The organism is Streptomyces sp. NPDC089919, from assembly GCF_040684615.1.
GTDB lineage: Bacteria > Actinomycetota > Actinomycetes > Streptomycetales > Streptomycetaceae > Streptomyces.
In genome coordinates this window covers 1-57,671 of record NZ_JBFBGK010000045.1, presented here as the reverse complement: position 1 = coordinate 57,671, position 57,671 = coordinate 1, and the positions used below count along the sequence as shown (strand labels likewise).

General features: G+C 75.5%; 40 protein-coding genes (1 of these 40 running past the window's edge). 19 read left to right on the top strand and 21 right to left on the bottom strand.

Features of this window, described 5'->3' with window-relative positions; translation table 11 throughout:
• A protein-coding gene (locus AB0O40_RS19510; protein WP_365042807.1) for a lysophospholipid acyltransferase family protein crosses the window boundary here: on the top strand, window positions 1-463 show its 3' portion. The gene continues 329 nt to the left of window position 1, outside the view; the window shows 463 of its 792 coding nt (coding positions 330-792); its start codon lies off the left edge, out of view; the stop codon is at window positions 461-463.
• Window positions 464-476: 13 nt separating this feature from the next.
• Here AB0O40_RS19510 and AB0O40_RS19505 read toward each other — a convergent pair whose 3' ends face one another.
• From AB0O40_RS19505 to AB0O40_RS19490, 4 genes are all read right to left on the bottom strand, one after another.
• Window positions 477-1,547: a beta-ketoacyl-ACP synthase 3 gene (locus AB0O40_RS19505; RefSeq protein ID WP_365042806.1), complete on the bottom strand. Its 1,071-nt coding sequence runs from the start codon at window positions 1,545-1,547 to the stop codon at window positions 477-479.
• A gap of 5 nt (window positions 1,548-1,552) precedes the next feature.
• Entirely contained in the window at window positions 1,553-2,974 is a 1,422-nt protein-coding gene (locus tag AB0O40_RS19500; protein WP_365042803.1) for a hypothetical protein, read from the bottom strand.
• A 20-nt stretch (window positions 2,975-2,994) separates the two neighbouring features.
• Window positions 2,995-4,305 (bottom strand): hypothetical protein, encoded by a 1,311-nt coding sequence (locus AB0O40_RS19495; RefSeq protein ID WP_365042802.1) that lies wholly within the window; start codon window positions 4,303-4,305, stop codon window positions 2,995-2,997.
• A gap of 433 nt (window positions 4,306-4,738) precedes the next feature.
• Entirely contained in the window at window positions 4,739-5,440 is a 702-nt protein-coding gene (locus AB0O40_RS19490) for an NAD(P)-binding domain-containing protein (RefSeq protein WP_365042800.1), read from the bottom strand.
• Window positions 5,441-5,860: 420 nt separating this feature from the next.
• Between AB0O40_RS19490 and AB0O40_RS19485 the strand changes: the two genes are divergently transcribed.
• From AB0O40_RS19485 to AB0O40_RS19470, 4 genes are all read left to right on the top strand, one after another.
• The gene (locus AB0O40_RS19485; RefSeq protein WP_365042797.1) at window positions 5,861-6,613 is read left to right on the top strand and encodes a hypothetical protein; all 753 of its coding nucleotides are present in this window, start codon (window positions 5,861-5,863) and stop codon (window positions 6,611-6,613) included.
• 72 nt (window positions 6,614-6,685) lie between these two features.
• Window positions 6,686-7,876 carry an MFS transporter gene (locus tag AB0O40_RS19480; protein WP_365042794.1) on the top strand — a complete coding sequence of 397 codons (1,191 nt, stop codon included), beginning with the start codon at window positions 6,686-6,688 and terminating at the stop codon, window positions 7,874-7,876.
• Window positions 7,877-7,984: 108 nt separating this feature from the next.
• Window positions 7,985-9,202 carry a serine hydrolase domain-containing protein gene (locus tag AB0O40_RS19475; protein ID WP_365042791.1) on the top strand — a complete coding sequence of 406 codons (1,218 nt, stop codon included), beginning with the start codon at window positions 7,985-7,987 and terminating at the stop codon, window positions 9,200-9,202.
• 144 nt (window positions 9,203-9,346) lie between these two features.
• Window positions 9,347-10,717 carry a radical SAM protein gene (locus AB0O40_RS19470; protein ID WP_365042788.1) on the top strand — a complete coding sequence of 457 codons (1,371 nt, stop codon included), beginning with the start codon at window positions 9,347-9,349 and terminating at the stop codon, window positions 10,715-10,717.
• A gap of 17 nt (window positions 10,718-10,734) precedes the next feature.
• Here AB0O40_RS19470 and AB0O40_RS19465 read toward each other — a convergent pair whose 3' ends face one another.
• From AB0O40_RS19465 to AB0O40_RS19435, 7 genes are all read right to left on the bottom strand, one after another.
• The gene (locus tag AB0O40_RS19465; RefSeq protein WP_365042785.1) at window positions 10,735-11,457 is read right to left on the bottom strand and encodes an LmeA family phospholipid-binding protein; all 723 of its coding nucleotides are present in this window, start codon (window positions 11,455-11,457) and stop codon (window positions 10,735-10,737) included.
• A complete protein-coding gene (locus AB0O40_RS19460; protein ID WP_365042782.1) occupies window positions 11,454-13,682 on the bottom strand; it encodes an MMPL family transporter in 2,229 nt (742 codons plus the stop codon). Before AB0O40_RS19460 ends, AB0O40_RS19465 begins: the two co-directional genes overlap by 4 nt.
• 67 nt (window positions 13,683-13,749) lie before the next feature.
• Entirely contained in the window at window positions 13,750-15,138 is a 1,389-nt protein-coding gene (locus AB0O40_RS19455) for a HAMP domain-containing sensor histidine kinase (protein WP_365042779.1), read from the bottom strand.
• Window positions 15,135-15,821 carry a response regulator transcription factor gene (locus AB0O40_RS19450; protein WP_365042777.1) on the bottom strand — a complete coding sequence of 229 codons (687 nt, stop codon included), beginning with the start codon at window positions 15,819-15,821 and terminating at the stop codon, window positions 15,135-15,137. Before AB0O40_RS19450 ends, AB0O40_RS19455 begins: the two co-directional genes overlap by 4 nt.
• A 186-nt stretch (window positions 15,822-16,007) precedes the next feature.
• Window positions 16,008-16,397: a hypothetical protein gene (locus AB0O40_RS19445; RefSeq protein ID WP_365042774.1), complete on the bottom strand. Its 390-nt coding sequence runs from the start codon at window positions 16,395-16,397 to the stop codon at window positions 16,008-16,010.
• A 204-nt stretch (window positions 16,398-16,601) separates the two neighbouring features.
• Window positions 16,602-17,786, bottom strand: coding sequence for a histidine kinase (locus tag AB0O40_RS19440; protein WP_365042771.1), 1,185 nt, complete (start codon window positions 17,784-17,786; stop codon window positions 16,602-16,604).
• Window positions 17,783-18,493 carry a response regulator transcription factor gene (locus tag AB0O40_RS19435; protein WP_365042768.1) on the bottom strand — a complete coding sequence of 237 codons (711 nt, stop codon included), beginning with the start codon at window positions 18,491-18,493 and terminating at the stop codon, window positions 17,783-17,785. The genes AB0O40_RS19440 and AB0O40_RS19435 overlap by 4 nt, the downstream gene beginning before the upstream one ends.
• 169 nt (window positions 18,494-18,662) lie before the next feature.
• Here AB0O40_RS19435 and AB0O40_RS19430 point away from each other — a divergent pair, with 169 nt between their 5' ends.
• On the top strand, window positions 18,663-19,883 hold the full coding sequence (locus AB0O40_RS19430; RefSeq protein WP_365042765.1) for an MFS transporter: 1,221 nt from the start codon (window positions 18,663-18,665) through the stop codon (window positions 19,881-19,883).
• 74 nt (window positions 19,884-19,957) lie between these two features.
• On the opposite strand, the gene AB0O40_RS19425 is transcribed toward AB0O40_RS19430, so the two are convergent.
• Entirely contained in the window at window positions 19,958-26,278 is a 6,321-nt protein-coding gene (locus tag AB0O40_RS19425; protein ID WP_365042762.1) for an RHS repeat-associated core domain-containing protein, read from the bottom strand.
• 338 nt (window positions 26,279-26,616) lie between these two features.
• On the opposite strand from AB0O40_RS19425, the gene AB0O40_RS19420 reads away from it, so the two are divergent.
• The 4 genes from AB0O40_RS19420 to AB0O40_RS19405 all read left to right on the top strand — a co-directional run bounded on the left by AB0O40_RS19420 (window position 26,617) and on the right by AB0O40_RS19405 (window position 32,481).
• The gene (locus AB0O40_RS19420; RefSeq protein ID WP_365042759.1) at window positions 26,617-30,261 is read left to right on the top strand and encodes a ricin-type beta-trefoil lectin domain protein; all 3,645 of its coding nucleotides are present in this window, start codon (window positions 26,617-26,619) and stop codon (window positions 30,259-30,261) included.
• A gap of 203 nt (window positions 30,262-30,464) precedes the next feature.
• A complete protein-coding gene (locus tag AB0O40_RS19415; protein WP_365042756.1) occupies window positions 30,465-30,848 on the top strand; it encodes a hypothetical protein in 384 nt (127 codons plus the stop codon).
• 191 nt (window positions 30,849-31,039) lie between these two features.
• The gene (sigK, locus tag AB0O40_RS19410; protein WP_365042819.1) at window positions 31,040-31,573 is read left to right on the top strand and encodes an ECF RNA polymerase sigma factor SigK; all 534 of its coding nucleotides are present in this window, start codon (window positions 31,040-31,042) and stop codon (window positions 31,571-31,573) included.
• Window positions 31,573-32,481 carry an anti-sigma factor gene (locus AB0O40_RS19405; RefSeq protein WP_365042753.1) on the top strand — a complete coding sequence of 303 codons (909 nt, stop codon included), beginning with the start codon at window positions 31,573-31,575 and terminating at the stop codon, window positions 32,479-32,481. Before sigK ends, AB0O40_RS19405 begins: the two co-directional genes overlap by 1 nt.
• Window positions 32,482-32,492: 11 nt before the next feature.
• On the opposite strand, the gene AB0O40_RS19400 is transcribed toward AB0O40_RS19405, so the two are convergent.
• Window positions 32,493-33,461, bottom strand: a complete 969-nt coding sequence (locus tag AB0O40_RS19400; RefSeq protein WP_365042750.1) for a methyltransferase domain-containing protein — start codon at window positions 33,459-33,461, stop codon at window positions 32,493-32,495.
• A gap of 448 nt (window positions 33,462-33,909) precedes the next feature.
• Window positions 33,910-34,686: a class I SAM-dependent methyltransferase gene (locus tag AB0O40_RS19395; protein WP_365042748.1), complete on the bottom strand. Its 777-nt coding sequence runs from the start codon at window positions 34,684-34,686 to the stop codon at window positions 33,910-33,912.
• A 196-nt stretch (window positions 34,687-34,882) separates the two neighbouring features.
• On the opposite strand from AB0O40_RS19395, the gene recQ reads away from it, so the two are divergent.
• The 5 genes from recQ (at window position 34,883) to AB0O40_RS19370 (ending at window position 40,631) form a co-directional block, all read left to right on the top strand.
• Entirely contained in the window at window positions 34,883-36,928 is a 2,046-nt protein-coding gene (gene recQ, locus AB0O40_RS19390) for a DNA helicase RecQ (RefSeq protein ID WP_365042745.1), read from the top strand.
• Between the two features lie 92 nt (window positions 36,929-37,020).
• A complete protein-coding gene (locus AB0O40_RS19385; protein ID WP_365042742.1) occupies window positions 37,021-37,584 on the top strand; it encodes a PadR family transcriptional regulator in 564 nt (187 codons plus the stop codon).
• Window positions 37,585-37,698: 114 nt separating this feature from the next.
• Complete coding sequence (locus AB0O40_RS19380) at window positions 37,699-39,417, top strand: acyl-CoA dehydrogenase family protein (RefSeq protein WP_365042739.1); 1,719 nt, start codon at window positions 37,699-37,701, stop codon at window positions 39,415-39,417.
• Window positions 39,418-39,658: 241 nt separating this feature from the next.
• Window positions 39,659-40,096, top strand: coding sequence for an STAS domain-containing protein (locus AB0O40_RS19375; protein ID WP_365042736.1), 438 nt, complete (start codon window positions 39,659-39,661; stop codon window positions 40,094-40,096).
• On the top strand, window positions 40,083-40,631 hold the full coding sequence (locus AB0O40_RS19370; RefSeq protein ID WP_365042733.1) for an ATP-binding protein: 549 nt from the start codon (window positions 40,083-40,085) through the stop codon (window positions 40,629-40,631). Before AB0O40_RS19375 ends, AB0O40_RS19370 begins: the two co-directional genes overlap by 14 nt.
• Here the strand turns inward: AB0O40_RS19370 and AB0O40_RS19365 are convergent.
• The 3 genes from AB0O40_RS19365 to AB0O40_RS19355 form a co-directional block, all read right to left on the bottom strand.
• Window positions 40,570-41,481 (bottom strand): SigB/SigF/SigG family RNA polymerase sigma factor, encoded by a 912-nt coding sequence (locus AB0O40_RS19365; RefSeq protein ID WP_365042730.1) that lies wholly within the window; start codon window positions 41,479-41,481, stop codon window positions 40,570-40,572. The genes AB0O40_RS19370 and AB0O40_RS19365 overlap by 62 nt on opposite strands.
• Before the next feature lie 56 nt (window positions 41,482-41,537).
• The gene (locus AB0O40_RS19360; RefSeq protein WP_365042728.1) at window positions 41,538-43,328 is read right to left on the bottom strand and encodes a glycoside hydrolase family 15 protein; all 1,791 of its coding nucleotides are present in this window, start codon (window positions 43,326-43,328) and stop codon (window positions 41,538-41,540) included.
• 76 nt (window positions 43,329-43,404) lie between these two features.
• Window positions 43,405-44,505: a glutamate--cysteine ligase gene (locus tag AB0O40_RS19355; RefSeq protein WP_365042725.1), complete on the bottom strand. Its 1,101-nt coding sequence runs from the start codon at window positions 44,503-44,505 to the stop codon at window positions 43,405-43,407.
• A 123-nt stretch (window positions 44,506-44,628) separates the two neighbouring features.
• Between AB0O40_RS19355 and AB0O40_RS19350 the strand changes: the two genes are divergently transcribed.
• The 4 genes from AB0O40_RS19350 to AB0O40_RS19335 all read left to right on the top strand — a co-directional run bounded on the left by AB0O40_RS19350 (window position 44,629) and on the right by AB0O40_RS19335 (window position 49,083).
• Window positions 44,629-44,958 carry a plasmid stabilization protein gene (locus AB0O40_RS19350; protein ID WP_365042722.1) on the top strand — a complete coding sequence of 110 codons (330 nt, stop codon included), beginning with the start codon at window positions 44,629-44,631 and terminating at the stop codon, window positions 44,956-44,958.
• 38 nt (window positions 44,959-44,996) lie between these two features.
• On the top strand, window positions 44,997-45,518 hold the full coding sequence (locus tag AB0O40_RS19345; protein WP_365042720.1) for a DUF6328 family protein: 522 nt from the start codon (window positions 44,997-44,999) through the stop codon (window positions 45,516-45,518).
• Window positions 45,519-45,637: 119 nt separating this feature from the next.
• Complete coding sequence (locus AB0O40_RS19340; protein ID WP_365042717.1) at window positions 45,638-48,067, top strand: SpoIIE family protein phosphatase; 2,430 nt, start codon at window positions 45,638-45,640, stop codon at window positions 48,065-48,067.
• The gene (locus AB0O40_RS19335; RefSeq protein ID WP_365042715.1) at window positions 48,064-49,083 is read left to right on the top strand and encodes a serine/threonine-protein kinase; all 1,020 of its coding nucleotides are present in this window, start codon (window positions 48,064-48,066) and stop codon (window positions 49,081-49,083) included. The genes AB0O40_RS19340 and AB0O40_RS19335 overlap by 4 nt, the downstream gene beginning before the upstream one ends.
• A 32-nt stretch (window positions 49,084-49,115) precedes the next feature.
• Here the strand turns inward: AB0O40_RS19335 and AB0O40_RS19330 are convergent, their stop codons facing one another.
• From AB0O40_RS19330 to AB0O40_RS19315, 4 genes are all read right to left on the bottom strand, one after another.
• The gene (locus AB0O40_RS19330; RefSeq protein WP_365042712.1) at window positions 49,116-49,376 is read right to left on the bottom strand and encodes a helix-turn-helix transcriptional regulator; all 261 of its coding nucleotides are present in this window, start codon (window positions 49,374-49,376) and stop codon (window positions 49,116-49,118) included.
• 247 nt (window positions 49,377-49,623) lie between these two features.
• Window positions 49,624-51,519: a SpoIIE family protein phosphatase gene (locus AB0O40_RS19325; protein ID WP_365042709.1), complete on the bottom strand. Its 1,896-nt coding sequence runs from the start codon at window positions 51,517-51,519 to the stop codon at window positions 49,624-49,626.
• 117 nt (window positions 51,520-51,636) lie between these two features.
• The gene (locus tag AB0O40_RS19320) at window positions 51,637-52,341 is read right to left on the bottom strand and encodes a 4'-phosphopantetheinyl transferase superfamily protein (protein WP_365042706.1); all 705 of its coding nucleotides are present in this window, start codon (window positions 52,339-52,341) and stop codon (window positions 51,637-51,639) included.
• 10 nt (window positions 52,342-52,351) lie between these two features.
• Window positions 52,352-57,202 (bottom strand): aminotransferase class I/II-fold pyridoxal phosphate-dependent enzyme, encoded by a 4,851-nt coding sequence (locus tag AB0O40_RS19315; protein ID WP_365042703.1) that lies wholly within the window; start codon window positions 57,200-57,202, stop codon window positions 52,352-52,354.
• Window positions 57,203-57,671 lie beyond the last annotated feature (469 nt).

Genomic DNA, 57,671 nt, shown 5'->3' with positions numbered 1-57,671 from the left:
GAAGAACGGCGCCTTCCCGATCAATCCGATGGTCGGAATGGAACACCTGGCCGGTGGTGAACTCGTCGGGGTGTTCCCCGAGGGCGTCTCCGGACTCGAGAAGCCGATGCGCGAGCGCTACCGGCTGCGGCCCTTCAGCCCCGGCTTCGCGGTCAGCGCCCTGCGGGCGGGGGCGCCGGTCCTGCCGGTGGCCCTGGTCGGCGCGGAGGAGTCGGTACCCCGCCTGGGGGAGGTGCCGGCCCTGGCCCGGCTGCTCGACCTGCCCTTCTTCCCGGTCACCCCGCCCTTCCCGCTGCCCGCCAAGTGGACCGTCACCATCGGCGAGCCGATCCCGGCACCCGCGCGGCCCGAGTCGTACGCCGCCCGGGCCGTCGCGGCCCGCGACTTCAGCGAGCGCGCCCAGGCCGCCGTCCAGGAGCTGCTGGACGGCGAACTGGCAGGCCGCGAGACGCCGTTCTGGTAGCCGGCGGACCGGGTCAGCCCTCGGTCACCGCCCGCACCGCGGGCCACACCAGGGTGGTCGACCCCCAGGCCAGACCGGCGCCGTAGGCCGTCAGTGCCACCCGCCGACCGGGCACCAGCGTCCCGGCGGCGGCCGCCTGGGCCAGCAGCACCGGCACCGAGGCCGCCGCCATGTTCCCGTACGAGCCGATGTGCGTGAGCACCCGCTCCGGGGCCAGGCCCAGTTCGGCCGCGAGGTCGTCGAGGATCCGCTGGTTGGCCTGGTGGGCGACGACCGCGTCCAGCTCTTCCGGCGCCCAGCCGGCCAGCTCCCGGGCCCGGGTCACCGACTCGCACATGCCCACCACCGCCTGCTTGCGCACCGCGGGCCCGTCCATCCGGAAGTACGGGGAGAACTGCGCCCCCGGATCGGCCAGTTGGGCCTTGCGCGCCCGGGCGCCGCCGCCCGGGACGGCCAGCAGGTCCGCCTGCGCCCCGTCGCTGCCCAGGTCGAACGGGCCCAGCGCGCCGGCCTCCGCCGCCGATCCGGCGCGCAGCAGCACCGCCCCCGCCCCGTCCCCGAAGATCGCCCGCATCAGCCAGTCCGCCGGGTCCATGAAGGCCGAGAACACGTCCGAGGCCACCAGCAGCACCCGGTCCGCGAGCCCGGCCGTCACCATCGAAGAGGCCACGCCCAGCCCGTACAGGAAGCCGCTGCAGCCGGCCGCCAGGTCGAAGGCCGGCACCTGGCCCAGGCCGAGCCGGGCGGCCACCTCCGGCGCTCCGGCCGGGCAGAGCCGGTCCGGCGAGAGGGTGGCCAGCACCACCGCGTCCGCCCGGTCCGCGCCGGCCGCCGTCAGGGCGTGCCGGCCGGCCCGCACCGCCAGGTCCACGGTGGCCTCGCCGTCCGCCACCCGCCGTTCGGCCGAACCGATCCGGGCCCGGATCCACTCGTCGCCCACCGGACGGTCCCCGCACAACTGCGCGTTGGTCAGCGCCCGCGGCGGTACGTAGGCCCCCAGACCGGCCAGCACCGCCGCCCGGCCGGGGGGAGCCGGCGGCCCCGCCGCACCCGCCCGGCCCCCGGCCGCCCGGTCCGTCACCACGTGCCTCACTCCGCCAGCCGCAGTGCGGAGCGGCGGACGGCGGCAGCCGCCTCGGCGCAGCGCTCCGCGTGGCCCAGGAGGTCCGTACGGAAGCGCTCGCCCGTCCCGTCCGCGTCCCAGCCCGGGTTCCCGGCGCAGACCGTCAGGCTCTCCGCGTGCCGCTCCAGCCGGTCCGCGCTGGCCCGGGCCAGCGCCCCGTAGGCGGCCGGGGAACAGCCGTACGCGGAGACCGGGACGGCCGGCTGCGGAGCGCGGGCCACCCGGCCGTCGCCCGCGCCGCCGGCCGGGTCGGCGACCGCCACCAGGAGCCGCCGCGGGTCCAGCGATTCCGGCAGCCTCCCCGGCCGCAGCTGCGGGGCGAGCAGCACCGGCGCGGAGACCGCGAAGACCGCCCGCACCACCGCCTCCGCCACCTGCACGGCGAAGGCGGCCGCCGCGCAGGGCCCCGGCGCCCCGCACAGCGGGATCCGCTCGGTCCGGCCGCCCGCCGCGGCCTCCGGCAGCCATCCCGGTGCGCACAGGATCTCGGTACCGGGCTCCAGGGCCGTGCCCCGCCAGACGAAGGCCGCCCGCACCGGGTGGAGCACCGCCGACACCGGGGGGTACCGGCGCAAGGACTCGGCCACCGCGTCCTCCGGTCCGCCCGCGCACCCTGCGGCCAGCAGGGCCACCGCCCGCAGCGCCGGCCCGGCCACCGCCTCGGACACCAGGGCCAGGGCGTGCGCCACCGCCGCCGGGTCCCCCGGCCGGGCGGCACCGTCCTTCCCGCCCGGCTCCGGGCCGGTCAGGTACGGCTCCAGCCGCCGGGACAGGGCCCGCCGCCGGGCCGCGTGCCCGCGGCCGCCGACGGCCGCCGCCTCGGCCGCGGACACCTCGCTGAGCAGGGTGTCCTCCGCCGCGGCCGCGCCCACGACCACCCGGCGGGCCAGTCGCAGCATCCCCTGCCGCCACCCCGCCCACTCGAGGGTGCCGTCGCCGCGCCGGGCGCCGAGCACCGCGGCCGCCTCCTCGGCCGCGAGCGCGTCCAACTGCGCCGCCGGCCGGGTCGGCTCCCCGGCCCACTCGGCGTGCGGGGAGAGCCCGCAGCGGTGCCCGCCCGGGCTCAGCCCCAGGGCCGGGTCCAGCACCCCGGCCGCGGCCGCCGCGGCCGGCAGCTCCTCGGCGTCGGCCGCGGTCAGCGGGACCAGGAACGTCCCGAACGGCGTGCCCACCCGCACCGGCGCGCCGGACCGGGTGCGCCGCAGGTGGTCGAGCAGGCTCCGGGTGACGCCCTCGCGGGTCAGCAGGTCCAGCCCCAGCGCCCGGGCCGGGGCGTCGAGCCAGGGCATCCGCTGCGCGACCATGGCGGCGCTGAGCACGGCGTTCTCCAGCGCCCAGGCGCCGGCCGGCCGGGCCGCGCCGGCGGCGGGGGATTCTGCGGTGGTCATCGGATCGGTCTCCCTTGCGGTCACTTGTCGCGCAGCATGTACGGCTGGTTGGCGACGAGTTCGCCGTCATAGGCCATGATCAGTTCGTTGACCCGGTCGCGGTGGTGCGCCACCTCGCCGCGCAGGCTGTCGGAGTAGGCCTGCGGGGCGTGCGAGAGCGGGTAGTCGTACGACTCGTCCAGCCAGGCCAGTTCGATCCAGTGGGCCGGGATGTCGTGGGGCGAGACCGGGCCGCGGCCGTCCAGCGCCGGGATGAGGTCGTGCTTGTTGACCAGGCTGACCACTTGCGTGGTGTGGTCGGCGGGCCGCTTGTTGTCGATCGGCGAGCCCACCGCGATCACGTGCGTGAAGCGGTAGGTGGCGGCCAGCTCGGCGTCCATCGCCAGGTTCATCGCGGTCATCCCGCCCAGGCTGTGCCCGATCACCATCAGCTCGGACCCCTCCGGCACCCCGGCCCGGCGCAGCAGCTTCTTCGCCGCGCGGGTGTACGTGGTGTCCGTGCGCAGCAGTCCGTCGAAGGCGCCGACCAGGTCCTGCGGGGTGCTGTTGCGCAGCAGGCCGAAGCTGGTGCCGGGCAGCAGCAGGACGTGCCGGACGGCCCCGTCGGTGCACTTGACGCGGCGCAGCAGCACCAGCCCGTGGTTGCCCAGCGCCCCGATGTCGTTGACGTAGCTGACGATGTCGTTGCGGGAGGTGGCCAGCACCTTCGCCAGGATCGGGTCCGGATCGGTGCGTTCGGCCCGGCCGGGCCCGGGGTTGAGGAAGGCGAGCACGGAGCTGGGCAGGCCCAGGACGGGGTCGCTGTCCGGCACGCCCCCGGCCAGGGTGACCCAGGAGAAGTCGTCGTTGACCGGGTTCTCGTCCAGCATCCCCAGCAGCGCCAAGAGTTCCATCAGCACCGGGGTGAGCGTGGTCAGAGCCCGGGTCACACCCATCCGCTCGACCAGCGCCGACAGCGCCCGCAGCGCCTCGGTCCGGTTCCCGGCCACCATCGCGTCGGTGAGCCGGCGGGCCCACGGGGAGGTGAGGTTGGGGTGGTCGGTCGCGGCCGCCTCGATGCGCAGGGCGAAGGAATCCACGGCCATGGCGGTCTTCGCCGGCCGACGGTACGTCAGATTGCCCGCCATCCGGGTCAGTTCGCCGATCACCCCGCCGTTGGCGCCGAACCCGAGCCCCTTGGGATCGGTCAGCGCCCGGACGCAGGACAGGGCGGTGCCCAGCGCCCAGCCGGGCCGGCGCAGCGCCTCCAGGCCGAACCGCCCGCTGCTCACCGCGGCGGTCAGCTCGGCCCCCGCCTGCCGGGCGGTGAGCGCCGCGTCCGCGAGCAACACGGATGCCGAGATGAGCAGTTCGGGATCGACGCGGGTCGGGCCCGGCGGGGGAGGGGGTGTGTCGTCGACGGGCGCCGGCCGCTGCTGTCCGGGGAGGCGCCGGGGTGCTGTGTCGACCGCCTGAGGGGTCACGTTCCAAACCTCTCGTCGCTGCGCGGCGGGTGGGCCGCCGCGCGGTGCCGTGTGCGCTCGCATGGTGGCACCGCGGACGATCACCGGAACCGGCCCGACGGCCGCGCGCGGCCCGCCGCGGGGCGGCCGGGCCCGTGCTGGCCCTGCGGGGGCGCACTCCGGAGCGCGCGCCGTCCGCAGGGTGAACGCGCCGCCGCCGGATTGACCGGGTCGCCCGTGCCGGGCAACGCCGCAGGACGGGGACGGCCCCGGCGGGTGCGGATGCGCGCCGGCCGGGGCCGTCGGGTGAGGCGGGCGGGGGTCAGCCGCCGGTCGGCCGGACCGCCTTGGCCAGGGCGGCGCGCAGGGTGTCCGCATCGGCCGGGCTGCCCGGGTCTTCCCAGTCGACCTCCGTCCCGAGGGGGCCCTTGAAGTACGGGAGGGCGTAGGCCGGGGCGTCGCGCTGGAAGCGCCAGCTGTCGGCGAGGGCGCCGGTGTCCACCGCGTCAAAGCCGAGCGCGTCGACCAGTTCGGCGGCTGAGGCCTTGGCCGCCGCGTCGTCGCCCGCGATCAGCAGGCCCGAGCGGTCGGCCGCGCCGGCCGGCCGGGCCAGGTCGAGGAGGTGCTTGAAGTAGATGTTGTTGAACACCTTGACGACCTGGGAGGCCGGCAGGTGCTCCTGGACCAGCTCGCTGGTGGTGGTCCGCTCCGCGTCCAGGGCGGGGAAGGCGCCGTCGCGGTCCGGGTAGTAGTTCATCGTGTCGAGCACGACCTTGCCCGCCAGCTCCGCCGCCGGCAGGTCGCGGTAGTTGACCAGCGGGATGGTCGCCACCACCCAGTCGCCGGCCGCCGCCGCCTCGGCGGGGGTGGCCGCCCGGGCCCGCGGCCCGAGCTCGGCGACCAGGTCGCCCAGGGTTTCGGGGCCGCGGGAGTTGCTGAGCACCACGTCGATCCCGGCGGCCACCGCCAGCCGGGCCAGGGTGCTGCCGATGTTGCCGCTTCCGATCAGTCCAAGAGTTGCCATGCCGGTGCCAAGCCGCGCCGGCCGTCCGACTATTCCGGGCGGCGGGGGACGGGCGGCGGTTTTCGGCCGCCGGGCCGCCGGCCGGGGCGGGGCCGGCGGGCCGGGCCGGGGCCGGTGGCTCCGGCCGCCCGGTGGGGTGCGCGCCGGGGATGCGGTGGGGTCGGGGTTGACCGGAACGGGCTGCCGGCGGCGGGCCCCGCCGGAATTGCCGGGCGCCCGGGCGGGACCCCCCTCTACGATCGACGGCCTGTCATGGGCACGTACGCGAGGGGGCCTGCCGCTGTGGAGTGGCCGTGGAGCAGGAGGAGCCGGCGGGGGCGTGCGCGGCCGGCGCCGGAGCCGGCGTCGGAGGGCGGGCCGGCGCCCGGGGCCCCGGGGGAGCCGGACCTGGAACGTGAACGCGAACGGGCGCGGGAGCGGGTGCGCGAGGCCTGGGGCGACCGGCTGGTGCCGTGGCAGGAGTGGCTGGCCGGCTCGCGCACCGGAGCGCCGCTGTTGCTCTGGTGGTCCCGGGCCGATGACCTGACCGCCCTGATCGGCGCGGAGCGCTACGAGGAGCGGCTGGTCGAACTGCTCGGTGCGGCCGCCCCGCGGGACCTCGCGGCCCTGGGGCTGGGCTGCAACCGGCGCAGCGACCGGTCCTGCCGGGAGCCGGGCGTGTGCGGCCTGGACCCCGTCCCGGCCGCGGACGGGGGCCGGCCCGCGGTACGGTCCGGCCCGGTCGCCGGGGCGTGCAGCGGCTTCACCGACCTGTGGACCCCCTTCCGGATCCGGGTGGAGTTCACCGCCGACGACCGGCGCAGCGCCGTGCTGCTCGCCCGCGACAGCGCGGCCGAGGCCCGGCTGTGGGTGGACGGGGTCCCGGTGGCGCACGGCGAGTGGCTGGACGACTTCGGGTACTGGCAGGAGGACCGCTACTTCGTCATCGACGTGGCCGGGCCGCCGGACCACCCGAAGCAGGGCCACACCGGCATGCCGGGTCGCCTGGAGGACATCGTCTCGGTCCTGGTGCACGACGCCGAGCGCGGCGCCACCCACCTCCTGGCCCCGGAGCCGCACCAGACGTGGGAGTGCCCGGTGGTGCGCGTGACGGGGGGACAGGCGCGGGTGTACGCGGACCTGGCGGCGTACGAGGCGGGGCGGGTGGACCGGGTGGTGGGCGTCGGGGGGTGAGGGGCGAGGAGCGAGGGGTGTACAAGGGCCGCCGCCGCGCGGGTGGGGGCTGGTGGGGATACCGTCGGCGGCATGGAGGGTGATCACCACCGGTGGCGCCGGTGCCTGCTCGGTGGCGCGGTGTTCGCCGTGTGCATGGCCGGGACCACGCTGCCGACCCCGCTGTACGGCCTCTACCAGGACAAGTTCGGCTTCTCCGAGCTGATCGTGACGGTGGTGTTCGCCACCTACGCCGTCGGGGTGATCGGGGTGCTGCTGCTGGCCGGCAACGCCTCCGACGCCGTCGGGCGGCGGCCGGTGCTGTACGCGGGACTGGCCTGCGCGGCGGTCAGCGCCGGGTGCTTCCTCGCGGCCACGAACGTCGGCTGGCTGTACGCGGGGCGGCTGTTGTCGGGGCTGGCGGCCGGGCTCTTCACCGGCGCGGCCACCGCGTACGTGATCGAACTGGCCCCCGCGGGCGGGGTCTCGCGGGCCACCTTCGTGGCCACCGCCGCCAACATGGGCGGGCTGGGCTGCGGGCCGGTGATCTCCGGGGTGCTGGCGCAGTACGCACCGCGGCCGCTCTACCTGCCGTTCGCGGTCCACCTGGTGCTGGTGGCGGCCTCCGCCCTGGTGCTGCTGCGGCTGCCCGAGACGGTGCGCGAGCGCCGGGCGCTGCGCACCGTACGGCCCGAGCGGCCCGGGCTGCCGCCGCAGGTGCGGTCGGTGTTCGTGCCCGCCGCCGTGGCGTCCTTCGCGGGCTTCGCCCTGCTGGGTGTGTTCACCTCGGTCAGTCCCGCCCTGCTCGCGCACTCCCTGGACGTGCGCAACCACGCCGTCTCCGGGCTGGTGGTGGCGCTGGTCTTCTTCGCCTCGACGGTCGGGCAGCTGGCGGCCGGGCGGGCCGGGCCGGGGCGCTCGCTGCCCTGGGGCTGCGCCGGGCTGCTGACCGGGCTGGCGCTGCTCGCCGGGGCGCTCCGCTTCGACCTGCTGGTGCTGGTGGTGCTGAGCGCCCTGGTCGGCGGGGCCGGGCAGGGGCTGGCCTTCCGCGGCTCGCTGGCCGCGGTGGCCGCGGCCGCGCCGCCGGAGCGGCGGGGCGCGGTGATCTCCACGCTGTTCGTGGCGGCGTACGGGGGCATCTCGGTGCCGGTGATCGGGGTCGGGCTGCTGGTGGGCCCGATGGGGCTGGAGGGGGCCGGGCTGGTCTTCACCGGCTGTATGGCCGCCCTGGTGGTCGCCGCGGCCGGTTACCTGCTGCGGCATCCCGTCCCGGCCGGCGGGTAGGGACGGCGCGGCGGGGCTCCGCGCGACGCAAGCGGCGGTCATCCGGACGGGGGGCCGCCCGGAGTGTTGGCCCGCGGGGCCCCTCGGGGGTCGGCCCATAGTGCCTGCATGACTCGCACCCGGACCGCGCTGCTGTGCGCCGCCGCCCTGATCGCCGCAACCCTCCAGATCACCCCGGCGGCCACCGCCGCCGGGCCGCCGCCGAAGGGTCACGGAGCCGACTGCGTGGCGAGCCCGGAGCCGGGCCGGGGCGCGGCCCGGGACGTGCTCGCGGTGGCCCGTCGGGCCCAGGCCGAGCTGGGGCTCAAGTCGGTGCTGCTGCGGGTGGAGCGGGGCGGCCACGAGGTCGTCACCGGCGCCCTCGGCGAGTCGATGACGGGGGTGCCCGCCACCGCCGACATGCACTTCCGGTCCGGCTCGGTCGGCATCGTCTACATGGCCACCACGCTGCTCCAGCTGGTCGACGAGGGCAAGGTGGACCTCGACGACCCGATCGCGCGCTGGCTGCCGGAGGTCCCGCACGCCGACGAGATCACCCTGCGGATGCTGGGCAGCAGCACCTCCGGCTTCCACGACTACGTGACCGACCCGGCCTTCCTGGCGGCCCTGCCCAAGGACCCCTTCAAGCACTGGACCCCCGCGGAGCTGGCCGCGTACCCGTACTCCCACCCGCTCTGGTACGAGCCGGGCACCAACTGGAGCTACTCCCACCTGAACTTCCTGCTGCTGGGCCAGGCCCTGGAGAAGATCACCGGGACCCGGCTGGACCGGCTGCTCCAGCGGCGGGTGATGGGCCCGCTGGAGCTGCGCGACACCCGCAACAGCTTCACGCCCGAGATCCAGCAGCCGGTGCTGCACGCCTTCAGCAGCGACCGGGGCTTCTACGAGGAGACCACCTTCTGGAACCCGTCCTGGACCACCGCCCCGGGTGCGGTCCTGACCTCCCACATCTGCGACCTGGCCCGCTCGGCCCGCGCCATCGGCACCGGTGAGCTGCTGTCCGAGCGGGCCTTCCGGGAGCAGCTGGACCCCGGCACCGTCGGCCTGGGGCACCCGACGGCCGTCTGCCCCGAGACGGTCTGCCTGCCGCAGACCGAGGCGAAGCACTTCGGCTTCGGGGTGATCGTGGTCAACGGCTGGATCTTCTCCAACCCGTCCTTCAGCGGGTACGCCGCCATCCAGGCCTACCTGCCGGAAAAGGGGCTGTCCATCGCGGTCTCCACCACGAAGGACCCGGACGCGGCGGACGGGAACACGGCCCAGGAGATCGCCCGCCGGATCGCCGCCCGGCTGGCCCCGGGGCAGCCGCTGGACGACCTCGCCTGAGGCCACCCGCCACCCGGAACTGAACGCGTTCAAGGGCGGATGCTACCGTCAGGACGATCGTAGGGGGACCCGGCCGCCGCACTCCGGCCGGCCGGGCCCGCCGACGGCACCCGAGTCAGCCCACGCGACGTTCAAGGAGTCCGGATGAAGCAGCACGAGGCGAGCGCCGGCCGTACCGCGCTGGTCGAGGGCCTCATGGAGCGGTTCCCGCACGTGCCGCGGGAGGCCGTCATCAAGGAGGACCTGCTGCGCGGCGGCATGGCCTTCGACGAGTCCGCCCTCAGCGGCACCGCCGACGGGGGCTCCGGCGACGTGAAGCCCAAGTCCTACTTCATCTTCTCCTTCGACCACCGCACCCTGCCCGAGCTCGGCGCCGCCGCGCTCAACCGGCCGCCGGAGGAGATCGTCCTCACCGGCGGCCCGTACGACCTGCGCCGCACGGTCGTCTCCGTCCGGGTCAACCCCGACTCCCCGTACGTCGTGCGCGGCGGCGAGGACGGCACCCTGGGCCTCTACCTCGACGGGGCGCGGATCGCGGACGTCGGCCTGCCGCCGATGCCGGAGTACTACCGGCACAAGCTCTCCAACGGCAAGTCGGTGATGGAGGTCGCGCCGACCATCCAGTGGGGCTACCTGATCTACCTGACGGTCTTCCGGGTGTGCCAGTACTTCGGCGCCAAGGAGGAGTGCCAGTTCTGCGACATCAACCACAACTGGCGCCAGCACAAGGCGGCCGGCCGCCCCTACACCGGCGTCAAGCCGGTCGAGGAGGTGCTGGAGGCGCTGGAGATCATCGACAGGTACGACACCGCCGGCACCTCCCGGGCCTACACCCTCACCGGCGGCTCCATCACCTCGCACGTCGGCGGGCTCGACGAGGCCGACTTCTACGGGCAGTACGCCCAGGCCATCGAGGAGCGCTTCCCCGGCCGCTGGACCGGCAAGGTCGTCGCCCAGGCGCTGCCCCGGGACGCCGTGCAGCGCTTCCACGACCACGGCATCCGCATCTACCACCCCAACTTCGAGGTGTGGGACCGCCGGCTGTTCCAGCTGCACTGCCCCGGCAAGGAGCGCTACGTCGGCCGGGACGAGTGGCACCGCCGCATCCTGGACTCCGCCGAGATCTTCGGCCCGCGCCAGGTGATCCCGAACTTCGTGGCCGGCATCGAGATGGCCGAGCCCTTCGGCTTCACCAAGGTCGACGAGGCGATCGCCTCCACCACCGAGGGCCTGCGCTACTTCATGTCGCACGGGGTCGTGCCGCGCTTCACCACCTGGTGCCCGGAGCCCACCACCCCGCTGGGCAAGGCCAACCCGCTGGGCGCGCCGCTGGAGTACCACATCCGGCTGCTGGAGGCCTACCGCGGCACCCTCGAGGAGTTCGGGCTGAGCTCCCCGCCCGGCTACGGACCGGCCGGCCCCGGCCGGGCGGTGTTCTCCGTCAGCTCCTTCATGGACAGCCTCGAAGGGCTCGAGTCGCCCGACGCGGACGTCCCGGGCACGCCGGCCGGCTGACGGAGCGGCCCCCGCGCTCAGCGGGGGCCGGCCAGCGGGCCGGGGCCGCCGCTCAGGGCGACGTGCACGCCGTCGGCGGCCACCCGCACCGACGAGGCCCGGAGCCCCAGCGGGTAGTCCCGGGCCGCCGGTCCCGGCCCGGCGGCCGCGCCGTCCAGGCCGAACCGGCCGGGGTCCGGCACCTCCCGGCCGAAGACGGTCAGCCCGGCCACCGTGAGCCCGACCCGGCCGTCCGCGAGCACCGGCCGCAGCGTCAGCCGCCCCGCGCCGCCCGGGCCGACCGCGGCGACCAGCGTGCCGCGCTCCGGGTCCGCGGTCACCTCGCCCACCGACAGGGCCGGTGCCCGGGCGCGGAGGGCCGCGGCCACCGATTCCGGCGGGGCGGTCACCTCCGCCCGGCTGCCGCCCACGGTGGGGTGCCCGCCCAGCCGTACGTCGTCCAGCCGGGCCCGTACGCTCACCCCGGGCAGCGGCCCCAGCCGGGCGTCCCCGCTGCTGACGTCCAGGCGGCCGATGCGCCCCCGCGCCAGGTCCCACAGGGCCCACCCGCCGGAGGTGGCGACCGACAGGTCCGGCCCGAGGGCGGGGGCGGCCCCGGCTATCCGGTCCCGGAGCACGCCCCGGGCCGCCAACTCGGCCGCCCCGGCTCCCAGTCCGGCCAGCGCGACCACCACCGCCGTCACCACGGCGAGGACCTTCCGGCGTCCGCGCCACCGGCCCCGTACCGGCCGCCGGCTCATCGCCGTCCTCCCTGCAGCGGCGCGGCGGCGGCCGGCGCCGGGTCCGGCGGGCCCGGGGGACCCTCCGGGTCGAGGTGCGGCAGCAGCCGGTCCAGCCAGCCCGGCAGCCACCAGTTGGCCTTCCCCAGCAGGTACATGGAGGCCGGCACCAGGAACAGCCGCACCACGGTCGCGTCCAGGACGACGCTCACCCCGAGCCCCAGGGCCAGCATCTTCACCGCCACGTTCGACGACAGCAGGAAGGCCAGGAAGACGCTGGTCATGATCAGCGCCGCGCAGGTGATCACCCGGGCGGTGGCGGCCAGCCCGGCCGCCACGGCCCGGTGGTTGTCCCCCAGTTCCAGCCAGCCCTCCCGGATCCGGGACAGCAGGAAGACCTCGTAGTCCATGGACAGTCCGAAGACGATCGCGAACATCATCATCGGCACGTAGGACTCGACCGGTACCGGACCGGCCACCCCGAACAGCGAACCGCCCCAGCCCCATTGGAAGACCGCGACCACCACCCCGTACGCCGCCGCGATCGAACACAGGTTGAGCAGCGCGGCCTTGAGCGCCACCAGCGGGCTGCGGAAGACCGCGAGCAGCAGCAGGAAGGCGGCGGTCACCACCACCGCGATGATCAGCGGCAGCGCGTCCCCGAGGGTGTCGGTGAAGGTCCGGGCGGTGGCCGTGGGTCCGGTGACGTACCCGGTGGCGCCGGTGCCGGCCAGCGCCCGGGGCACCGTCTCGTCCTGGAGGGTGTGGACCAGCTCGCCGGTGGCCCGCTCCTGTGGACCGCCGACCGGGGTGACAGTGGTGATCAGCAGCACCCCGTCGGGGCTGGCGGCCGGGGCGGAGACGGCCGCCACCCCGGGTACGGCGGCCAGCTCCCGCCGCAGCGAGTCGCCGAGCCGGCGGCCCAGCGCCGGGTCCGCGATCTGCGCGCTGTCCAGCTGGGTCACCACGGTGAGCGGGCCGTTGGCGCCGGCCCCGAACCCCTCGGTGACCAGGTCGTACGCCCGGCGGTCGGTCCGGCCGGCGGGCTGGGCGCCCGCGTCGACGTGGCCCAGTCGCAGGGCCGTCGCCGGCAGCGCGAGGGTGCCGAGCAGCAGCAGGCCGGCGATCAGGAACAGCCAGGGCCGCCGGCCGACCCGGGCCGCCCACCGGTGCCACACGTCGGCCTCGCCGGCCGGCTCGGCCACCGGGGTGCGCACGTGCAGCCGGTCGATCCGCCGCCCGAGCAGCCCCAGCAGCGCCGGGGTCAGGGTCACCGAGGCGGCGGCCGCCACCAGCACGCTGACCCCGGCCGCGGTGCCCAGGCTCCCGATCAGCCCGATGCCGCTGACGTACAGCCCGGCCAGCGCCATCGCGACGGTGGCGCCGGCCACCAGCACCGCCCGCCCGCTGGTGGCGACGGTCCGCCCCACCGCCCCGACCGGGTCCGCCCCGGCGTGCAGCAGCGCCCGGTAGCGGGTGGCCAGGAAGAGCGCGTAGTCCACGCCCACGCCCAGCCCCATCATCGCCGCCAGGGTCGGCGCGGCCTGGCCGAAGTCGAGGCGGGCGGCGAGCAGTCCGAGCCCGCCCAGGGCCACCGCCAGCCCCAGCACGGCCGTCAGCAGCGGCAGCCCCGCGGCGGCCACGCTGCCGAAGCCGGCCAGCAGCACCAGCACCGCGACCGCCAGACCGATGGCCTCCGAGACCCGGTCCGCGGACTTCGGGGTGGCCAACTGCCCCAGCGGCTCCCCGTACTCGACGCGCACCCCGTCGGCGCGCAGCGGTGCGACGGCGGCGTCCACCCCGTCGAGGTACGACCTCTCGAAGGCGGCCGGGTTGCCGTCGAAGCGGACGGTGATCCGGGCGGTGCGGCCGTCCGCGGAGACGGCGCCCGCGGTGCCGAGCGGATCGGCCACCGACAGGACCCGGGGCAGGTCGTCGAGCGCCCCGACGGCCTCCTCGACCGCGGCCCGGTGGTCGGCGATCCGGCCCCGCTCGGCCCGGAGCACGACCGGGGCGGGCGTGCCCGCCGAGCCGGGGGCGTGCGCGGTCAGCAGGTCGGCACCGGTCTGGGTGCGGGTACCGGGCAGCGCGAAGGTGTCCGCGTACGTGCCGCCCCAGGCGCGGTTCGCCAGCCCCAGCCCCACCAGCAGGAGCAGCCAGCCGGCCACCACCCGCCAGGCGTGCCGGGCGCACCAGGCCCCGCTCCGGTACAGCAGTCCGGGCCGTACGGCCGGTTCAGTCGTCATGGGCCCCACTGTGTACGGCGCGGGTAAGGGGAACGTGGGCCGATTATGGGCGGAAGGTAAGGGCGGGTCAGGCGGCCGGAGCCGGCGGCAGCACCAGGGTGAAGCGGGCGCCGCCTTCCGGGCCGTGGCCCTCGACGGCGAGGCCGCCGCCGAGCCGGCCGGCCAGCCGGTGCGCGATGGCCAGCCCGAGTCCGCTGCCGGCCGGCCGGGTGCCGCGGTACCGCTCGTACAGCGCCCCGCTGTCGAAGGCCACCCGGACGTCGTCCTCGGTGAGGCCGGGACCCCCGTCGCGCACCTCCAGCACCGCGCCGCCGTCCGGTGCGGCCCGGACCGCGAGCACCACCGGCGCGCCGCCGGGGGTGACCCGCAGGGCGTTCTGGAGCAGGCCGTCGGCGAGCTGCCGGACCCGGAAGGCGTCCGTGACCACCGGCACCGGCCCGTCCGGCCGCTCCAGCCGCAGCTGGACGCCCTGCCGGTCCGCCGGCCCCGACCAGGCGGCGTACGCCTCGGCGGCGAGGGCGCCGAGGTCCACCGGCGCGGCGGCGAGCCGGAAGTCCTCCGCCTCCAGCCGAGCCAGGTCCAGCAGGTCCCCCAGGAAGCGGTCCAGCCGCCGGGTCTCGTCGGTCAGGACGCCCCCGACCTCGGCCAGCCGCTCCGGCCCGATCAGCCCGTCGGCCAGGGCCTCCGCGTACCCGCGCACGGCGGTCAGCGGGGTGCGCAGCTCGTGGGAGACGGACTGCAGGAACTCCCGCTGCCGCTCCTCGCTGCGCGCCAGCGCCCCGTCGAGGTGGTTCAGGGCCCGGCCGATCTCGGCGGTCTCGCGGGGCCCGCCGACCGGGGCCGGCACCCCCCGCTCGCCGTCGGCCAGCCGGTGCGCCACCCCGGCGGCCGTCACCAGCGGCCGGGCGATCCGGCGGGCCAGCAGGGCGCCGGCCAGGGCCGCCCCCAAGGTCCCGGCCACCAGCGGCAGCAGCACGTCGCGGCGGACCCGGTCGGTGTCGCGGGCGACCACGGCGACGGGCTCGGTCAGCACCACCGCACCCCCGCGCACCCCCGGCCGGCCCACCAGCAGGACCTCCTCGCCGGCCAGGATCCCGACGGTGGAGACCGGCCGGCCGGCCAGCAGTTGCGCCGTGACGGCCGGGTCCACGGCGGGGGTGGCGGTGCCCGCGACGGTCCCGTCGGGGGCGATCACCGCCAGCTGCACCTCGTTCGGACCGGCCAGCGCCTGGGCGCCGTTGAAGAGGGCCGAGGACAGCGCCGGCAGCCGGCCGAGCACCGTGGCCTGCCGCGCCAGCTGCTCGCGCTCGCGCCGCTCCGCGCCCTGCGCGGCGGTGTGCCAGGCGATCAGCCCGGTGAGCGCGGTGGCCAGCGCGGCCACCAGCGTGGTCAGCAGCACGATGGCGCGCACCAGCGAACCCCGCCGTGCGCCGCCCGCGGCGGAAGACCCGGTCACGGAGTCGCGGTCGTCGCGCCGTAGCCCACGCCCCGGACCGTACGGATCGGGCTCGCGTCGCCCAGCTTGGCGCGCAGCTGGGAGACGAACACGTCGACCATGCGGGTGTCCCGGTAGCCCGGGTAGCCCCAGACCTGGGCGAGCAGCTGCTCGCGGGTGAAAACCTGGCCCGGGTGGCGCAGCAGCTGGAAGAGGAGGTTGAACTCGGTCGCGGTGAGCTCCACCGGCTCCCCGTCGCGGCGCACCGTCCGGCTGACCGGGTCCACGCTCAGCCGGCCGTGCTCGGCGGCCGGCCGGACCGGCGGGCCCGCGGCCCGCCGCAGCACCGTCTTGACCCGGGCCACCAGCTCCCTCGGGGAGAACGGCTTGGTGAGGTAGTCGTCGGCGCCCAGCTCGAGCCCCAGGATCCGGTCCGCCTCGGCCCCGCGCGCCGTGACCAGCAGGACCGGGGTCCAGTCCCCGGCGTCCCGCAGCGCCCGGCAGAAGGCCATGCCGTCCAGTCCGGGCAGCCCGATGTCCAGCACCACCGCCACCGGCCGCATCCGCCGGACGGCGGCCAGCCCGGCGGCGCCGTCGGCCTCGACGTGGACGCCGAAGCCCTCCGCGGCCAGGTAGAGCCGCTGGACGTCGGCGATCGGGCGCTCGTCCTCGACGATCAGCACCAGACCCCTGGACTCCGTCATCACTGCCCCTCACGTGCGGGAATGCCCGATGCTAACCGCCCCGGGCGGCCCGCCCGCCGGACCCGGGCCGCGCCCGTACCTTCCCCGAACATTGCGGCCGGGCACGGGGAACGCCCCGGCCGCGCGGGCGGTCGGGGCTCCGCCTCCTCGGGCCCGCGCCAGTCGCCGGCCCTTCCGCGCCCCGCCTCACCAGCCGGTGTCGGACGCTCCGAGGAGACGGGCCAGCGCGGCCAGCCAGCCGGGGGCGGGGGAGCGGCGGTGGCGGGCCGCGGCGGGGGCGTGGGCGGCGGCCACCGTGCCGCTGCGCAGGATGCGGACCGTGGTGCCGGTGCAGGCGGGGCAGACCGGGCGGGTCAGCGGGGACGGCACGCGGTGGCCGTCGACGGTGCACCAGGTCAGCAGGGCGCCGTGGCGGTCGATCGAGTGGTGCACCTCGTAGGACTGCTCCCAGCCGTGCCCGCAGCCCAGACAGGTGAAGGCGTAGGACTCGTGGACGCTGTCGGCGATGGCCGCGTGTCCCGTCCGGTCCTGGACGGGCTCCGCGACCGGGGACCGGACGTCGTGCTGGATGCTCATGAATGTGCTCCCGGGGTGTCGGACGGGGCCCAGGTCCTGTCTCCTCGGCCCGCCCTTCCAGAGAACCGCCGCGCGGCACCCCGGCGGCAGGCACGGACGGCCCCTCCTCGCCGGGATCCACCCCCTACCGAAGGAGGGGTGTCCGCCCGTACCGAAGGAGGGGTCGCCGCCCGTACCGAAGGAGGGGTCACCGCCCCTCGCGCCCTATGCCGGTCCGCCCCGGCCGCCGTCCACCGGCAGCTCGGCCCGTACGTCGAAGCCGGCGCCGTCGGCCCGGTCCGCCGCGGTCAGGGTGCCGCCGGCCAGCCGGACCCGCTCGGCCATCCCGATCAGCCCGTGACCGCCGGACGGCAGACCCGCCGGGCCGGGACCGCGGGGCGGGCCGTTGCCCACGTGGACCCGGAGCAGCGGACCCGCCAGGGCGACGGAGACGGTGACCGGCGCCCCGGGGGCGTGCTTGCGGGCGTTGGTGAGCGCTTCCTGCACCACGCGGTACGCGGTGCGCTGCACGGTGGCGGGCACCGCGTCCAGCCCGGGCCCGGCCCGCAGCACGGCCCCGGCCCCGGCCGGGCCCCCGGCCAGCAGCGCGGGCAGGTCCGCGAGGGTGGGCTGGGGTGCGACCGGGGTGTCGCCGCGGCGCAGCACCCCCAAGGTGGCCCGGAGCTCTTCCAGGGCCTGCCGGCCGGTGGCGGCGATCCGGCCGGCCTCCGACGCCCCGGCCGGATCGGCGGCCCGCAGCTGCAGGGCGAGCACGTCGGCGTCCAGCACGATCTGCACCACCCGGTGGGTGACCACGTCGTGCATCTCCCAGGCGATCCGGCGCCGTTCCTCCGCCCGGGTCCGGTCGGCCGCCATCCGGTGCTCCGCCGCCCGCCGGCGGGCCAACTGCTCCCGGGTGCCCAGGTACAGCCCGGCCAGCGCCCCGCCGCCGACGACGCCCGCCGAGTAGACCAGGGCCCGCGCCACCGGCACCGGCTGCTCGCTGGTCGCCTGGGACACCGTGTGGGCGGCCGCCCCGAGCAGGAGCAGCAGGATCCGGGACGGCGGCGGCCGGGACCCCTCGCGCTCCCCGCCGGCCAGGGTGAAGGCGGCCACCGCCACCGCCACCGGGTCGGCCCGGAACAGGTCGGCCGCGAACACCGCCAGCGCCACCGGGACCACGTACCGGCGGCGCACCAACAGCAGCGCGCCCACCGCCAGCGTCAGCAGGACGCCCGCCGTCGGGTACGTGGTGGGCAGCAGGCCGCGCCGGACGCCCTCGAAGGAGTTGAGCAGCCCGTACGCCACCGTGAACAGCGCGATGGCCCGGTCCAGCCGGGCCTCCCGGGCCGCGGCCGCGCCGCCGGCGTCCGGGGCCCCGGCGGCCGGACCGGCGGCCGGGGCCGTCACCGCGGGGGACCCGCCTGCGGCGGGCCGGCGGTGTGCGCGAGGACCGCCAGCTGCACCCGGTTGGCCGCCCCCAGCTTGTTCAGCATGTGGCTCACGTGCGCCTTCACCGTGGTCTCCGCCATGTGCAGGCGGACGCCGATCTCCTGGTTGGACAGACCCTCCGCGACCAGTGCCAGTACCTCGGACTCGCGGGGCGACAGGGCGTCCAGCCGGGCCCGCACCTCGCGGCCCTGCCCGGCCGCCGGCGAGCGGAAGGTGTCCAGGACGTGCCGCAGCACCCGCGGGGAGAGCGCCGCGTTCCCGTCCCGCACCGCCCGCAACGCGTCCAGCAGGGCGTCCGGCGGGGTGTCCTTGAGGAGGAAGCCGTCCGCACCGAGGGCCAGCGCCTGCTCCACGTACTCGTCCAGTCCGAAGGTGGTCATCACCACGATCCGGGTGTCCACGGGGTCCTGCGCCGCGCGCAGTTCGGCCGTGGCCTCCAGGCCGTTCATCCGCGGCATCCGGACGTCCAGCAGCAGGATGTCGGGCCGGTGCGCGCGGACCGCGGCCACCGCCTCCCGGCCGTCGGCCGCCTCGGCCACCACCCGGAACTCCCCGCCGGCCTCGACGAAGACCCGCAGGCCGCGGCGGACCATCGGCTCGTCGTCCGCCACGACGACGCTTCCCACCCGCTGCTCGCCGGTGCCGGCGCCGGTCCCGCTGTCCATGCCCACCAGTGGATCACCGGCCCGACCGGGCCGCGACCGGGCCCCTGGCCCGGTGTCCCGTGACCCTGCGGCCCGCGGAAATTCACGGGCCGCTGCCCGGTGCCGGGATCTACGGTGACCACGCCGCCCGATCCACCACCGCCCGCCCCCGCCCCGAACAGGTGACCGCATGGTGTCGTCCGTCGTCGCTCCACCCGCCCGCCCCCGTCTGTGGGGCCGCAACTTCGGCCTCTACTTCACCGCGCGCACGCTGTCGGTGCTCGGCGACACCATGGTCCCGGTCGCCACCGCCGTGGCGATGCTCTCGCTGGGCTACGGCGCCAGCGAGATCGGGTACGCCCTCGGCGCCTGGATGGGCGCCTTCGCCCTCCTCGTGGTCTTCGGCGGGGTGTTCGCGGACCGCTTCCACCCCCGGCCCCTGATGATCGGCGCGGACGCCGTCCGCTGCCTGCTCCAGGGCGCCCTCGCGGCCGTCCTGTGGCTGGGCACCCCGCCGCTGTGGTTCCTGCTCGGCGGCGCAGCGCTCGGGGGCGCGGCCACCGCGATGTTCCAGCCGGGGGTCAACGGCCTGGTCCCGCAGGTCGCCACCGACCCGCAGGGGGCCAACGGCGTGCTGCGGGTCAGCCAGGGCGCCGCCACCATGGCCGGCCCCGCCCTGGCCGGCAGCCTGGTCGCCACCACCTCGGCCGCCCTGGTCTTCGCCCTGGACGCGGCCACCTTCGCGGTCAGCGCGCTGTGCCTGCTGGGCCTGCGGCTCGCCCCCGCCGAGCCGGACCGCTCCGCCTCCACCCTCCAGAACCTGCGCACCGGCTGGCACGAGTTCCGCTCCCGCTCCTGGCTCTGGTCGGTGATCCTCATCTGGTGGGTGCTGGGCGTGTGCGTCTGGGGCCCGGTCACCCCGCTCGGCGCGGTCTCCGTCATCGAGGCGCACGGCCGGTCCGCCTTCGGCTACGCCGAGGGCGCCTTCGGGGCCGGCTGCGTCCTCGGCGGCCTGGCGGCCATCCGGCTCCGCGCCGCCCGCCCGCTCCTGGCGGGCGGCGTCGCGATGTTCCTCTTCCCGCTGATGCCGCTGGCCGCGGCCCTGGTCCCGGCCCTCCCGCTGCTCCTGCTCGGCTACGCGGCCAGCGGGGCCGGCTGGGCCTACTGGGGCGTCCAGTGGGCCACCACCGTCCAGACCCAGGTCCCCGAGGACCGCCTCAACCGCGTCACGGCGTACGAGATAGCCGGCTCGGTCCTGGCCGTCCCGCTCGGCCAGGCCGTCGCCGGTCCCATCGGCGAACTCCTCGGCATCCACCGGGTACTGGCCGCCGGCGCCGTCATCGCCGCCGGGTGCGCCCTGGCGCTGGTCACCGTACGCCCGATCCGCACGCTGAAGCGCGCGGGCGACTGACACCCCCGTGAACGGGCCGGGGCCCGCCGCTGGATGCGGCGGGCCCCGGTGGCGTGTTCAGCGGTGGACCGGCACTACTTGGTGCGGGTCCCGTCGGTCCAGGACCGGTCGATCTTGCCCGGCCAGAAGGGCAGGGAGTCCAGCCCGTTCTCGCTGGCCATCCGGTCCTGGGCGATCACCTTCGGGAACTCGCCCCGCTTGTACTGGACCACCTCCATGTCCGGGTACGGGTCGCCCTTGCGGGTCACCGTGACCGAGCTGCTGTTCGCGGCGATGGTCACGTCGTTGTCCACCGCGCCCACGGAGATCAGAGGCTGCACGCCGTAGACGCCGAGGTCGAGCTTCTCCGGCGAGGTGGTGCGGTGCCAGGAGTCCTGCCAGCTGACGACGTTGTTGCCGCCCGCCGTGTCACCGGAATAGCCGTTCTCCTTGATGGGGTTGGCCGGCAGCATCCGCGAAGGAACGGTCATCTCGCGCCGCTTGGTGTTGGCGCGGCCGCCCACCGAGTAGGTGTACGGGTTGGTGTGCGACGGGGCCACCGAGAAGGTGCAGTCGCCGGTCGCGGTGTCCCAGAAGAGCACCATCCGGTAGGAGGCGTCGGGGTCGGTGGAGAAGTCGCGGTTGTCGCCCAGCAGCAGCGAGCGCGTCACCCCGGGCACCGGCTGCATCGCCTTCTCGGTGTGGATGTAGAACCGCATCATGATGATGCCCCGGTCCTCCCCGGCACCGACGTTGAACTGCGTGGACTTCGTGCCCTCCGGGCCCTTGCTCCACATCTGGGCGAAGGCCTTCTGGTACGACAACTGGTGCTGCTTCTCACGGGCCTTCGCGACCGCCACCGCCGTCTGGACGATGGCCTTGGCCATGTCGATCAGCGCCTTGATCGGGTTCAGCAGCTGAGCGAGGCTGAACGTCCCGCTCGGGTCGCTGTCCGTCACCGGCGAGTTGCCCGCGTACGCGTAGCCGCCCAGCTGCTGCGGGTTGCTGCGGTCCACCACCGGGTCGACGGAGATGAAACGGCCGTTGGCCGCGTCGTACTCGCGGGCGCCGACGTGGGTGAGTCCGGTGGCGGCGTCGTCCGTGCCGCCGACGAACCCGTGCTCGCCCGCCCATTGGCCCGGCGCCGGCCGGCTGCCGCGCGCGGTGCCGAAGGGGCCGTGGTCGCGCCGGACGAAGGCCATGGTCGAGGCGTTCACCGCGACCTCGTCCGTGCCCTGGTGGTCGGGGAGCAGGTAGGTGACCGTGCCGTCGGCGGAGCGGACGGCGGTGGTCTTGCCCAGGACGTAGAAGCGGGTGCCGGTCACCTTGCCGTCGGCCTTGGTGAGCTTGAGCTCTTCGCCGCCGAGGTAGAGGGTGACCGCGTCGGCGTCCCGGCGCAGCAGCCGCTTGCCGTCCGCGTCGTACACGAACGTGCTCTTCCGGCCGGCCGTGGTGGCGGACTCCATCCGGCCCTCGGCGTCCCAGGTCAACGCCTGGTCGCCGGCGGCCGTGACGCGCCGGGTGGTGTTGCCGGTGGCGTCGTACTCGAAGGAGTCGGTGCGCGCACCCGGGCCGGTGGTGCCGACCGAGGTCAGGGCGTGCGGCCGGGCCGTGCCCGGGGCCGGGTGGGCGGAGGTGCGGCGGACGTCCTTGGCGGCGTCGCCCGCCGGGTCGTGCTGCACCTCGGCGGTGCGGTTGCCCGCCGCGTCGAAGGAGTACGAGTACCAGTACGGGTCCACCCCGCCGACGGCCGGCCGGGTGCCCCCGCCGGGCTTGGCGGCGCAGTCGTCCGTGGCGGTCCAGGCCTCGCTGAGCCGCCGCGCGTGGTCGTACTGGAAGCACTGGGTGTCCAGGACCGACTTGTCGTTGCGCTCGTCCCGGATGCGGGTGATGTTGCCCGCCGGGTCGTAGCCGTAGCTCTTGGCGTCCAGGGTCTGGGGGCCGGACGCCTCCCGGTCGTTGGTCAGGGTGGCCAGGCGGCGGGTGCCCTTCTCGTAGGTGTACGTCTGGACGGTCCGGCCGCCGATGTCGCCGAGGACGGTCTGCAGCGTCTCGCCGAAGGGGGAGTAGACGTTGCCGAGCGAGTAGACCTGCTCGCCGTTGTCCACCGCGGAGGGCAGGCCGGTGGGCGTGTACTGGGTGTACACGGTCTCGGCGGGCAGTCCGCCGCCGGCCGGGAAGCTGGCCGAGGCGATCAGACCGGTGTCCGGGGTGTACTCGGTGCCGAAGGCGTACTCGCCCGCGAGGGCGCCCTCGGCCGCGGGGATGCTGACCACCGAACCGGTGGCCCGGCCCGCGGAGTCGTAGCCCTTGACGGAGGTGGTGTACGGGCTGCCGCCGTCGTAGCGGGTCGAGGAGGTCAGCAGGCCCTTGCCGCCGGGCAGGGTGTCGTAGCTCCACTCGGCGAGCTTGGTGCCGGTGGGGCCGCCCTTGCGGAGCACCGACGGCCGGCCGAGCTCGTCGTACTCGTAGGCCAGGACCTGGCCGCGGGCGTCGGTGCTGGTGGCCGGCTTGCCGTCCACGGTGTACGTCTTGGTGACGGTGCCCTTGTCCGGGTCCTTCGAGGTGAGTTCACGGCCGCGCAGGTCGTAGCCCGAGGTGTACTCGTTGCCCGCGGCGTCCACGACCTCGGTCAGGCGCTCCTTGTTGTCGTAGGTGTACTTCAGCGCCTCGTAGCTGCCGGGCGCCGCGGTGTAGAGCGGGTTGCCGTCCTTGTACTGGCGCACCTCGAGGGGCTTGCCCTGGGCGTTGGCGACCGTCAGCGTGGCCGTGCCGCCCTGCGGGGGCACCACCGCCGTCCAGTTGCCGCCGTACGAGGTGGTCGAGCGCCACTTCTCGGCGCCCTCGGTGAAGAACACCGAGGCCGTGGCGCGGCCCTGGCCGTCGAACTCGGTGCGGGTCTGCGCCGGGATCTGGTTGTCGGCCACCGCCAGCACGGCCGTGCCGGGCGCTGCGGACTCGTAGTAGTCCCCGTTCGCCTTGTTCACCCGGCCCTGGGCGTCGTAGAAGGTGTCCTTGACGATCCGGCCGCCGCCCTGTGCCTCGGTCTGGACCTGGCGGGTGCGCAGCAGGCCGTCGTACAGCGTGACCGCGGTGCGGTACGCGCCGCGTTCCAGCAGGGTCCTGGAGGTGACGGTGGTCGGCGCGTCCCGGCGCACCTGGTACGTGAAGAGCACGTCGGCGGGGGAGCTCTTGGCCCGGCCCGGCCGCCAGGCGGCGGTCGTCCGGCCCAGCGGGTCGTACTCCTGGTACGTGGTGCGCCCGTTGGCGTCGGTGGCCTTGAGGGTGAGGCCGCGCAGGCCGTCCGTCTCGGCGGTGGTCACGAAGCCCTTGGGGTCGGTGGTGCGGACCGTGGTGGCCTGGGCGCCCGCAGCCGGCAGGTACTCGGTGCGGGTGCGCCGCCCCGCCGCGTCCGTCACCTGGGTGAGCCGGCCGGCCGCGTCGTACTCCGAGGTGCCCGTGGTGACGAAGACCGGCTGGCCGCCCTCGAACCGGTCGAGGTCCTCGATCCGGGTGGCCAGGGACCGGCCCGCGACCGGAGCCGCCCCGTAGGCGCCGTCGTCGTAGGTGGTGCGGGTCTCGTCGGTGATGTTGCCCGGGTCGGCGGCGGTGGTGCACAGGGCGGAGCTCCGCTGGATCGAAGCCGGGTACTCCATCAGCCAGTTGGTGGTGTCCGGCGCCGTGTAGGCGGTGCGGGTGCAGTGCTCGTCGCCGCTGACCGCGAGGTCGCCCTCGTCGGAGACGGTGGTGTTGCGGCCGTACGCGTCGTAGCCGTTGGTCTCGCGGACGTCCCGCCAGGCACCGGTGGAGAGCAGGGTGCGGTGGGTGGTGCTGCCGACCCCGACCCGGAAGGCCTTGAGGTCGCCGGTGCCGGCGCGGCCCTGCACGGCGGTGGCGTCCGAGGACCAGGGGCGCTGCTCGACCGCCGAGGAGATCGCGCCGCCGTCCTTGTCGTAGGTCAGGGACTCGATCTCGGTGCCGGCGTACTGCGGGGCGTCGGTGACGGTGCCGCCGAAGGAGTCGGGCACGCCCGCGCCCGGGAAGCCGCGCAGGTAGGCGGTCTCGGTCTGGGTGCGGTTGGCCGTGCCGGTGCGGGTCCGCACCCGGCCGTAGCCGCGGTACTGGCTGTAGGTGCGCTGCTTGGCGGGGACGAACTCGTCGTCCTCCAGGGCCCAGCCCGCGCCGCCCAGGTACTCGTAGGAGGTCACCGACGAGGTGGCGCCCGCCACCAGGTCGTTGGCGGTCACCTTGGTCACCACGTACTTGTGGAACCAGTCCTTGACCGGCTCGGTGCCGCCCTTGGGCGTCCACCAGTTCGGGTAGCAGCGCTTGGTGTTGGACTCGGGGGCGGGCGGGGCGCCGTAGGTGCACTCGGTGGCGGAGTAGTCGACCAGGGTCTCGCCGCCGGTCTCCGAACTCACGCGGGTGATGCGGTACTTGTTCAGCGGCGGCCGGCCCTCGGCGGCGTCCACGCGGTTGGGCATGAGGGTGCCGCCGAAGGTCACCGCGGGCATGGCCAGGGTGCCGCCGGCCTTGCCGGTGCGCACGATCGAGTCCAGCCACAGCGCCGCGCCGCCGCTGTCACCGGTGCCCGGGAAGGTCTGGGCGAGGGACCAGGTGTCCACGTCCACCGGGGCGCCGTCCTTGAGGGCCTGGGTGGTGACGGTGGTCAGCCGGCGGGTGGAGAAGAAGGTGGGGGAGCCGGTGAGGCAGTCGGCGCCGAGGGTGCAGGCCTGGTCGACCGGGGTGTCCGGCCAGTTGGCGGCGTGCGCCTTGTCGAAGGCGCAGTCGGCGGCGGAGCCCAGGCAGCGGGACGCGGTGCCGAAGACCACCTTGGCGGCCGGCTGGGCGGCGTAGACCTGCCCGGCCCGGTGCCCGTACTCGATGCGGTCGAGCTGGCCGCCGCGCACGTAGGCGCTGTCGGCCTTGGGCATCGTGGACTGGACGCCGCCCGAGTTGCGGGCGTAGGCGCCGGTCTCCTTGTTGTAGAAGTACGCCATCGCGTTGCCGTGCGGGTCCACGACGTAGTCGAGGTTCCAGCGCCAGGCCTGGTTGCGCCAGGAGTCGGCGAAGGCGGCCGCGTGCCCGGGCTCGCCCGCGTGGTTGCCGAACACCGGGACGGTGTAGGTGGAGTTGGTCTCCGCCTTGCCGGCGGACCAGCCGGGCAGCCGGTGCTTGCCGAAGAAGAACTGGGTGCCGTCGGCCGAGGTGACCTTCCAGTACTCGTTGTCGTCGTCCCCGTTGGCGGTGTCGGCGCCGCCGGTCAGGTGCTCGACGCGGGAGCCGTCGTCGCGGGCCGGCTTCCAGACGCCCGTGGTGCGGTCCTTGACCAGCGGGGTGGAGCTGCCGTTGAGGGACATGACCGCATTGTCGGAGCGCCAGCACAGGTCGCCCGAGGCGGCCGGCGCGTTGCTGCCCGGGCCGTTGTCGTCGGAGCAGGACATGTAGCGCCGCTCGATGAAGCCGGTCTCCATCGACCAGCCGTCGCCGATCCAGGAGGACTGGTTGTTGCTCGAGGCGGTCCGCCCGTCGATCGCGGACGAGGAGTAGCCCAGGGCCAGCTTCGGGATCAGGGTGCCCGGTACCGGCGGCAGCTGGAGCGGGTACTGCCAGCCGAAGCCGCCCTCGTTGCCACCGGCCGCCCAACTTCCGGACGGGGCGAGCGAGGTGGCGGTGAAGTCGCCGTTGCCGCCGGAGGGGGCAGCGGTCGCGGCGACCGCGGTCAGGGCGGCGGGAGCGGCGGACCGGGCCGCGGGGACCCCGGGGCCCGGCTTCGCGGCAGCGGCCAGCGGGACGTCCGCGGTGAGCGTGCCGGTCCGGACGTCGTTGCGGGTGGGCAGGGGCCTGCCGGTCTTGCAGGCGGGCTTCTCCGGCGTGGTCAGCGCACAGGCCGGGAGCTGTACCAGGCGCAGCCGGGAGGCCCAGTCGGCGCCGTACGCGCCACGGAACCCCCGGTAGTCCACCCGCAGCGACACTGCGCCGGCGGCGCCCTGCCCGTCGGCCCGGCCGACGCCCAGCAGGACTCCCGCCACCCCGGCCCTCGCCGTGGTCTTCCGGTCGGCCGTCCGCAGCCGGACCTTGGCCGGCGCCGCGACGGCCGCCCGGGCCCCCTTGGCGGAGCCGGAGCCGGAGCGGGCCGGGGCGGCCACCGCGAGCGGGAGTCCCGCGGCGGCCCGCGGCTGCGCGGCCGTCCCGCCGGCCAGCTCGACCACGCGCTCACCGGCGGCCGGCCAGCGGACCGCGCCCTGGGATGGCCGGGCCTGCGCCCGGTCGGTGTCGGTGACCCGTGAGGGTGCCTCCGGCCGGACCGGCCCTCCGGAGACCGAGCCGGTCCGCTGGGTGGCACGCACCGTGAAGTCCACGGCCGCATATCCGGTGCCGGCCGGCAGCAGGGTCGCCAGGATGGTTCCGGCCACCAGGCCCCCGGTCACCACGCGTCCGCGGGTGATACCGGAACGAATGGCTCCCGTTCCGTCCGGGGCTTTCCGGCCTCCACCGGATCGCTTGAATTTTTCGTGTCGCACTGCCTTCTCCCCCTGTCTCGTCTGGGGCGAAGTCTGAGCGGAATTCCGGGGCGAAACCCCTGATGGACAGGGGAGTAATAGCAGGTGTGGACCACTAATAGGGCGGAATGTTTGGTTCCCTACAGGGTGTCCCGGCATGATGTCGAACGCACCTCAAGTGCATCTCGATTCACGCCATTTGACCGTCGCCTCCGTCGCCGAATGCGCTGCTTCCACGAAAGAAATGAGCCATGAAGCTCCGAATACTCCCGACGGAATCCGTCGGACACCGCTGGCGGCCGCTCGCCGCCTCGCTGAGCCTGGCGCTCGCGGCCGGACTGGTGACCGCGGTCGCTCCGCAGGCCGGAGCGGTGGACCGGGACGTTCCGCCGAAGCCGCAGCGGCCGGCGGCCGGTGTCGTGGCGGCCGATCTGAAGGCGCGGGCGGCGGCCCGCCGGAACGGCCGCCCGGTCGAGGTCCCGGAGCGCCGTGACGAGCACACCGAGGTGCTGGCCAACCCCGACGGCACCTTCACCTGGCGCCAGCACGTCAAGACCGTCCGGGTCAAGGTCGGCGGCGCCTGGCGGACGCCGGACGCACGGCTCGTGCGGCGGGCCGACGGGACCCTGGCGACCCGCGCCACCACCTTCCCCATGACCTTCTCGGGCGGCCGCGGGGGTCCGCTCGCGACCATGGTCCGCGACGGCAGGTCCCTCTCCCTGAGCTGGCCGAGCCGGTTGCCGGTCCCGCGGGTCAGCGGCAGCACCGCGCTGTACCCGGAGGTACTGCCCGGCGTCGACCTGAAGATCGTCGCCAACGTCGAGGGCTTCGCCCACCACCTGGTCGTCAAGAACCGCAAGGCGGCGGCCAACCCGAAGCTGAGGAAGCTCAGTTACGGCCTCAAGGCCGACGGCGTCACCGTCCGGACGGCCAAGGACGGCAGCCTCACCGCCAAGGACCGGCGCGGCACCACGGTCTTCCAGGCCCCGCCCGCCACCATGTGGGACTCCGCCCGCACCCAGCGCGCCGCCCAGGCCGCCACGGCCCGTACCGGGTCCCCGGCCGCCGGCGCCGGCACCGGCACCGGCTCGCCGGCCCCCGCGGACGCCCGCCGGATGCCCGTCAGCGTCTCGGGCGGCACCCTCCGGCTGGTCCCGGACCAGTCCCTGCTGACCGGCGCGAAGACCGTCTACCCCGTGGTGATCGACCCCGTCTTCGGCGGCGGCGGCCGCATCAACTGGACCGTGGCGTACAAGCAGAAGAACAACGCCAACGCCGCCAACACGTCGTACTGGTGGGGCAACCACTTCGATGACGGCCTGGCCCGCACCGGCTACGAGGACGACCCGTCGCCCAAGAGCTACGGCACCGCCCGCAGCTACTTCCAGATGAACGTCAACGGCCTGGGCGGCACGCAGATCCTCTCGGCCACCTTCAACGTCTTCAACGTGCACAGCTGGTCCTGCACCGGGACCCCGGTCGAGCTGGGCCTCACCGGTGGCATCGGCACCGGGACCACGTGGAACAACCAGCCCTACTGGTTCCAGACCCTCCAGACCAAGACCTTCGCGCACGGCCGTACCAACTGCGGCGCCGCCGGCGAGGACTTCAACGAGAGCCCGCTGCGGGACCTCGTCCAGCGGCTGGCCAACGAGGGCGGCTGGAACGACGTCACCCTGGGCCTGCGCAGCCGCGGTGACTACGAGACCAACCACGACTCGTGGAAGAAGTACAACAACGACCCGCACCTCGAGGTCGTCTACAACCACGCGCCGACCCTGGACGCCTACGGCGCCTACGAAGGCCCCTGGTCGCCCGGTAGCACCACCGCCAAGCAGATCCCCTGCATCGACAACGATCCCGCCAGCTGGCCCATCGTCGGCAACAACGACGTCACCCTGACGGCGAAGGTCTCCGACGCCGACGGCGGTGTGATGGCCCACTTCGGCCTGTGGATGGAAGGCGGCGCCGGCGTCCACAACGCCGACCAGTGGGTCTCCAGCGGAAGCTGGGCCACGACCACGGTCCCCCGCGACTCGCTGGCCGACGGGCAGTTCTTCCGCTGGGCCGTGGGCGCCCACGACAACGACACCAACTCGCCCTACAGCCCCGCCTGCGGCTTCCGCGTCGACCGCACCCCGCCGGGACAGCTCACCGTCACGGCCGCCGACGGCGGCGACAAGCCGGCCCGCACCGAGCGCACCCTCACCCTGTACGCCGAGGACAACGTCGGCCTGGCCGGCTTCTGCTACTCGCTGAACAAGCCGCTGCCCACCTCCAACACCCGCTGCGCGGGCGGCACCTGGGCCGACGCCGGCTGGGACAACAAGGCCACGGCCAAGGTCGTCCCCACCCTGTGGCCCAGCAACCAGCTCTACGTCACCGCGTACGACAAGGCCGGCAACATCACCTCGTACGGCGCCTCCGGCGGCACCGAGATCAAGGCCGCCGGTCCCGGTTTCGTGGCCTCGCCCTCCGGCACCCGCAACGGCGACCTGCCGGGCGACCTGAACGGCGACGGCTACGCCGACCTGGTGGCGGCCGTCACCGACGACACCCTCGGCCTGTACCCGGGCGACGGCACCGGGAGCCTCAGCTGGCGCCGCACCATCGGCGCGCGCGGCTGGCGCGGCGCACTGATCACCCACCGCGGCGACTTCGCCGCCGCCACCGCCGGGCTGACCAAGGACGGCTACGAGGACTACTTCGTCAAGCTCGGCTCCCAGCTGTACGTCTATCCCAACGACGGCCTCGGCAACCCGATCGCCGACCGGCGCACCGAGCTCAAGCACCCCACCTCCGACTGGAGTTCCGCCCGGCAGATCCTCGCCACCGGCAACATCGACGGGCGGATCGGCAACGACCTGCTGGTGATCGAGGGGGACGCGCTCGTCCTCTACAGCGGCACCAGCACCGGACCGCTCGCCCAGGACGCCGCGGGCCGGCTCGTCCCGGTCACCGCCGGGGCCACCGGCTGGTCCGGGTACGACCTGGCCTCGCCCGGCGACCTGGACGGCGACGGCATCGGGGACCTGATCGCCCGCAACCGCACCACCGACCCCGCGCACCCCGAGTACGGCCGGCTCTTCTTCCACCCCGGCACCCGCCCCGCCGGCGCCGGCAGCTACGCCCCCGGCGCGCGCAGCGTCCTGGCCACCTCCGGCTGGGGCCCCGACCGGGTCCCGATGTTCAGCAGCCAGGGCAACCTACACGGCTCGGTGGTCACCGCCGCCGACGGCAGCCGGCAGTTCGTCCCGACCGGCGGCAAGGAGGGACCGGACCTCTGGGCGGCGACCGCGGGTGACGCCACCCCGGTCCACTACGCGGACGACGCGGGCCTCTCGGCCACCACGACCTGCCCCACCGGCTGCCTGCTGCTGGCGCCCCTGACCGCCACCGGCGCGGGCCTGCCCGCCATGATCGGCACCGGCGACTGGGCGGCCACCATCACCACCATCGACGCCCTCACCGACCCCACGCCCAAGCCCGCCAAGGCCGTCAACGGCGTGGACCCGGACAAGTGCATGGACGTCAACCAGGGCGCCACCGACGACGGCACCAAGGTGCAGATCTGGGACTGCAACGGCTCCGCCGCGCAGCAGTGGAGCCTGCCCGGTGACGGCACGCTGCGCGCCGTCGGCAAGTGCCTGGACGTCCAGCAGAGCGGCACCGAGAACGGCACCCTGATCCAGCTCTGGTCCTGCAACGGCACCGGGGCGCAGGGTTTCGTCCCGCGCCCCGACGGCTCGCTGTACAACCCGCAGTCCGGGCGGTGCGTCTCGGCGCCCCAAGGGAACATGACCAACGGCACCCAGCTGATCATCTGGGACTGCAACGGCGCGTCCGACCAGCGCTGGACCATCCCCGGCACCAGCACGCCCACCGGCACGGTCTAGCCGCCCGGCCGCACCACCCGCACGACCGAGCGCCCGCCCCGGACACCTCCCGGGGCGGGCGCTCCGTCGTACGCCGGGGGTTTCGGCGGAACGTCCGAAAAGCCGAGGCAGGGGCGCCGGACTGCATCCGCGGGGGCCGCCGCTACGAACCACAGGTGTGAGCGGCCGGACGGCCGCCGTACGGCAACGAGAGGGGAGCCGTCATGCACACGAGTCTCCGGGTCCGCCGACTGGCCGTGGGAGCCGCCACCGTGGCCCTGCTGGCCGGCGGCGGCACGCTGGCGGGGACGGCGGTCGCCTCGGCCGCCCCCGCGACCGCGGCCACCCGGGCCGTCACCGACCACCACCATCACAACCGGTGCAGCTGGCAGCAGGGGCACTGGCAGAAGACCTGGATCAAGGGCCACTGGGAGTGGCGCGGCCACGGTGACGACCACCGCCACCACGACCAGGGCATGTGGCAGTCCGGGCGCCAGATGGGCAGCGACCGGCACGACGACGGCCACGACGGCCACGGCAAGAAGGTCTGGGTGCCGGGCCACTGGAAGTGGGTCTGGGTCCAGGGCCACTGGGCGTGCCGGTGGTAGCCGGCCGCGGGTGAGCGGGGTGGCCCCGGTGGCCTCCGTGCCGCGGGCTGCGCGCGGGACGGACCGGTGGTGGCATGGAAGGGACTGAAGACCGGCCGCCAGCTGACCGAGGGGCCCCGACAGTGTCGCCGAGCCAACCGCACGAGGGAGCAGCGCACCGGCCGGCCGGTCCGCCCGGCCGGCCGGCGCCGCTGGACGAGCTGGTGTGCCGGGTGGCGGCCGGGGACCGGGAGGCCTTCGTGCAGGTCTACGAGGCGGTGGTACGGCCGGTCATGGGCCTGGCCACCGCCGTGGTCAAGGACCCCGCGCAGGCCGAGGAGGTGGCGCAGGAGGTGCTGGTCGAGGTGTGGCGCACCGCCCCGAGGTTCCGGCCCGACCGGGGGAGCGCCCTGAACTGGGTGCTGACCCTGACGCACCGCCGGGCCGTGGACCGGGTCCGGTCCGCCCAGGCGCGCAGCGACCGCGAGCGCCGCGCCGCGCTGCGGGACTGGTCGACGCCGTACGACGAGGTCGCCGAGGAGGCCGGCCGGCACCTGGACCAGGAGCGGGTCCGCCGCTGCCTGGGCGCGCTCACCGCGCCGCAGCGGGAGTGCCTGCTGCTGGCGTACTACGAGGGGCTGACCTACCGCGAGGTCGCCGACGCCCTCGCCCAGCCGGTCGGCACGGTCAAGGCCCGGCTGCGGCAGGCGCTGCGGCGGCTCGCGGAATGCGTGGGAGCGCCGTGATGGACGAGGACCCGGTCCACTCGCTGACCGCCGCATACGCGCTCGACGCCCTGCCGCCGGCCGAGCGCCGGGCCTTCGAGGCCCACCTGCCCTCCTGTCCGTCCTGCCACCGGGACCTCGCCGCCTTCCGGGCGACCGCCGTGGCCCTGGCGCGCGCCGTGCCCCCCGGCGAGGCCCCGGCCGCCCTGCTCGCCCGGGTACGGGCGGAGGCCGCGCGGACGCCGCAGACGGCCGCGCCCCGCGCCGCGGACCGGCGGCCCGCCGCCGCCCCGGGGCCCGGGCCCGCGGTCGGGGCCGGTCCGCAGGCCGCGGGAACGGGGACGGCCGTGGGGGGAACGGGGGAGCCGGGACCGGGCGAGGAGCGGGGAGCTGTGCCCCGCCCCCGGCGGCGGTGGGCCGGGGCGGCCCTCGCGGCGGCCCTGGTCGCCGTGGTCGGGCTCGGCGGGGTGAGCGTGTGGCAGCACCGGGAGGCGGACCGGGCCCGGGCCGAGGTCCGGCAGGCCCAGGCCGCCGCGGCCGGGGTGGCGGAGGTGCTGGCCGCGCCCGACGTGCGGGTGAGCACGGAGCCGCTGACCGGCCGGGCCACCGGCACCCTCGCCGTCTCCGAGCGCCAGGACGCGGCCGTCTTCCTGGCCCACGACCTGCCCCCGCTGCCCGCCCGGCAGGCCTACCAGCTCTGGTACGGCGAGGCGGACGGCCGCTACCGCCCGGCCGGGCTGCTGCCCCGCTCGGGCGACGCCCAGCAGCTCCGGCTGACCGGCCCGGTGTCCGGTGCCACGCTCGTCTGCATCACCGTCGAACCGGCCGCCGGCGCGGCCCGGCCCACCCCGCCGGTCCTGGCCCGCCTGCCGCTCCCCGCGTCCCCCTCCGTCGACCCGCCCGCCTGGCCCCCGGAGGACACGTACTGACCGGAGGCGCGTCAGCGGCGCAGGGCGCGGGCCAGGGTGTGGTGCGGGGCGTCCTCGTACTCGTCCAGGTGCCAGCCGGCCGCGGCCAGGGCGGGCCGGAGGTTGGGCTCGGCGAGCAGGTCGGCGGCGTCCAGGGGGCGGCCGTGCCGGGCGGCGCGCTCGGCGCGGCCCGAGGGGTGGAAGAGGAGCAGGACGCCCGCCGGGGCGCTGATCCGGGCCCATTCGCGCAGTGCGGCGCCGGGATCGGGCAGGTGGTCGACCAGGCCCGCCGAGAAGATGCCGTCCACACCGCCGCGGGGAAGCGGCAGCCGGGTGCAGTCGGCGGCGATCAGGTGGCCGTGCCGGCTGCGGCCGTGCCGGGCGGCGGCGGTGAGCATGGCCGGGGTGACGTCGATGCCGAGGACCTGGCCGCCGGGCCCGGTCCGGGCCCGCAGCGCGGGCATCGCCCGGCCGGTACCGCAGCCGAGGTCCACGGCCCGGGCGCCGGGCGCCAGCCGCATCCGGGCGACGGCGGCCTCGTAGGCGGGGGTCTGGTGGGCGAAGCGCTCTTCCCAGGAGTCGGCGCGGCGGGTGAAGAAGGCGCGGGTGGTGGTGTGCTCGGCGCGGGCGGCGACGGTGGCGGCGAACCGCGTGAGGAGGCCGTGGGTGTCCACGCCGGGGTCCTGGCCGTCCACCGGGGCCGCGGCGGTGCCGGCGGTGGCGCGGCCGGCGGTGGCGACCAGCCGGTGGGCCGCGGCGCCCAGGGCGAGCAGCGGGACCTCGGCGGCCAGCGCCTCGCGGACCAGGGTGAGCGCCGCTGCGGCGCGGTCGTCCTCGGCGGCCGCGGCCGCGGGGCCGTCCAGGACGATCACCCCGGTCACCCCGCGGAGGTCGGCGGGCGGCTCCGGGCCGTCGATGAGGGACAGGCCGGCGGCGGCGAGGGGGTGGCGGACGGCGGCGGGGGTGCCGGTGGGGGTGTGCGGTAGCACGAGGACGGCCATGGGCACTCCTCACATTCGAGCTGGACGCGCCATCTGGCATGGCACCTACGCCAGAATGCGCCATGAGCCGCCGCATATGCCAGGGCGTCTCCATCGGTGGGACGGCCCCGGTGGCCCGGCGGTGCCGGAGGCGCGCGGGCGCGGCGGATGCGGGAGGGTTCCGGGCCCCCGCGTACCGAACACCGCGATCGGTGCGCGGGGGGCCTGGTGCCGGTCGCTTCCCGTGGCGGCGAGAGCCGCTCGGCCGCCGCGGGACCGGTCTGTGTGCCAGTCAACCAACCGCGGCCCCGAGGGGGCGACTGGATCCGGACACGGAATCGGGCCGGTGCGGCCCGTGTGGCCACAGTGAATCATCCAAGAGGTGATTGCGCCATAGTGGGTCGTGTTTGCAAGCTTTATCGCCCCGAATGGTTTGCCTTTGCGTGAGGCGCCGCATCGCCCCGGCGGGCTACGGGACGGCGCGGACGATCACCAGGGAGCCGTCGTACGAAGGCTGGGTCCGCAGGTGGCCGAACTCCGCGTCCCAGGCGCCGGAGCGCAGGTCCCGGCGCAGGGTCCGGTCGAAGTGCTCCCGGCAGCGGTCGTCGACGAAGCTCCAGGCCGAGCAGGCCTGCCGGGCCGCCGGTTCGAGCAGCAGCTCCGGCCGCCCGTAGTACGCCTCGTTGAAGCCGTCCGTGCAGTCCAGCGGGATCGGCACGGTCTCGATGGTGCCGGTGCCGCCCAGCGCGCCGGCCAGCTCCTCCAGCGCGGGGTACCGCCGCGCCTCGGTGTCCAGCACCTCGGGCGCGTACCGGTGCAGCCAGAAGTCCCGCACCAGGGTGGGGTCGCAGGTCAGGATCACCACCGGCCCGCGGGTCACCCGCCGCAGCTCGCGCAGCCCGGCCCGGACGTCCGACCACTGGTGGACGCTGAACAGCGTCATCGCCGCGTCGAACTCCCCGTCGGTGAACGGCAGGTCCTCGGCCACCGCGTCGATCGCGCGGACCAGCTGGGCCGGCCGCTGGGACCGCATCGCCTCGGAGGGCTCGACGGCCGTGACCGCCCGCGCCGCGCTCTCGTACGAACCCGCGCCCGCGCCGACGTTCAGCACGGTCCGTGCGCCCCCCAGGGCCTGGGCGATCACCCGCGCGATCCGCTCGTCCGGGCGCCGGTAGGAGGAGTACCCGGAGCCGATGTGCCCGTAGTCGACGTCGCCTGCGCTGCCGTCCTGGGTGCGTGTGGTCATGGGGGCCTACCTCGCCTCGTCAGCAGGGATCATGCGTCACCGTCGGCTCTTATCCTGCATCCGCGACGTTGATTCGACAATAATCTGGCAGATGCTCGGCTCAGGGCTTAATGTGCCTTGCTTCTGCGCATCTGGCTTCGGGGTCGGTGTGCCCGAGTCCGTCATGAGTGTCACCGCGGGTCGCTAGGCTTCTCGGATGGCTCTTCCCGACCCTTCCCCCGAGATCTCCGACGCCCTCCAGGTGCTCCACCGCGTCTTCGGTTACAGCTCCTTCCGCGGCGAGCAGGAGGAGATCATCGAGCAGGTCGTCGGTGGCGGCGACGCGCTCGTGCTGATGCCCACCGGCGGCGGCAAATCCCTCTGCTACCAGATCCCGGCGCTGGTCAGAGCGGGGACTGGCGTGGTGGTCTCGCCGCTGATCGCGCTCATGCAGGACCAGGTGGACGCGCTCACCGCCCTCGGGGTCCGGGCCGGCTTCCTCAACTCCACCCAGGACGTCTACGAGCGGCAGGCCGTCGAGCAGGCGTTCCTCGCCGGCGAGCTGGACCTGCTCTACCTGGCGCCCGAGCGGCTGCGCACCGAGGGCACCCAGCGGCTGCTGGACCGCGGCGAGGTCTCGCTCTTCGCCATCGACGAGGCGCACTGCGTCGCCCAGTGGGGCCACGACTTCCGGCCCGACTACCTCGCCCTGTCGATGCTGCACGAGCGCTGGCCGAAGGTGCCGCGGATCGCGCTGACCGCGACGGCCACCGAGGCCACCCACGCCGAGATCGCCACCCGGCTCGGCCTCGGGGAGGCCAAGCACTTCGTCGCCAGCTTCGACCGGCCCAACATCCAGTACCGGATCGTCCCCAAGGACAACGCCCAGAAGCAGCTGCTGGAGCTGATCCGCACCGAGCACCCCGGCGACGCGGGCGTCGTCTACTGCCTCTCCCGCTCCTCCGTGGAGAAGACCGCCGCCTTCCTGGTGGAGCAGGGCATCGACGCCGTGCCGTACCACGCCGGCATGGACGCCCGGGCCCGCGCGGCCAACCAGTCGCGCTTCCTGCGCGAGGACGGCGTGGTGGTGGTGGCCACCATCGCCTTCGGTATGGGCATCGACAAGCCCGACGTCCGCTTCGTGGCCCACCTGGACCTCCCGAAGTCCGTCGAGGGCTACTACCAGGAGACCGGCCGCGCCGGCCGCGACGGGGAGCCGGCCACCGCCTGGCTGGCGTACGGCCTCCAGGACGTGGTCCAGCAGCGCAAGCTCATCGACGGTTCCGAGGGCGACGAGCAGCACCGCCGCTCGCTGGCCGTCCACCTGGACGCGATGCTCGCGCTCTGCGAGACGGTCGACTGCCGCCGGGTGCGGCTGCTCGCCTACTTCGGCCAGTCCGGCGAGCCCTGCGGCAACTGCGACACCTGCCTGACGCCGGCCGAGTCCTGGGACGGCACCGTCGCGGCGCAGAAGCTGCTCTCCACGGTCTGGCGGCTGGCCAAGGAGCGCCGGCAGAAGTTCGGCGCCGGCCAGATCATCGACATCCTCCAGGGCAAGAAGACCGCGAAGGTCATCCAGTTCGACCACGACCAGCTCTCCGTCTTCGGCGTCGGCGCCGACCTCGGGGCCGGTGAGTGGCGCGGGGCGGTCCGGCAGCTGCTGGCGCAGCGGCTGCTCACGGTCGAGGGCGAGTACGGCACGCTGGTCCTGACGGACGACAGCGGCGAGGTGCTGGGCGGCCGGCGCACCGTCCAGATGCGCAAGGAGAAGGCCCCGGCCCGCAGCGCCCGCAAGGAGTCCGGCGGGAAGTCGGGCCGGGCGGCCCGGGTGCCGGCGGACCTGCCGGCCGCGGCCGTCCCGGTCTTCGAGGCGCTGCGCGCCTGGCGGGCCGCGACCGCGCGCGAGCAGGGCGTGCCGGCGTACGTCGTCTTCCACGACGCCACCCTCCGGGAGATCGCGACCCGGCTGCCGGCCACGGTCGCGGAGCTGGGCGAGATCGGCGGGGTCGGCGAGGCCAAGCTCGCCAAGTACGCCGAGGGCGTCCTGGAGGCCCTGGGCGAGCACGCGGGCGACGCCCCGGCGGCCGGGGCGGAGGCCGGGACCCCGGCGGAGCCGGCGGCCGCGGCCGTCCCCGCGGCCCGGCCCGCGAAGGAGCCGGCGCCCGCCCGCCCGGCGAAGGCCGCCGCCCCCGCCGCCCCGCAGGAGGACGAGCCGCCGTTCGACTTCGACGACAGCGAGCCGCCGTGGGACGACTGGGAGTGAGCCCCGCGCACTGACCCCGGCCCGGGTGAGCCGTGTCTCACCCGGGCGCAGGCGCTTGTCTATGCAACTCGTTGCATAGAAAGATCGGGGGCATGGCGCTCGACCACGCGATCCTCGTCTCCCTGCTGGAGCAGCCCGGTTCCGGTTACGAACTGGCCCGCCGCTTCGACCGCTCCATCGGCTACTTCTGGACCGCCACGCACCAGCAGATCTACCGCGTCCTCAAGCGCATGGAGGGCGACGGCCTGCTCTCGGTCCGCGAGGTGCCGCAGCAGGGCCGCCCCGACAAGCGGGAGTACTCCGTCGCCGGCCCCGGCCGGACCGCCCTCTCCCGCTGGCTGGACGAGCCGATCGAGCCGGAGAGCATGCGCCACGACCTCGCCGTGAAGATCCGCGGCGCGGCCTTCGACGACCCGGCCGCCCTGATCGGCGAGGTCGCCCGGCACCGGCAGGCGCACGCCGACCGGCTGGCCCACTACCTCGCCGGCGAGCGCCGGGACTTCACCGAGCCCGGCACGCCCGGCCCGCTCGACGCCGGACAGGAGCTCCAGCACGTCGTGCTGCGCGGCGGCATCGCCTACGAGCGGATGACCATCGCCTGGCTCGACGACGTGCTCGACACGCTCCACCGCCTCGGCGGGTCGCCGCCCGCCTGACCCCGCGGCCGACCTCCGCCCGTCCCGGCCGCGCCCGCCCGGCGCCTCCCGCGCCCGGCGGCCCCGGGCCGGGCCCCGCCCTTCGCCCCTCAACCTCCCGGAAGGTGTACCCCCGTGTCCGACCCCCTGCTGTTCAACCCGCGCACCTACGACCCGGCGCACTTCGACGCCGAGACCCGCCGGCTGCTGCGCGCCACCGTCGACTGGTTCGAGGAGCGCGGCAAGCGCCGGATCATCGAGGACTACCGGACCCGCGCCTGGCTCGGCGACTTCCTCGGATTCGCCGCCAAGGAAGGGCTGTTCGCCACCTTCCTGACCCCGGCCGCCGCGGCCGGCCGGCCGGACCAGCGGTGGGACACCGCCCGCATCGCCGCGCTCAACGAGATCTTCGGCTTCTACGGCCTGGACTACTGGTACGCCTGGCAGGTCACCATCCTGGGCCTCGGCCCGGTCTGGCAGAGCGAGAACGCCGAGGCCCGCGCCCGCGCCGCCGAACTCCTCGAGCAGGGCGAGGTCTTCGCCTTCGGTCTGTCCGAGAAGACCCACGGCGCCGACATCTACTCCACCGACATGCTGCTGGAGCCGGACGGCCACGGCGGCTTCCGCGCCACCGGCTCGAAGTACTACATCGGCAACGGCAACGCCGCCGGACTCGTCTCCGTCTTCGGCCGCCGCACCGACGTCGAGGGCCCCGAGGGCTACGTCTTCTTCGCCGCCGACAGCCGCCACGACGCGTACCACCTGGTCAAGAACGTCGTCGACTCCTCCAAGTACGTCAGCGAGTTCCGGCTGGAGGGGTACCCGGTCGCGGCCACCGACGTCCTGCACACCGGCCGCGCCGCCTTCGACGCCGCCCTGAACACCGTCAACGTCGGCAAGTTCAACCTCTGCACCGCCTCCATCGGCATCTGCGAGCACGCGATGTACGAGGCCGTCACCCACGCGGCCAACCGCATCCTCTACGGCCGCCCGGTCACCGCCTTCCCGCACGTGCGCCGGGAGCTGGCCGACGCCTACGTCCGGCTGGTCGGCATGAAGCTCTTCAGCGACCGCGCCGTGGACTACTTCCGCTCGGCCGGCCCCGAGGACCGCCGCTACCTCCTCTTCAACCCGATGACGAAGATGAAGGTGACCACCGAGGGCGAGAAGGTCATCGACCTCATGTGGGACGTCATCGCGGCCAAGGGCTTCGAGAAGGACACCTACTTCGCCAACGCCGCGGTCGAGATCCGGGGCCTGCCCAAGCTCGAGGGCACGGTCCACGTCAACCTGGCGCTGATCCTGAAGTTCATGCACAACCACCTGCTCGAGCCGGTGGAGTACCCCGAGGTGCCCACCCGCCTGGACGCCGCGGACGACGACTTCCTCTTCCGCCAGGGCCCGGCCCGCGGCCTGGGCGCCGTCCGCTTCCACGACTGGCGCCCGGCCTACGACGGCTACGCCCACGTCCCGAACGTCGCCCGGTTCCGCGAGCAGGCCGACGCCCTGTGCACCTTCGCGGCCACCCTCGCCCCCGGCGAGGAGCAGGGCAGGGACCTGGACTTCCTGCTCTCCGTGGGCCAGCTCTTCGCGCTGGTGGTGCACGGCCAGCTGATCCTGGAGCAGGCCCGGCTGACGCAGCTGGACGAGTCCGTCCTCGACGAGCTGTTCTCCGTGCTGGTCCGGGACTTCTCCGGGCACGCCGTGGAGCTGTACGGCAAGGACTCCGCCACCCCCGACCAGCAGGCCTGGGCGCTGGACGCGGTCCGCCGCCCGGTCGTGGACGAGGAGCGGGCGGCCCGCGTCTGGGCCCGCGTCGAGGCGCTGTCCGGCGCCTACGAGATGCAGCCGTAAGGGCGGCCTTCCGGGCGAATGCCCCGGAAGGCACCGGGTAGGCGCACCCCGAGAGGGGCGCGCCCGCCCCGCCGGGCGCCGCGGAAGGGAGCGCTGATGTCCATCGACATGGCCGCACTCGTCGGCCACCGGGTCGAGGCGACCGACGGCCAGCTGGCCCTCCGCCCGCTCGTCGAGCAGTACGACGCGAACCGCCACATGTGACGCTGGTGTGGACACGCACCGGCAACCGGAGGTTCCCATGACACCGGAAGCACCGCTGCCGACGCCCCCCACGGGGAGCGGTCCCGCCGCCGCGGACCCGGACGAGCAGTTCGCCGTCGAGGTACGGCCCCGGGAGGGCGTCGTGGTCCTGCTCCTCAGCGGGGAGCTGGACCATGACACCGTCGGGCCGCTGCGCGCGGCCCTGGACACCGCGCTGACCGGTGCCCGGCCCCGCCTCGTCGTCGACTGCGCGGGCCTGCGGTTCTGCGACTCCACCGGCCTCAACGCCCTGCTGCGGGCCCGGCTGGCGGCCGAGGCGGCCGGCGGGCGCCTGGAGGTGTCCGGGCTGCCCCCGGTCGTGCGGCGGCTCTTCCGCCTCACCGGGGCCGACGAGGTGTTCGCCGTCCACCCCGACCTGGAATCCGCGCTCGCCACGCGCCCGGCCGACTCGGGAGGCAGCCGTGACGCGGAGTGAGGGGCCGCCCGGGGTCCTCGCCCGGCGCCCGGCGGAGCAGACCCGCCGGCTGCTGCTGCGCGGCACCTCGGGCGTGGTCGGCCGGTGCCGGGGCTTCACCCGCGAGGCGCTGGACGACTGGCGGTGGCTGCCGGCCGGGGAACCCGGCGCCGGGCCGGCCGGGTCCCCGGACGGTGACGGCGCGGACCCCCTGGACGAGGAGCGCCTGGCCGTGGCCGAGGACGTCCTCCTGCTGGTCTCGGAAGTGGTCACCAACGCCTGCATGCACGCGGGCGGTCCCACCGAGCTGGTCCTGCACCACACCGCGGAGCGGCTGCGGATCGAGGTGAGCGACGGGAGCCCGGAGCCGCCGCGGCCCCGGCCGGGCCGGGGCCCCGCCCAGCCGGGCGGTCACGGCCTGGTCGTCCTGGGCCGGCTGGCCCGCGCGTGGGGCTGGCGCCCCACGGAGGCCGGGAAGACCGTGTGGCTGGAGGTCATCCCGCCGCCGGCGGGTCGGCCAGCAGCCCCTCCCGCAGGCCCCCGAGCGTCCGGCTGAGCAGCCGGGAGACGTGCATCTGGGAGATCCCGAGCCGGTCGCCGATCTCCGCCTGGGTCAGCTCCCCGCCGAAGCGCATCGCAAGGATCTCGCGGTCCCGCTCGGAGAGGCTCGCCAGCAGCGGCTTGAGGGCTTCGACGTACTCGACGTGCTCGTAGGCGGGGTCCTCCGCGCCCGGCGCGGCGCGCTCCGGGCCTGGGTCCTCCTCCTCCGGGGCGGGACCGTCCAGGGACCAGGCCGAGTAGGCCTGCGCGGCCTGCCGGCCCTGGGCCAGCTCCGCGCCGGTGATGCCGAGCCGGGCGGCCAGCTCGCCCTCGGTGGGGGTGCGGCCCAGCTCCTGCTCGAGCGCGTCGGCGGACTTGGCGATGTTCTGCCGCATCTCCTGGAAGCGGCGCGGCACCCGGACGGCCCAGCCGGTGTCCCGGAAGTGCCGCTTGATCTCACCGGTGATCGTGGGGAGCGCGAAGGTGGTGAACTCCACGCCCCGCGTCACGTCGTACCGGTTGATGGCCTTGATCAGGCCGACGGTGCCGACCTGGACGATGTCCTCCATGGGCTCCTGCCGGCCCCGGAAGCGCCGCGCCGCGTACTTGACCAGGCTGAGGTTGAGCTCCACCAGGGTGTTGCGGACGTAGGAGTACTCGGCCGTGCCCTCCTCCAGCGCGTGCAGCCGCCGGAAGAGCACCCCGGACAGCACCCGGGCGTCGCCGGTGGCGGCCTTGAGCGGTTCCGCCATCAGCTCCGCCACCGGCGCGTCCAGGGCCGCCGGGCCCGGTGCGCTCTCGGCTTCCGCGTTGCCGGCCTGTGCGTTCTCGGTCGGTGCGATCTCGGTCTGGGTCGTGTGTGTCATAGGGACGGGCCTCCGAACCGGTGTCGGTTCCACCCGTTTCATACCCGTTTTGCCGTTCAGCGACCCTTCTCGGTCGCGTCCAGGCCGGCCGCGGCCTCCAGGAGCAGCGCGTGCACGAAGGCCTGCGGGAGGTTGCCGCGCAACTGCCGCTGCTCGACGTCGTACTCCTCGGCGAAGAGGCCGGCCGAGCCGGCGGCCGTGCGGCTCCGCTCGAACCAGCGGCCGGCCGCCACCGTCCGGCCCTGCACCAGACTGGCCGAGGCCATCATGAACCCGCACAGCAGGAAGGCGCCCTCGGCCTCGCCGGGCTCCGCTCCGGGCTGCCGGAAGCGGTACACGAAGCCGTCCGAGCCCAGCTCCCGGGCCACCGCCTCGAGGGTGGCCGCCGAGGCCGGGTCCCCGGCGGGCCAGTAGGGCGAGGCCAGCGGGCGCAGCAGGGCCGCGTCCGGCCCGGCGTCCGTCGCGGAGCGCTGCCAGTACCCCGACGGGTGCAGGCAGCGCCGCCGGGTCGCGGCCAGGATCGTGTCCGCCAGGGCGGACCGGCGGTCCGCGTCCGGCCCGCCGAGCTCCCGGGCCGCGGCCCGCAGCCCGGTGACCGCCGCCAGCCGGGAGTGCGTCCACCAGGCCGGCTCCAGCTCCCACAGGCCCGCGTCCGGCCGGTCCCAGTTCTCCTCCAGGGCCGCGACCGCCACCGCCGCCGCCCGGTGCCCGTCCGCAGGCAGCCGGTCCTGCCGGGCGGCCGTCGCCAGCAGTTCCAGCACCTCCCCGAAGGTGTCGAGCTGGAACTGCGACCCGGCGTCGTTCCCCGTCCGGTCCGCGGCCCCCGGGTACCCGCAGAGCGGCAGCCGCCGCTCGGCCGGCACCGGCGAGCCGTCGGTCCGGTAGGCGGGGCGCAGCTTCGGACCGTCCGCGAGCACCCGCTCGACGGCCACCCGCACGGACGCGTCGGTCAGCGGGTGCGGTCCGTGCAGCGCCAGCGCCTGGCCCGCGTAGCACTGGTCCCGCAGCCAGGCGTAGCGGTAGTCGTAGTCCCGGTCGGTGCCGGCGTGCTCGGGCAGGGAGGTGGTCGCGGCGGCCACCATCGCCCCTGTCCGGGGGTTGGTGAGCCCGGTCAGCACCGCGTACGCCTGGGCGACGTCCCGGGCCGCGGTCAGCCCGTCGCAGGAGGGCACCGCCGCCGCCCAGAACCCCTCGGTGCGCCGCCAGGCCGCACCCGGCTCCACCGGCGGCCCCAGGGGCCGGTCCGCGGCCTCCAGGACCAGGTCGTGCACCCCGCCCGCCGGCACCTCCAGGACGGCGGTCAGCTCACCGTCCGGGCCGGTACGGGCCTCGGGCACGCCCCGCAGCCGCACCCGCAGGTCTCCCCGGGTGCCCTCCCACATCCCCTCGCCGGTGCGCCGCAGCCCGGCCGCCGGCTCCGTCCCGTACCCGCCCGACACCGCCAGCCGCACCACCATCCGGGCCGGTCCCCGGACCGCGCGGATCCGCCGCAGCAGCACCGCCCGGTGCGGGTCGGCCGGCGCCGCCAGGGCCTCCCGGCACTCCACCACCGCGTCCGGCCCCAGCGTCCAGCGCTGGGTCCAGACGAGCGAGCCCGCCGCGTACGAGCCGCCGGAGACCGCCCAGGACGCCTCCGGGCGCACCCCGAAGGCGCCGGCGCCGCCGATCAGCTCGGCGAAGACCGCGGGGTCGTCCCAGCCGGGCAGGCACAGCCACACCACGTCCCCGTCCGGCCCGGTCAGTGCCCCCCGCTCGCCGTCGGCCAGCAGGGAGTACATGCGCAGCGGCCGCGGGACGTGCCGGCTGCCCGGGCGGGGTCCGGTGGCAGGGCGGGCCGTGGGGATCACCCCTCTCTCTCGTTCCTCCGCGCGCTTACCCCGGCCGGCCGGGCTTACGCCGGACCGGACGGCGCGCCCCGCCGGCTCAGGCCGCGGCGGTGGTGGCGGCCAGGGCGTCGACCACGTCGGTGAGCCGGCCGTGCCGGCGCAGCACCGCGCGCTGCCGGGCGGCCCCGCTGCCCTCCCGGCGCAGCCGTCGCAGCAGCTCGTCCACCAGCTCCCGGTCCCCGGCGGCCTCCAGGCCCGGCGCCGCCCGCGCCCGCAGCCGCTCCACCAGGGCGTCCGCGGGCAGCCGGTCGCCGCTGAGCGGGTCGAGGCCGCAGCCCGCGAGCCCCTGGGCGGCGGCCAGTTCATGGGCCCGGCGCAGCCGCTGCTCGGGCACCTGCGGAGGTGGCCGGCCCGCGGCCGCCTCCTCCAGCAGGCTCGCCGCCAGGCCCCGGACCAGCGCCGCGACCAGCACGACCGTGTCCAGGTCGGCATTGGTGTCCGCGACCCGGATCTCCAGGGTGGGCACGTGCTCGGAGGGGCGGGCGTACCAGTAGACCATCGCCCGGTCCATCAGGATCCGGTGCTCGACCAGCTCGCTCACGTACGCCTCGTGCTGGGCCTCCCCGAGCAGCGGGGCCGGGCCCACGGTGGGCCAGCGGCCGAACTCCTTGAAGCGCCAGCTGTCGAAGCCGGTGTCCCGGCCGAGGGCGAAGGGGGAGTTGCCGGTCAGCGACTGCACGGCGGGCAGCCACGGACGCATGTGGCCCGCCAGGGCCAGTGCCCCGGCCCGGTCGAAGCTTCCGATGTGGACGTGGCAGCCGCAGACCAGGCCGTCGTACGGGCTCACCAGGGCGGCGAACCTCCGGGCCATCCGGCGGTAGCGGTCGGTGTCCGTGACCGTCAGCGGCCGGCTCGGCGGTACCACCGGCGTGCCGGTGGCCACCAGCAGGCAGCCGGCCGCCGCGGCCGCCGCCGACAGGGTCCGGCGCAGCCGGGCCAGCTGCCCGCGCAGTGCCGCCGTGCCGTCGACCGGTTCGGTGCACCCCTCCACCTGGGCGGTGAAGAACTCGGTCTGCACCCGCTCGCCCAGCTCGCGGGCCGCCGCGGCGATCACCGCGGGCGCCCGGCCCACCGGCCGCCGGCTGTCGCGGTCGACCAGCAGGAACTCCTCCTCCACCCCCATCGTCAGCACGGTCATCGGGACTCCCTCGCCAGTGGACCAGGGCGGTTACCCCGGATCGCGGGCCGCATCCCCGTGTGTGACGGCCGGGTCCGGGGGTAGCCGCCGGACTGACCAGTGACCTCGGGCACGGGAGGAACCATGCCGCGCAGTTGGAGCGACAAGCGCGAACGCCAGTACGAACACATCAAGGAGAGCGCCGAGGACCGCGGGGCGAGCGCCAAGAGGGCCAAGGAGATCGCGGCCCGCACGGTCAACAAGGAACGCGCCCGCGCGGGCGAGTCCGAGACGGCGAGCAGGACCTCGACCGAGGACATGTCCTCCGGCAGGCGCGGCGGGCAGCGCTCGCACAGCGGCGCCCAGGGCCGCACCAAGGAGCAGCTGTACGAGGAGGCCAAGCGCCGCAACGTCCACGGCCGCTCCGAGATGACCAAGGCCCAGCTCCTCGAGGCCCTGGGCGGCGAGGGCTGACCGGCGGCGCGGGGCCCGGGCACGAGAGGCGGTCCGGCATGGCGAAGGACGCCGAGCGGCGGGACGACCGGCCCGGCGACGGCCGCCACGAGAGCGCCAACGAGCGGGCGGACCGCCAGTGGCAGGAGCTGATGCAGGAGATCAGGGTCGCCCAGACCGGCGTCCAGATCCTCTTCGGCTTCCTGCTGACCGTCGTCTTCACCCCGAAGTTCCAGGGACTGCCGCAGAGCGACAAGTCGATCTACATCGCCACCGTGCTGCTCGGTGCCCTGGCCACCGGCGCCCTCATCGGACCGGTGGCCTTCCACCGGGTGGTCGCGGGCCGCCGGATCAAGCCCCAGGCCGTGTTCTGGGCCTCCCGGCTCACCTTCATCGGACTCGTGCTGCTGCTCGCCACCTTCACCTCCGCGCTGTTCCTCGTGCTGCGGGTGGCCACCCACGGCGTACTGGTGCCCTCGCTGGTGAGCGGGGTGTTCCTCTGGTACCTGCTGTGCTGGTTCGCGCTGCCGCTGTGGGCCCGGTCCCGCCACACCGACGAGCTGGGCCCGCCGGACGGCTGAGCCCCCGCCGGGTTCAGGCCAGCGGGGTGTGGGAGCTCATGTCCGGCGGCTACCCCCGGACGGCCGTGCCGAACGCCCCGGCCCGGCCCCGGCGCCCCCCGGCGTGGCATGCTCGATGCATGGCAGGCGATCCGCTGCTTCCCGAGGCCGGCGACGGCGGCGCGGCGCCCGAGGTGCTGGCCCTGGCCAAGGTCGTGGCGAGACTGCGCGCCGAGGTCGTGGACCTGGAGGGCGTCGCCTCGGTGACGGCCGTCGTCGAGCGGGCCAAGGGCGTGGTGATGGCCCAAAGCGGGGTGTCGGCGGACGCCGCGCACCAGCTCCTGGCCGACCGGGCTGAGCGTCGCCGCCGGACCCTCCTGGAAGAGTGCTGGATCACCCTGGGCCGGACCGGGGTCGGCCCGGTGACCGTGCCGCCGGAGGCCGCCCGCCCCGAACCGGACGAGGAGCCCGAGCCGGGCCTGTCGCCCTTCAGCAGCAACCGCTACGTCGTCGGCACCGGCGGGCCCGGGGGCCGGTCGGTGCTCGCCCGGCTGGCCCAGGACCTGACCGCCGCCCGGACCGCCGACGACGTCGCGGAGCTGCTGCTGGCCGGACTGGGCGGGACGCAGGACGTCACGGCCGTGATGGTCTACCGGACCACCGCCACCGGCAGCCTGGAGCTGACCGGGCGGGCCGGGGTGGACGACGACCTGGCCGACCAGTGGAGCCACGTCCCGCCGCTGAGCGGGGTGGCCGCACTGGAGGCCCTGGCGGCCGCCGAACCGGTGTGGCTGGAGGACGCCGAGCGGGACGCGGCCCGGCACGTGCTGATCGGCGACGCGCCCGACCGGTGGCCCTCCCGCGCCTGGCTGCCGGTACCCGGGGGACCCCCGCCGACCACGGTGGTCGGGCTGTTCAGGTCGCGCCCGGGCCCCTTCGGCGCGGGGACCCGGACGCTGCTGCGGCGGGCCGTGCGGCTGTGCGCCGGGCGGCTGCGCGAGGACGGCGGGCCCTACGGCGCCGACGCGGCCACCGGCGACGCGGCGGCCGTGCAGGCGGTCTTCGACGCCCTCTCGGAGCCGGCCGTCCTGCTCACCCCGCTGCACGCGCAGATGGGGGAGGTGGAGGACTTCCGGATCGACGCCGCGGCCCCGGAATCGGTGGACGTGGCCGGCCGGCGCGGCCGGGAGCTGGTCGGCCGCCGGATCCTGGAGACCTACCCGACCGTGGCCGGCACCCCGCTGTGGGAGGGGTACCTGACCACCCTGGCCACCGAGACGCCGTACGAGGGCGAGCCCTTCACCTACGAGGAGGTCACCGCCGGGGTCCCGCAGAAGTCCGTCTACTCGGTGCGCGCGGCGAAGCTCGGCGACCGCCTGGTGGTCTCCTGGGTCCGGCACGACACCAGCGAGCGCGAGACCCGCCGGCTGGCCGAACTCCAGCGCCTGGGGAACCTGGGCTGGGCCAGCTGGGACCTGACCACGGACACCATCACCTGGTCGGACCAGGTCTTCACCGTCTTCGACCGGGACCCGGCGCTCGGGCCGATGACCCTGGAGGAGCTGCCCCGCCACCTGGTCCCCGACGACCTGCCCCGGCTGGGCGCGGCCGTCGAGCGGTTGCTCGGCGAGGGCGAGCCCGTGGACGAGCCCTTCCGGATCACCACCGGGCGGGGCGTGCGGCACCTGCGGATCGTCGCGGAGGCGCAGCGCGACGCCGACGGCGCCCCCGTCGAGGTGCACGGCTTCTTCCAGGACCTCTCCGTGCTCCGGGACGCGGAGATCGCGCTGGTCGACAGCGCCCGCGCCAACCTGGTCCAGCGCGGCATGCTCCAGGCCGAACGCGCCCTCGGCGCCCGGCTCCAGGAGACCCTGCTGCCCCTCGCGGAGCAGTCGCTCGAGCTGGCCGGACTGTGCGTGGACGTGGCCTACGTGCCCGCCGACACCGGCCTCAACGTCGGCGGCGACTGGTACTCCGCCATCGAACTGCCCGACGGGGGCGCGCTGTTCGTGGTGGGCGACGTGGCCGGGCACGGGCTGTCCGCGGTCGGCACCATGGCCCAGCTGCGCTTCACCGCCAAGGGCATGGCCGTCACCGGCTCCCGGATGCCCGATGTGCTGCGCCGGCTCAACAATCTGCTGCTGCACACCGCTTCGGCCCCGGAGGGCGCCACCGCCACCATGGTCATGGCCCACTACCACCCCTCGGACCGGCTGCTGACCTGGGTCCGGGCCGGCCACCTGGCACCGCTGCTGGTCCGGGACGGCGAGGCGCGCTACCTGCCGCAGCCCCAGGGCTGCCTGCTGGGCGCCGCCCTCGACTCCTCGTACGGCCAGTCCGTGCTGGAACTGCTCCCCGGCGACCACCTGCTCTTCTACACCGACGGGCTGGTGGAGGACCCGGGCGAGGACATCGACCTGGGCCTGGACCGGCTCGCGGAGACGGCCCGGGAGCTGCTGCGGGCCGCCCCGCCCGAGGCGCTGGCCCGGTCGCTGGCCGCCCTGCGGCCCGGCAACCGCGACGACATCTGCGTCCTGCACCTCAACCTGGCGGACGGGGACGACGGGTGAGCGGATCGGACCTCATCGGCAGGCAGATCGCCGGCTACCGCGTCGAGCGCCTGATCGGGCGCGGCGGCATGGCCGTCGTCTACTGCGCCAAGGACCTGCGGCTGGACCGGACGGTGGCGCTCAAGCTGATCGCCCCCGAGCGGGCCCGGGACGAGACCTTCCGGCGCCGGTTCGCCCACGAGTCCCGGGTCGCCGCCGCCATCGACCACCCGCACATCGTCCCGGTCTTCGAGGCCGGGGAGACCGACGGGGTGCTCTACATCGCGATGCGCTACGTCCCCGGCCCGGACCTGCGGGGGCTGCTGAAGAAGGAGGGCCCGCTGCCGGTCCCCGCCGCGCTGCGGATCGCCGCCCAGGTGGCCTCGGCGCTGGACGCCGCCCACCGGCACGACCTGGTGCACCGGGACGTCAAACCGGGCAACATCCTGATCGGCGCGGGCACCGACAGCGACCACCCGGAGCACGTCTACCTGACCGACTTCGGCCTGACCAAGCGGGCGTTGGCGCCCACCGGCTTCACCATGGCCGGCGAGTTCGTCGGCACGCTCGACTACATGGCGCCGGAGCAGATCTCCGGGCGGCCGGTGGACGGCCGCTGCGACATCTACAGCCTCGCCTGCGTGGTGTACGAGACGCTGGCCGGGGGCCCGCCGTTCCAGAGCGAGGACCACGCGGCGATCCTCTGGGCCCACCAGTACGACCCGCCGCCGCCGCTCACCGGACGGCGGCCCGGGGTCACCCCCGCCCTCGACGCCGTCTTCGGGAAGGCGCTGGCCAAGGTCGCCGAGGACCGGTACGGGACCTGCCTGGAGTTCGTCGGGGCGCTGCGGTCGGCCGCGGCCGGGAGCGCGGAGCCGGCGCCGCCGCCGGCCCGGCCGGCCACCGTCCTCGCCGAGGTGGTCCCGGCGGCCGGGCCGCCCCCGCCCGCGGGCGGGCGGCCCACGGACGGCTCACCGCCGCCGGGACCGCCGGACTGGGCCCGGCCGGTCTTCGGTGACCGGCCGGGCGGGGGATAGGTAGCTGGGAAGAGAGGGGGGGAAGCGGTCCGTCACAAGCCCAGGGCGATGGCCATCCGGGTCATCTCCGCGGTGGTGTTGATGCCCAGCTTCACGCGGATGCGGCGCAGGTAGGCGTCGACGGTGTGCTTCGAGAGCCCCATCGAACGGGCCGTCTGGAGGTAGGTCCGACCGGCGGCGATGTGGCGCAGGGCCTCCTGCTCACGCGGGGCCAGCGTCGGCGCCGGGGCCTCCTGCGGAGCGGACTGGGTGGGGACGGAGACGGTCATCGGGGCGGCGAGGGTGAGGCTCATGGGATTTCCTCCGACGGATCGGTGGTTCATCACGGGGATCACTCACTGCTCGCGTCTTCGGAAGCAGAAGGACATGTGGCGAGATGTCGCGTTTTGTCCTCTGCTAAAAGCTTCGCGGCGGCACGTCATCACGACGTCCGCCGACTGTCACAGGCGTGAAACAGGGGTCATATGTGCAGGTCAGAGCCTTGAACCCGAAGGGGAAAACGGGAACCACAAGGGCTCAGGGGCCGTCCGGGAGCGGACGTCACGGCTCGATCAGCGACTGCTCGGCCCAGATGGTCTTGCCCACCGCGGCCGGCCGGGTGCCCCACCGCTGGGTCAGCTGGGCCACCAGCAGCAGGCCCCGCCCGCCCTCGTCGAAGGTCCGGGCCCGCCGCATCCGCGGGGCGGTGCTGTTCGCGTCCGAGACCTCGCAGATCAGCGTGTCCTTGTCGTGGATCAGCCGCAGCTCGATGGGCGGCGCCCCGTACCGGATCGCATTGGTGACCAGCTCGCTCACCAGCAGCTCGGTGACGAAGGCGGCGTCGTCCAGCCCCCAGGCCGTCAGCTGGTCGGTGGCCTGCCGGCGGGCCTGGGCCACGTACTCCGGGTCGGCCGGCACGTCCCAGGAGACGACCTTGTCCGAGTGCAGCCCCCGGGTGCGCGCGACCAGCAGCGCCACGTCGTCGTCCGGCCGGTGGGTGAGCAGCGCCGTCAGCACCCGGTCGCAGACCGTGTCCAGCGAGGCCGCCGGCTGCGCCAGCGCCCCGAACATGCTGTCCAGGGCCTCGTCGATGTCGTGCTCCCGGGCCTGCAGCAGCCCGTCCGTGTACAGGGCCAGCACACTGCCCTCGGGCAGCTCGGCCTCCAGGGTCTCGAAGGGCAGCCCGCCCAGCCCCAACGGCGGCCCGGCCGGCACGTCCAGCACGTACACCGAGCCCTCCGGGGAGACCACCGCGGGCGGCGGGTGCCCCGCCGTCGCCAGCGTGCAGCGCCGGCTCACCGGGTCGTAGACCACGTACAGGCAGGTGGTGCCGATACCCCCGGAGGCGTCCTTGTCGGTCTCGTCGGCCGACAGGTGGATGATCAGGTCGTCCAGGTGGGTCAGCAGCTCGTCCGGCGGCAGCTCCACGTCCGCCAGGGTCCGCACCGCCGTCCGCAGCCGCCCCATGGTCGCCGAGGCCCGGATGCCGTGGCCCACCACGTCGCCGACCACCAGGGCCACCCGGGCACCGGAGAGCGGGATGACGTCGAACCAGTCGCCGCCCACCCCCGCCTCGGTGCCGGCCGGGAGGTAGCGGTGGGCGATCTCCAGCGCCGAGTGCTCCGGCAGCTTCTGCGGCAGCAGGCTGCGCTGCAGGGTCATGGTCGTGGTGTGCTCCCGGCCCGGGGCCACCGGCTCCACCGGCAGGTCCAGCGCCGGGCGGTCCGCCTCGGCCCGGGACCGGTCGTGCACCGCCGCGCAGACCGCGCGCACCCGGCCGTCCGGGTCCCGCAGCGGGGCCAGCGAGGCGGTCCAGGCACCGCCCGGGGTCGTCCCCGTGGGGCGGAAGAAGGAGGCCACCGACTGCGGACGGCCGGTCTCCAGCACCAGCCGGATCTTCCGCTCCGTCTCGTCGCTCACCGGATCGGGCACGATCTCCGGCAGCCGCAGCCCCACCATCTCCGCCTCGGTCAGCGCCAGCGCCCGCTCCATCCCGGCATTGGCGCGCACCAGCCGCAGGTCCCCGTCGAAGACCGCGAGGGAACACGGCGACTGGGCGAAGGCCCACGCGTCCAGCAGCTCCTCCCGGGGGGCGGCACCGCCCGGGACGGCCGAGACCACGAACCACTTCGCCACGCCCTCGGTGGAGGTCCAGCGGTGCGCCAGCACCCGGGCCGGCACCGCGTGGCCGTCCCGGTGCCGCAGTCCCACCGGGCCGCTCCAGCGCTCCTGCCCGGCCGGGATCCGCCGGGCCCTCTCCGCCGCGTCGTCGGCCAGCAGCCGGGCCGCGGGCCGTCCCACCACCTCGGCGGCCGGGTACCCCAGCAGCCGGCCGGCGCCCTCGCTCCACTCCGTCACGATGCCCTGTTCGTTGACGGTGGCGGCAGCGGTGTAGCCCGGACCGGCGCCGTCCGCCGGGTCCGGGAGCTCACCGGGAGGGGTGGGAGGTCGCTCCATCGCCGATCATCTCGCCCTCGGTCGTTCCGTTGCCGTCGCCCCCGCGGGGCACCCGCACGGCCAGGAGATCCACTGACAAGCATGATCCAGCGGGCCGAAGAGCACCAACGGGGCGCGTCACGGCGACGCGCTCCCGGCCGGCCCCGCGGGTACGAGGACCAGCGCCAGCACGACGCCCTCGGCCCGCCACACCATCGCGCGGCGCCCGCCGCCCAGCCGCGGCGGGCACAGGCCGAGCAGCGGGACCCGGCGCGGCGCGTCCCCGAAGACGCTGCCCCGGTCGGCCTTGACGGCGGCCTCCTTCAGCGCCCACGCCCCGGCCAGCGCGGCGGCGCCGGCCGTGTCCGGATCCCCGGGTCCCCCGCCCCCGGCCGCGCCGACCAGGGCGCGCTCCGCCGCGGTGAAGACGTGCTCGGCGACCCGCCGCACCGCCCCGGCCGAGGTGGTCTCGCACAGGTCCACCCCGACCGGCACCGGCGCCAGGGCCGCCGCCACGTAGCGCTCGGTGTGGCTGACCGACAGGTGCACCCCCGGCGCGGGGACCCCGTCCAGCAGGGCGTACGGGGACCCGTCCGGCCGGGGCAGGACCGCCAGCCGCTGCGGCGGCAGCCCGGTCACCTCACCCAGCAGCCGCTTGGCCAGCAGCCGGCCGGCCAGCCACTCGGCCCGCCGGCCGGCCGGCAGCACCCCTGCCACCACCCGCTCGGCCGGGCCGAGCCACGGCGTCCCGTGCAGGTCCGACCGGCGGGCCACCAGCAGGCCGGCCCCGCTCCAGCTGCGGAGCCGCCCCGCTTCGCCCATCGGGGCGAACACGCCGTCCACGACCCGCACCTCAGGCCGCCGCGGCGGCCGCGTCCGGCTGCCGCAGCCCCTCGGCCAGTGCGGCCACGGTGCGCCGGATCTGCTCGGGCGTGTGCGCGCTGGTGACGAAGAAGCGCAGCCGCGCCAGCTCCTCCGGCACGGCCGGATAGAGGATCGGGTTGACGCTGACACCGGCCCGGAACAGGTGCTCCGCGAGCCGCAGCGTCCGCAGCGAGTCCCCGACGATGCACGGCACGACCGGGGTCTGCCGGCTCGCCCCGGTGTCCACGCCCGCCTCCCGCGCCAGACCGGTGAAGAGCGCGGCGTTGGCCGCCAGCCGGGCCACCCGCTCCGGCTCCGCGCGCAGCACCCGTACGGCCGCCAGCGAGGCCGCGGTGTCCGCCGGGGTCAGCCCCGCGCTGTAGACGAACCCCGGCAGCGTGTAGCGCAGGTAGTCGACCACCGCGCGGCTCCCGGCGACGTAACCGCCGCAGCTCGCCAGCGCCTTGGAGAGGGTGCCCGACCACAGCTCGACCTCCGTGCGGTCGACGCCGTGGTGCTCGCCGACGCCCCGGCCGGTCGTCCCGACGGTGCCGATGCTGTGCGCCTCGTCGATCATCAGGAGCGCGCCGTGCCGCCGCTTGACCTCGATCAGGGCCGGCAGGTCGGCGATGTCCCCGTCCATGCTGTACACGCCCTCGACCACCACCAGCACCCGGCGGTACCGGTCCCGGACCCGCCCGAGCAGGGCGTCCAGGGCCGCCGCGTCGTTGTGCGGGAAGGGCCGGCGGGTGGCGCCGGAGAGCCGGCAGCCCTGGAGGATGCTGTCGTGCGCGAGGGCGTCGTGCAGGACCAGGTCCCCGGGCCCGACCAGGTGCCCGATCACCGTGACGTTGGTGGCGTGGCCGTTGGCCAGCGTCACCGCCGCCTCGCAGCCCAGCAGCTCCGCGAGCTCGGCGTCGAGCTCCCGGTGGAGCGGCCGGCTGCCGGACAGCAGGCGGCTGGCCGAGGCCGAGGTGCCGTACCGCTCGATCGCCGCCCGGGCCGCCCCGGCCACCCGGGGGTCGGTGGCCATGCCCAGGTAGTTGTAGCCGGAGAACGAGATCAGCTCCCGCCCCCCGACCAGGGTGGTGTCCGTCAGGCCGCGTTCGTGGACGAGGAAGTACGGGTTGGGCAGCTCCAGCCCGGTGAGCGCGGCCAGCCGCTCACGGTGGGCGGTGACCTCCGGGAAGCACTCGATCCGGGTGTGCTCCTCGGGCGGGGCGGCGGGGGCGGGATCCGCGGGCGGCGCCGGCGCGGCCGCCCGCTCGGGCCCGGCGGCGGGCGGCGGGGCCTGCGCCTCGCGGGCGGCGGCCGGGTCCGGTTCCGGCTGCGGTGCCGCCGCCGGTACGGGATCCGGGGCCGGGCCCCGCTGGCCGGGCACCGCGGGGACGCCGGCGAGCTGGGCGGTCAGGCCTCCGATCGTCGGCCGGTCGGCGGTCCGCTCGTCGAAGGACCACTGCGGCCACTGCCGCCGCAGGGCGGTGAAGAGGTCCGTCAGCATCAGCGAGTCGAAGCCCAGGTCGTCGACCAGCAGCTGGTCGGCCCGCAGGTGCGCCACCGGGAACGCGCCGATCCGGGCCACGTGGGCGAGCACCGCGTCGGCGACCTCCGGCGGGGGTCCGTCCTGCCGCTCCGGCACCGACTCGGGCCGCAGCTGCTCGGGCTCCGGCCGCACCGGGTCCGGCTCCGGCCGCTCCCGTTCCGGCAGGGTGTCGGCGAGGCCGCTGAGCAGGGTCACCTGCTGGTGCACCAGTTGCAGCACCTCGAACATCAGGAAGTTCATCGGGTGCGCGGTCGGCCGCCCGGCCGGGCGGTCCGCCGGCTGCCGGCCGGCCGATACCTCCGGGGCCACGGCCTCGGGGGCCACCGCGACGGGCGTCGCCCCCTCCGGCGCCGTCGCCTCGGGCGCCTGCGCGTCCGGCGCGGCAGCGGCTCCGGCCGCGGTGGGCTCGGCCGGGCGGCGGCCCGGGACCCAGTGCGGGCGGCCGTCGAGCCGGGCCACCGGCAGGTCCAGCAGCCGCCGGTCCGCCCCGGCCACCAGGACCCGCGGGTCCACCGGCACCCCGAGCACCGTCAGCCGCGCCAGCGCCCGGACGAAGCCCTGGCCCTCGTCCGGCTCGCCGCCCCCGCCGGACACCGCGTACACGTCCGGGTACTCGGGCAGGCTCCGCCGGACCGCGGTGAGCAGCGAGTTGCCGCCGGTCACCTGGAGGAAGATCCGGGCCCCCGCCCCGTACGCGGTGCGCACCGCCTCGCCGAAGCGGACCGGCGCCGAGGCGTGCCGGGCCCACAGCTCGCGCAGCTGCCCGGGGTCGGCGCACAGGGCCGCGTTCACCGACGAGACGAAGGGCAGCACCGGCCGGCGGACCGGGCGGCCCGCCAGGTCCGCCCGCAGGGCCTCCTCGACGGAGGCCAGCAGCGGCGAGTGGAAGGCGTGGGAGACGGCGAGCGGCACCGTCACGACCCCGGCCGCCGTGCAGGCCGCCGCGAGGGCGGCCAGGCCGTCCGTACTGCCGCTGACCACGACCTGCCGCGGCTGGTTGAAGCAGGCCAGCCACACGTCGTCGATGCCGTTCATCAGCCGCCGGCAGGTCTCCTTGTCGGCCTGCACCGCGAGCATCCCGCCGCGCCCGCCGGTCTCGGCGCTCCGGAGCAGCGCGCCCCGGTGCACCAGCAGCCGGACCGCCTCCACCGGGCCGAGCGCCCCGGCGACGGTGGCCGCGGCGAACTCACCGACGCTGTGGCCCAGGGCCAGGTCCGGCACGACCCCGCAGTCCGCGAGCAGCCGGGTGGCGGCGATCTGCACGGTGCCGAGCAGCGGCTGGCAGACCTCGGTGCCGGTCAGCCGCTCCCGCAGCGCCCGCTGCGCGCCCGCGGTGACCGGCTGCTCGCCGTACAGCAGCCCGGCCAGGTCGACACCGGTGTGCCGGTGGGCCAGCCCGCTCAGCACGTCCACCGCGCAGCGGTAGCCGTCGAAGCGCTCGTACAGGTCCCGCAGCATGCCCGGCCGCTGGCTGCCCTGGCCGGGGAAGAGGAACGCGACGCGGCGCTCCCCGGGCGGCAGCGGGGCGTCGGCCGCGTAGGCGCCGTCGCCCAGGTCGCCCCGGGTGCCGTCGGCGAGCTGCTGCCGGGCCCGGCGCAGCCGCGCCGTGAACGCCGCGGTGCTGTCCGCGACGACCGCCAGCCGGGCGCTCAGCACCGCCCGACCGCCCAGGGTGTGCGCCAGCGCCGCGATCGGGGGCGGCTGCGCCCCGGGCGCCTCCAAGGCCTCCAGCAGGTCGCCGGCGTACCGGTCCAGGAGCTCCGGGCTGCCCGCCGAGAGCAGCACGAGCTGCGGTACGGCCGGCTCCGGGCGGACCGGGGGCCGGGTCGCGGCCGGTCCCGGCTCCTGCTCCAGGACCACGTGGACGTTGGTGCCGCCGAAGCCGAAGGAGCTCACGGCGGCCCGCCGCGGGGCGTCCCCGGCGGGCCAGGGCCGGGCGGTGTCCGCGATCCGCAGGCCCGCGGCGCCGAGGCCGGGCTCCGGGCGCGGGGCGGTGGCGGGCTGCGGCACGATCGTCCGGTGGTGCACCACCAGGGCCGCCTTGATCAGGCCCGCGATGCCCGCCGCCGAGAGCGCGTGACCGATGAGGGCCTTGCCCGCACCGAGGTAGCACAGGCCCGGGTCCTCGTCGGGGTACTCGGTGCGCAGCCGGCGCAGGGCCTCGAGCTCGGCGCGGTCGCCGGCCTCCGTCCCGGTGCCGTGGGCCTCCAGGAACGAGACCGACGAGGGGGCCGCACCGGCGTCGTCGTAGGCCCGGCGCATGGCGCGCAGCTGCCCCTCGGGCGTGGGTACCAGCGGCCCGGGGGAGGCGCCGTCGTTGGCCGAGCCGATGCCCTTGATGACCGCGTACACCCGGTCCCCGGCGGCGAGCGCGTCGGCCAGCGGCCGGATGACCACCACGCCCGCGCCCTCGCCGAGGACGAAGCCGTCGGCGGCCTCGTCGAAGGGCCGGCACACCCCGGCGGCGGACAGCGCCCGCAGCCGGGAGAAGCCGATCAGGCTGTCCGGGGTGAGGTTGAGGTAGACCCCGCCCACCACCGCGATCGTGCAGCCGCCGCGGCGCAGCTGGGCCACGGCCTGGTCCAGGGCGACCAGTGAGCCCGAGCAGGCGGCGTCCACCGCGAAGCTGGGTCCGCCCAGGTCGAACTGGCGGCTGACGGTGCCGGCGGCCATGTTCAGCAGGCTGCCCGGCAGCGTGTACGACTGGACGGTGCCGAGCCGGCCGGCCCGCTCCCGGACGGCCGCCAGGGCGCCGGGGCCGGTGGTTTCCCCCGCCTCCTCGGCCTGGGATATCGCCCGGATCGGGGCGGTCATCAGGTCCTTGTAGTCGGAGACCGAGACACCGAAGAAGACCCCGGTGTTCTCCCGGTCGAAGTCGCCCCGGCCCAGGCCCGCGTCGTCCAGGGCCTCCCGGGTGACGTCCAGCATCAGCCGGTGCTGGGGGTCCATGGCCCGGGCCCGGGCCGGGGGCACCCCGTAGTGCAGTGCGTCGAAGCGGTCCACACCCTCCAGGAAGGCCACCTGGTCGGTGTAGGCGGTGTGCGCGGCGGACCGGTCGCCGGGCTCGTGGAAGGTGCCGTGGTTCCAGCGCTCGGGGGGTACGGCGGAGAACTGCCGCTCGCCGCCGAGCAGCAGCCGCCAGTAGGCGCCGACGTCGGGTGCGCCGGGGAACCGGCAGCCGATGCCGGTGATGGCGATGCCGTCGAAGGCCGGGGCGGGCCGGGACGGTGCGTCCTGAGCCGGTGCGTCCTGAGTGGGGGCGTGCGGGGCCGGTGCGTGCGGGGCCGGGTCGTTCATGACGGGGATTCCTTGTCGTCGGGCACCCGCTCGCGGGCGCCTGGGGCTTCCACCGTCCCCGGCCGTCGGCGACGGCCCCAGCCCCGGCAATTCGTCACTTGACAGGAGGCGCGGCGAGGGGCACAGGAGAGCGGCATCCCGGCCCGGCCGGGGCTTTTACCCGGGCCGGCCGTGGCCGTCAAGTCCCGTATTGCAGTGACGTGCCCGGCCGGCCCCGCCGGGGTTTATTTGAAGCACGCCCCACCGGAAACCTCCGGCGGAGAACGAGAAACCGGGTGAATTCCCCTTCTCTCTCGCGGGGCCTCTTAAAAGAAACCCCTTATCGCGAGTGGAGAACCATCATGTTCGAGCTTTCCTTTACCCGTCGTGCCCTTCTCGCCGGTTCCTCGCTGCTGCTGGTCGGCGGCGGAATCGCCCTCCCGGCCACCGCGATGGCCGCCCCGGCCCCGCAGCACGCCGTCACCTTCGT

Excerpts from the sequence above, each read along its gene's own strand:
- AB0O40_RS19500 (WP_365042803.1), bottom strand. The coding sequence starts at position 2,974 with ATGACCACCGCAGAATCCCCCGCCGCCGGCGCGGCCCGGCCGGCCGGC.
- AB0O40_RS19490 (WP_365042800.1), bottom strand. The coding sequence starts at position 5,440 with ATGGCAACTCTTGGACTGATCGGAAGCGGCAACATCGGCAGCACCCTG.
- AB0O40_RS19480 (WP_365042794.1), top strand. The coding sequence starts at position 6,686 with ATGGAGGGTGATCACCACCGGTGGCGCCGGTGCCTGCTCGGTGGCGCG.
- AB0O40_RS19475 (WP_365042791.1), top strand. The coding sequence starts at position 7,985 with ATGACTCGCACCCGGACCGCGCTGCTGTGCGCCGCCGCCCTGATCGCC.
- AB0O40_RS19470 (WP_365042788.1), top strand. The coding sequence starts at position 9,347 with ATGAAGCAGCACGAGGCGAGCGCCGGCCGTACCGCGCTGGTCGAGGGC.
- AB0O40_RS19465 (WP_365042785.1), bottom strand. The coding sequence starts at position 11,457 with ATGAGCCGGCGGCCGGTACGGGGCCGGTGGCGCGGACGCCGGAAGGTC.
- AB0O40_RS19460 (WP_365042782.1), bottom strand. The coding sequence starts at position 13,682 with ATGACGACTGAACCGGCCGTACGGCCCGGACTGCTGTACCGGAGCGGG.
- AB0O40_RS19450 (WP_365042777.1), bottom strand. The coding sequence starts at position 15,821 with ATGACGGAGTCCAGGGGTCTGGTGCTGATCGTCGAGGACGAGCGCCCG.
- AB0O40_RS19445 (WP_365042774.1), bottom strand. The coding sequence starts at position 16,397 with ATGAGCATCCAGCACGACGTCCGGTCCCCGGTCGCGGAGCCCGTCCAG.
- AB0O40_RS19435 (WP_365042768.1), bottom strand. The coding sequence starts at position 18,493 with ATGGACAGCGGGACCGGCGCCGGCACCGGCGAGCAGCGGGTGGGAAGC.
- AB0O40_RS19430 (WP_365042765.1), top strand. The coding sequence starts at position 18,663 with ATGGTGTCGTCCGTCGTCGCTCCACCCGCCCGCCCCCGTCTGTGGGGC.
- AB0O40_RS19420 (WP_365042759.1), top strand. The coding sequence starts at position 26,617 with ATGAAGCTCCGAATACTCCCGACGGAATCCGTCGGACACCGCTGGCGG.
- AB0O40_RS19415 (WP_365042756.1), top strand. The coding sequence starts at position 30,465 with ATGCACACGAGTCTCCGGGTCCGCCGACTGGCCGTGGGAGCCGCCACC.
- AB0O40_RS19405 (WP_365042753.1), top strand. The coding sequence starts at position 31,573 with ATGGACGAGGACCCGGTCCACTCGCTGACCGCCGCATACGCGCTCGAC.
- AB0O40_RS19400 (WP_365042750.1), bottom strand. The coding sequence starts at position 33,461 with ATGGCCGTCCTCGTGCTACCGCACACCCCCACCGGCACCCCCGCCGCC.
- AB0O40_RS19395 (WP_365042748.1), bottom strand. The coding sequence starts at position 34,686 with ATGACCACACGCACCCAGGACGGCAGCGCAGGCGACGTCGACTACGGG.
- recQ (WP_365042745.1), top strand. The coding sequence starts at position 34,883 with ATGGCTCTTCCCGACCCTTCCCCCGAGATCTCCGACGCCCTCCAGGTG.
- AB0O40_RS19385 (WP_365042742.1), top strand. The coding sequence starts at position 37,021 with ATGGCGCTCGACCACGCGATCCTCGTCTCCCTGCTGGAGCAGCCCGGT.
- AB0O40_RS19375 (WP_365042736.1), top strand. The coding sequence starts at position 39,659 with ATGACACCGGAAGCACCGCTGCCGACGCCCCCCACGGGGAGCGGTCCC.
- AB0O40_RS19365 (WP_365042730.1), bottom strand. The coding sequence starts at position 41,481 with ATGACACACACGACCCAGACCGAGATCGCACCGACCGAGAACGCACAG.
- AB0O40_RS19355 (WP_365042725.1), bottom strand. The coding sequence starts at position 44,505 with ATGACCGTGCTGACGATGGGGGTGGAGGAGGAGTTCCTGCTGGTCGAC.
- AB0O40_RS19350 (WP_365042722.1), top strand. The coding sequence starts at position 44,629 with ATGCCGCGCAGTTGGAGCGACAAGCGCGAACGCCAGTACGAACACATC.
- AB0O40_RS19345 (WP_365042720.1), top strand. The coding sequence starts at position 44,997 with ATGGCGAAGGACGCCGAGCGGCGGGACGACCGGCCCGGCGACGGCCGC.
- AB0O40_RS19340 (WP_365042717.1), top strand. The coding sequence starts at position 45,638 with ATGGCAGGCGATCCGCTGCTTCCCGAGGCCGGCGACGGCGGCGCGGCG.
- AB0O40_RS19330 (WP_365042712.1), bottom strand. The coding sequence starts at position 49,376 with ATGAGCCTCACCCTCGCCGCCCCGATGACCGTCTCCGTCCCCACCCAG.
- AB0O40_RS19325 (WP_365042709.1), bottom strand. The coding sequence starts at position 51,519 with ATGGAGCGACCTCCCACCCCTCCCGGTGAGCTCCCGGACCCGGCGGAC.
- AB0O40_RS19315 (WP_365042703.1), bottom strand. The coding sequence starts at position 57,202 with ATGAACGACCCGGCCCCGCACGCACCGGCCCCGCACGCCCCCACTCAG.